Origin of the sequence: Bacillus sp. FSL W8-0770, assembly GCF_038008705.1 — a bacterium.
GTDB classification, from domain to species: Bacteria; Bacillota; Bacilli; order Bacillales; family Bacillaceae_G; genus Bacillus_A; species Bacillus_A cereus.
In genome coordinates this window covers 2,732,502-2,790,172 of record NZ_JBBOZR010000001.1, presented here as the reverse complement: position 1 = coordinate 2,790,172, position 57,671 = coordinate 2,732,502, and the positions used below count along the sequence as shown (strand labels likewise).

Below are 57,671 nucleotides of genomic sequence, written 5' to 3'. Positions count from 1 at the left end.
CACACAATAATACGCTTCCGTTAAAAAATGTACCAACGATTACGCTTGCTACAAGCTTACAATCACTACGTTTCCGTCTTTGGGATGAGAAAAGTAACAATTTTGTTAGCTTTAAAGATGTCAAAAATATAATTAAAAATAATGTTTCTGTTCGAGTGAAATCTGAACTATAATTGCATCGTATATAAAACTCCCCTTAATCATTTTCGATTTAAGGGGAGTTTGTGTTTAAAGAGTAGATGCCAGATAAGAGGAAAATTTACATAATTCAAATTGTAATTGAAGCAGATTAGGAATTGCTCGTACGTAAGTACAAATATAAGATGACAGTAAATGCATTATGTTAACAAATTCATAGTAAAAGGGGGGATCGTGCAACATTATATCCAAAAATAAGAAAAGACTTGAACGAAAATTCCATTCATTTTTCTTGGTGTTCCGCATTCCATACACTTAAATAGGACGCATATTCTAATTCATCTGGATTCTCATGTAACATAGAAATGAATTCTAATTTGTTTCCATCACAATCTAGAAAGTATACACTTGCAGCAGGCATCCACCTTTGGACAATTGGCTCTTGATTTCCTTTTCCTTGACTTCCTATCACTGCTATTCCACGTTCCTCTAACCACGCTTTAGAAGTCATTAAAAACTCTAAATTTACACCAAAAGCAAAATGTCTCGGCTCAAAGTCTTCAATGTTATGTACTTCCCATAGTCCAAGCATTTGTTGTTTATTTTCTCCGACCCAAAAGAAAGCCACTCTTCTTTTGGAGAGTTTTCTTGCTAACGTTAATCCTAGCTTGTTTTGATAGAAATTTATTGCCTTCTCTAAATTTCTTACATGTAAATGAGTTTCGTATATGTTCTGTATTATTATGATCATTCCTTTCTTTATTGGTAACTACCAATTGAATAGTGAATATAATTCTAAAGTTGAAATATGTATAAGCCTAGTAATGTACATCTATATCCGATATACCTATTTACTATTATATTGAAATTGGAATGTGATAAATCCCACTGAGGTAGTAAGTGTTTAAATGAACACTCTACTACTTTTGTAGGAAAGGGGATATATTCATTAAATTCAGATGAAATCATATTAAAATAATGAAAAAAGACCACACATGAAGTGAAACGCCATGTGTGGTCTTTTATGTATAGTCAAATATTACGAAGTCTCGCTAATTTTAGTTTCACTATGAGTGTTAGTAGAATTTCTTTTCTTAACTTTAAAGTGATAGTAAGTGTAGCAAAAGATGATAAATGGGACAGTGCAATAGATTCCAAGTCGTTGTTCTGGGATAAAAATAAGACTGATTAATATAATGCCATACAATCCAAAACCAAGAATTGGTACGAGTGGATAAAGTGGCGTTTTAAATTTTAAGTCTTCTAATTTTCCGCCGTCTGCTAAATAATGTTTGCGGAAAAAGAATTGAGAAACACAAATTGACATCCAAACAATAATGGTAATGACTCCGGAAATTGAAATGAGCCACAAGTAAACAGTTTCAGCAGCTACTACACTTGTCAAAAGAGAAAAAGCAGAAATAGCTATTGTCATGATTAAAGCGTTGAGAGGAATCCCACGTGATGATAATTTCTTTAAAAATGCTGGAGCCATTTCGTTTTTTGATAAAGACCAAAGCATTCGAGTAGCAGCGTATAGTCCTGAGTTTGCGACAGAAAGAACAGCAGTAAGAATAACAAAGTTCATAATATCAGCTGCATATGGAATACCGATATTATCAAAAACAGCAACGAATGGACTCTTTGTTAATCCAGCTTCTTCCCAAGGAATTAAAGCAACAAGAACAAAGATTGCTAAGACGAAGAAAAACATTGTGCGCCATATAATATTTCTAATAGAACGAGGTAAAGTTTTTGCTGGATCTTCACTTTCACCTGCTGCGATTCCGACAAGCTCTGTACCTTGGAAGGAATAATTGACTGTAACCATTGTTAATAGAATAGCTGCAAGTCCATTCGGAAATAAACCACCATGATTTACGAAATTTGAAAGAAGTGGAGCTGGTTCATCGCCTTTTAAATCAATAAAACCGAACATAGCGGCGCCACCAAGAATTATAAAAGCTATAATGGCAGATACTTTTATACTTGAAAACCAAAATTCTGTTTCTGCATAACTACGAGCAGATAATGCGTTAATAGTGAAGATGGTAACGCCAAATATTAAACACCAAACCCAAACAGGAATATCAGGAAACCAGCGCTGCATTGTAATACCGGCAGTTGTAAATTCAAGACCGGTCGTATTCGCCCAGCTTAACCAATACAACCATCCGATTGTAAAGCCAGTTGCAGGATTGATGAATTTAGTAGCATATTCCTGAAAAGAACCTGAAACAGGCATGGCTACAGCAAGTTCACCAAGACATAGCATAACGAAATACATTAATAATCCACCAGCAATAAAGGCAAGTACGGATCCACCAGGTCCAGCTTGACTTATAATAAAGCCAGATCCGTTAAATAACCCGGTTCCAATCACACCACCGAGTGCAATCATGAATAAGTGTCTACTTTTCATCGTACGTTTTAATTCATTGTTTGTATTGCTTACTTGCGCCATTGTTTTCCTCACTTTCGTAGTTGATAGAATAATGTTTGATGTTTTTCCGTATTATGGAATGTATTCCGTGATGTGAAATCTTGTTATAATTTTCAGATAATTAAAAAGAAAAGTCAATATTTTTTTGTTTGCGTTTTCAATTCGTTGTTAGTGATATGTTTTTATTGTTAGAAAATTAAATAAATAGATTGATTTCATTTCGAATGTTTGCTAAATTGATAGTTAATTAAGCGTACTAACATATTACGAGTAAAGTTGAGGCGAGTTATGGTACAGTCCATTGATCGAGCGATAAGTATTATTAAATTATTGAATTCTACAAATGAAAAAGAGTATTGGGCTATTTCTGATATAGCTGATGGAACACATCTCCCGGTTAGTACAGTACATAGATTACTTAACTCTCTAATGGAGCATGGGTTAGTTACACAAATTACAGAGACAAAACAGTACAAAATTGGACCAATGTGGATGGAAATAGGGTTGCGTCAATTGGAGAAGGTAGACTATAGATCTGTTGCAAGAGAAGTGATGAAACGTTTGGCTTCTGAAGTGGAAGAAAGTGTCTATTTGAATATTCCAAACGGAACACATTCTATTATCATTGAAAGAATTGATAGTCCTTTAAAAATTCGAGTTATCGATAATCTAGGAGAACAAATTCCACTTTCAATTGGTGCTGCAAATAAAACGATGCTTGCCAATATGAAAACGAATGAAATGGAACATATTGTAGAGTATTTACTTCCTTCATTACCAGAACAAAAGCAAATTCTTCTTAATCAAATAAAGCAAATAAAAAATGAAGGATATGCTGTCAGTTATGGTGAAAAAACAGAAGGGACAGCTTCAGTAGCTGCACCTATTATCGGATTTAATCATAAAGTAGTAGGAGCATTAAGTGTTGGGTTAATTAGTCATCGTATTAATGATGATCGACTATCTTTTCTTATTAGCAAGGTAAAACAAGCGGCTCATGAAATATCAATAAAAATCGGCAGTACATCAGAACTATAATTTTGATAGCTGTCGTCATTTTTTATTCATATAATGGAATTAGTTTTCATAATGCGGAAAATAGGGGGATTTATATGTCAAAGTGGCAATCAAAAGAACAATTGGTTCAATTATTAAGCAGTCTTGTTGAAATTCCTAGTATTACCGGTTCAGAAGCTGAAGTAATATTGCCAGACTTTGTTGTGGAACAATTATCTGACTTACAGTATTTCAAACAAAACCCGCACCATTTGCAAAAAAATCCGACAGGGGACGGACGATATTTTGTTACAGCACTAGTAAAAAAAAGCGATAGTACAAAAAATACTGTAATTCTAGTAAGTCACTTTGATGTTGTAGATGTACAAGATTACGGAATGTGGAAAGAAGATGCATTTAATCCTAAAAAGTTAACATCTATGTTTTATTCTCATAAAGATGAACTTCCAGACCATGTACGTGAAGATATAGAACATGGAGAATGGCTGTTTGGTAGAGGAACAATGGATATGAAATGCGGCCTCGCATTACAAATGGCAATGATTGAGCAAGCTTGCGAAGAAAGATTTGATGGGAATGTTCTTTTATTGGCTGTACCAGATGAAGAAGTAAATTCTGTAGGGATGAGGGCCGCTGTTCCGAGACTGTTAGATTTAGCAAGAGAGCATAACTTAGATTATAAAACGGTCTTAAACTCAGAGCCTATGTTTTCAAGACATCCTGGTGACCAAAATAAGTATATTTACACTGGCTCTATTGGTAAAGTGTTACCTGGTTTTCTTTGCTACGGAAAAGAGACACATGTAGGTGAACCTTTTGCAGGGTTAAATGGGAGTTATATGGCTTCATTAATAACAGCAGAATTAGAGTTAAACACAGACCTTTGTGATATTGTAGAAGGGGAAGCGAGTCCTCCGCCAACTAACTTACTTCAAAGGGACTTAAAAGAGGATTATTCTGTACAAATTCCGCATCGTGCAGTTACATTATTTAATTTGTTTTTATTAGAAAAATCAATGACAGATGTAGTTTCATTGTTACGTCAAAAAGTAACGAAAGTAGCAGAGAAAATAGAAGAGTCGTATGAAAAACATGCATATCGTTTTTCTAAATATAATCCATTTATACCACCTAATCTTAAAGTAAATGTATTAACGTATGAAGAGCTTATCACATATGCAATTGAGCAACATGGACAAGAAAAAATAAATCATATTCAATCTAATATTATAAAAAATAGAGAAGATAAAGATGATCGTGCGGTAACGATTGATTTAGTAGATAAATTAGCGATTTTATGTAAAGAAAAGGCACCGATGATTGTACTTTTCTTCGCTCCGCCGTACTATCCAGCTGTGAGTTCGCGCAACAATCCTTTAATAAAAGAGGTAGTTGTAGAAATGGAAAAGTATGCACTCTACAATCATAAAATTACATTTGAAAACCAAAATTATTTTGGAGGGATTTCAGATTTAAGTTATGTAGGCTTGCAGTATCCACTGGATTCAATGAGTTCGCTTGTAGACAATATGCCATTATGGGATAAAGGTTATTCAATTCCGCTTCAGGAATTAGAAGAGTTTGATGTTCCAGTATTAAATATGGGGCCGGTAGGAAAAGATGCACATCAATGGACAGAACGTCTAGATGTAAACTACGCATTTGAAACGCTATTAGATATGTTACCGAAATGCATTGAAAAATTACTTGTTTCTAATAAAATTACACAAGTATAGTAGGGAAGGGAAAAGTGAAATTATTTTAATATAATTAACAGCTAAAACGGCTAAACTCAAGTAAATTCGAGTTTGGCCGTTTATCATGTAGTGCATTTTTAATGAAATTCATAACTAATGTGATTTCTTTTATAGTTTTACTTTTTCGTTTGACCAGATAGTTCGACAGACTTTTGCGTACAACGCTGCATAGCTGAAATAATCGCTGTTCTCAGTCCTTTTTCCTCTAATGTTGCTACAGCTTCTATTGTCGTTCCGCCAGGAGAACAAACCATATCTTTCAATTCACCTGGATGTATTCCTGTTTCTAGTACCATTTTTGCAGAGCCTAACACAGCTTGAGCAGCGAATTTATATGCTTGATTTCTTGGCATACCATCTAGTACAGCAGCATCTGCCATCGCTTCTATAATCATATATACATAAGCTGGTGAAGAACCACTTACGGATGTGACAACATCCATTAATTTTTCACTTACGATCTCTGTTTGACCAAAACTATTGAAAATGTTTAGTACATCTTCTAAATCTTTTTCTGTCACCATTTCATTCGGGCATAATGCAGACATTCCTTCTCCAACAAGAGCAGGAGTATTAGGCATTACCCTTACAACCTTTACTTTTTTATTAAAGGCATTTTCAGTACTTTCAATACTTTTCCCAGCAGCGATCGTAATGATGATAGCATCGTTTTTGATTACTTCTTTTATTTCATTAATTATTGATGCGTATAGGTCTGGTTTGATTGATAAAATTAAAATATCAGCATTTTTAGCTACTTCATTGTTGTCGGTAGTTGTAGTTAGCCCATATTTTTCACTAGCATTTTTTAAATTAGCAGTGTTTAAATCTGAACAAATAATTTGATTTGAAGACACTATATTTTTGTTTATCATTCCGCCAATCATAGCCATTCCCATATTTCCGCAACCGATGAATCCAATTTGTTTATCCATAATAACTCAATTTTGCTCCTTTTATAATCAATTATATCGGTTTGATATTATTTTCTTAGAATAAGAATAACATCCCTGTGCAATATAAAGAAACATTCTAAGAGAATATATTCCTTTTTGCAACACTAAAAGATAAAAAATAATTATATTCGACATTATGTAAATATATACACTATAATGTAAGGTTTTATGTTTATGAATATGAGTTAAACTTATATCATTTTGTATTTTCATTCAGTAGGGAGATAATTTCATACAAATAACTTGCGGCTCTATTTATTTTTAAAAATACCTCTTGACACCGAATCGAACTATATCGCATAATATAAAAAAATTAGATTGAAAATCGTTGAAGGGAACTAGTACATATGTCTTCTTGCGAAAGAGAGTGGAATTCACCGGCTGAAAGATTCCTCGTATAGAATATATCGAACCTATCCCTGAGTCTTAAATGAAAGTTTAGGCGTTCGCCTGCGTTATAGGCACCAAGTGGATATCTATGTATATCAATTAAGGTGGTACCGCGGAACAATGACCGTTTCGTCCTTTTTATTTTATTAAGGGCGAAGCGGTCATTTTTATTTTGCTCTTAAATACTTCATTGCAGCATTGATGAGAATAGATATAGTTACAAAGTGAATGAAGTGTAATTTATAAAAAACTTTGATTTTAGATTTGGGGGATAAAAAAGTGAAAAAACAACGAGTTGTTGTAAAGATTGGGAGTAGTTCCTTGGCAGATAGTCACGGAGGCATCTCTACAGAACAGCTTTCAGATCACGTTGCCGCATTGGCTCGGTTGAAAGAAGATGGGCACGAGGTTGTGTTAATTACATCTGGAGCCGTCGCTGCAGGTTTTTCAGCGCTAGGATATCCTAGCAGACCTGTAACGATTAAAGGGAAACAGGCTGCAGCAGCTGTCGGACAAAGTTTGTTAATGCAGGCGTACACGGAGGAATTCCGTAAATATGGCATCGTTACTGCGCAACTTTTGCTGACGAGAAGTGATTTTTCTAGAAAAGAACAATATAGTAATGCTTACGCTACGTTAGGAGAATTATTAAACCGCTCCGCTCTTCCAATTATTAATGAAAATGATTCCATCTCTTTAGAGGAGCTGACGTTCGGTGATAATGATATGCTGTCAGCTTTAGTAAGCGGGCTTGTTTCGGCGGATATGCTTATGATCTTTACGGATGTGAACGGGTTATATGACAAAAATCCTCAGAAAAATGCGGATGCAAAAAAATATTATTTTCTTCCTGAAGTTACGGAAGAAATTTCTTCTCTTGCAGGAGATGCTGGCTCAAAACTTGGGACTGGCGGTATGAAATCAAAAATCGATGCTGCAAAGACAGCGCTCTCTCTTGGTGTGAGTGTATTTATCGGAACAGGACGTGGACAGGAAAAGTTTGTAGATGTTTTGAAGGGTAAGGGTGATGGAACGTATGTTGGTAATGCTCCTCAAAAAGAAATAAAGATGAACAAGCAATGGATTGCCTTACATTCGCTTGTTAGCGGACAAATTGAAGTAGATGCTGGGGCAGCTACTGCCATCATTCAGCATGGTAAGAGTTTACTTCCAGCTGGTGTTACGAATGTATCAGGATTTTTCCAAGTGGGTGAAGTTGTAGAGGTTGTAACGCAACAAGGGCGCGTAATAGGAAAAGGACAATGCACATATAGTGCAGAGGAACTAATAGATGTAAAAGGTATGCAAAGCCAAGATATTCAAGTAAGAGGCGAGAGACATAGTTATGAAGTCATCCATAGGGATCATTGGGTTTCACTTTAAAAAGGAGGAAATAAAAATGAATGAAGTGTTGGCAAAGGGGATAAAAGCAAAAGAGGTTGCTAGAGAGCTTGTGCTTAAATCTACAGAGCAAAAAAACGAAGCACTTTCCGCAATAGCTGATCAGTTAATATTAGAAACAGCTTATATTTTAGAAGAAAACAAGAGGGATATTGAAGAAGGTAAGGCAAAAGGATTTTCTGATTCACTCCTTGATCGTCTTCTGCTAACTGAAAATCGTATTATTGATATGACAGAGGGGATTAAGCAGCTAATTGAATTACGTGATCCTGTAGGAGAATGTGTAAGTGCATGGGAAAGGCCAAATGGACTATCTATTCAGGAAATGCGCGTACCACTTGGTGTTGTTGGGATGATTTATGAGGCAAGACCGAATGTAACAGTGGATGCTGCTACAATTTGTTTGAAAACAGGAAACGCAGTCATATTACGTGGTAGTTCTTCTGCTATTCATTCTAATAAAGCGATCGTTGCCGTTATTCACAGGGCGCTCAAACAAACAAGCTTACCTCAAGAAAGCGTCCAGCTTATAGAAGATACAACGCGAGATAGCGCAAAGCAGTTGTTTACAATGAAGGATTATCTAGACGTTCTTATTCCAAGAGGTGGCAAACAATTAATCGATACTGTTGTGAGAGAAGCGTCTGTTCCAGTACTTGAAACAGGTGCGGGAAATTGTCATATATTCATTGATGAAACAGCGGATAAACAAATGGCATTGGATATTATTATAAATGCAAAAACGCAGCGTCCATCTGTATGTAATGCGATTGAAACGATTGTTCTTCATGAGAAGTGGGCAGAGAAATATGGTAGCGAGTTGTTTTCTTCTTTGAAGGATAGAGGCGTGGAGCTACGTGGTGATCAAAAAGCATTTGCAATGGATTCTTCAATTGTACTTGCTTCAGAAGAAGACTGGGGGACAGAATTTTTATCTCTTACACTAGCAGTGAAAGTGGTTTCCACTGTTGAAGAAGCGATTCATCATATAAATACGTATGGATCTATGCATTCTGAAGCAATTATTACTGAAAACGAGGAAAACGTCAGCAAGTTTTTTACTTCTGTAGATGCCGCGGCACTTTATCATAATGCATCGACTCGTTTTACAGATGGATCCGAATTTGGATTCGGAGCGGAAATTGGTATCAGTACACAAAAGTTACACGTAAGAGGACCAATGGGGCTTCCAGCATTAACTTCTACAAAATATGTGATTCGTGGAAATGGACAAATTCGAAAATAATAATAAAAGACACTCAATTGGCTTGGGTGTCTTTTATTATAAAAATTAATTACCATACAAATAGCCCAACGAGCATAGCACTTAATAAAGAAACAGCCATCCCGCTAACAAGAAGCTTCCAAACATTTTTACCGATGACTGATGATTTTTCTCCGCCAAATAATGAATTGTAAGTTCCGTAAATCATACCTACTGTACTAAAGTTAGCAAAAGAAGCTAGAAATGTCGTTGCAACCGCAACCGTATGCGGTTGTAGCGACTTTAAGTTTGATTTTAAATCCATCATTGCAACAAATTCATTCGTTGTTATTTTGATCCCCATTAATTCAGCTACATACATAGCATCACTGCCTGATAAACCGAGTAAAAATGCAAAAGGACTAAAGATAATGGAGAAGATTTTTTGAATTGTTAACCCCGTTACAAAAAATCCTAAAATCCCATTTAAACATGCTGTTAAAGCTACATATCCAATTACCATAGCTAAAATAACGATAACCATATTCATCCCGACTAACATACTGTTGGAAATAGTAGAAAAGAAATCCTTTTTTTCATGTTTGGAAGGTGTGTAAACAACGTCTTCTTCTTTCGAAACTTCCACAGGATTTAATACATTGGCTAAAATTAATGCGTTAATACAGTTTAATGGGATTGCGCTGAAAATATAAGTTGCTGGAACCATTGATAAATAAGCGCCAAGAATGGATCCGCTAACGCTACTCATACTCATAATCCCAAAAGTTAATAATCGATTTTCTTTTAAAACAGATAATTGATCACGAACAACCGCAAGTGCTTCGGTGTTTCCTAAAAACATCATTTGAATCGAAAAGAAACTTTCTAACTTTGGTAAACGAGAAATCTTTGAAATAACTGCACCTACTTTATCAATAATCCAAGTTAAGATTCCGAAATAAGATAGAATATCGAAAAAAGTAATAACAAAAATGATAGGAAGTAATGCGCTAAAGAAGAAATCAATTGTTTGATTTTCCATAGCGGATGGGAATGCAAATCGAATTCCTTCATTTGCACATGCCAGTAGCCAACTGAAAAATGACGCTATTTTATTAATGATAATACTGCCTAGCTTTGTGCCTAACATAAACCACGTAATAAAAAGCTCCAATATGATGAGAATTACAATTGGTCTCCATTTTATATGTTTTTTATTAGGCGAACATAAGAAAACGATTAATAAGACAACGAAAATCCCTAACATATTCAATATGAAATACATGTCAACAACTCCTTGAGGCTTATTATTTGTATATAAAAAAGCCTCTATTCTTCCAAATTTGGATTATGATCAGAAGTTATGAAGAAGGTAAATGATGTTTGGGATTCCTATATTTTGATTTGCTTTATTTTGAGCAATCGCAGTATTTACAAAACAAGTAGCTATTTTCAATTATTTGGTTGCATGTTAAACGTCAGCAAATGTAAACATCGCTTATAAATAAGAACGGTGAGTTGGCCATGAACCTTGGAGTTTTCGAAGTTGTATAATTTGTCCTGTATGATAAGCATCGTGCAAAAGGATATTCAAATATTGTTGCCAAATTGGTAGAGAAGGCTTTGGCTGATCTAGTTCTGCTTCTTGAAAGGATGTTAATGAAGCTTGTAAGGCATCATGTACTTGAAGCGTTCGTTTCACTGTTTGCTGCCAAGCGGCATCATCATTAGGTCCACCTTGGATAAACGTCTCATCATTATTTTGTGGAGCAACAAATGTGTCGTCTTCATGTAAGCGGGAAAGTAGGCGTTCTTTAAAGATTAATAAATGGTTCACATTTTCCCAAATCGTATTACTGGCAGCACCTTCTGGTTGCCAACATGCTTGTTCAGCCGTAAGATTCTTTAACGCTTCTGATATTGGTGGGTACCATTCTTCTTCGTAAAAAACTTGTTGGACTCCATTTTGCAACATTTCTTTTCTTCCCATTCCTATAGCCTCCTGTTCATTTTTCTTAATAAAACCAATTCTCTTTTCTCTTCAATAAACCTTTTCTATAGTTGCACAAGAGGGTGAAAGACAACTTATAACAGAGCCATTAAAAAACTTCTTTTTAATATGATACTTAATAATCAAGGCTTTAATTGAGTCAGAATGAAAAAGAGTATAAACCTTTCTCTATTTGCCCATTGATTAGAGTTTTTTTGAAGTCGCAAAATAATTCTAAAAATATAGAAGGTTAAATTCGATAAAAATAGAATTTGATATATAGCAAACAAGGAGGGGATAAAAATGGAGGTCTATCACATAACGAGTAGAAAGAGGGAAACTTATAACGTTCAAGTGAAATATTCGATACTTTTCGAATGTGCGCTTGGCATTGCAGCAATTACTCATAAGAGGTTAATTGATACACTTGAAAAGAGTCAAAATGAATGGGAAGAAATTAAGAAATCATTAACAGAAGAAATGAGAGAGCACTTACAATTTGTCGAAGAAAATAATACGTGGAAAGCATTGCTTCAGTTGTTGTATGAAGAAGACATACAGGATGTATCACAGTTTCATGTTAAAATCGATTCACTTTCAGAAGAAGATTTGAAGTATATATGTTTACCATTTTTAGGGGAGAAATATGAGAAAAAAAGACGTTTAGCCGCAAGTAGAGATGGAACTGCAATACATGAACTAAAAGAATTAACACATGATCATCAGTTTTTCTCTACGTACATTCGCTTTATATGTGATGTAGATGTACAAGTGCTGAAATCTCATTTAATCGCTGTAATGACAGGTTGGTATGAGAGTGTAATTAAGAGTGAGGAAGAAGAAATACTTTCTATATTAAAACGAGATTATGAAGCAAAAAATGAAATGAATAAAAAGATGAAGCCGGAAGAGTTTGTCGAGTGGGCGACTGGTGGCGTGAACTATATGCCAGAGCCAAGTGTTCATCACGTACTTCTTATTCCGCAAATGACGTACAGACCGTGGAATATTGAAGCAGATATTGATGATACGAAAGTATTTCATTATCCAGTTGCGAATGAAAGCATTCATCCTGAAGATCCGTATGAACCGAATTATTTTTTAGTTCAAAAACATAAGGCTCTTGGGGATGAGGCGAGATTGCGAATTGTAAAAATGTTGTTTGAAAAAGAACGTACTTTACAGGAAATAACGGAAAGATTGCAGCTTGGTAAATCGACAGTACACCATCATTTGAAATTGTTACGTGCAGCGAAGTTAGTTGATATACATGACGGAAAATATGTATTAAGGAAGAAAGCAGTACAGTCGTTAGCAAAAGAATTAGAAGCGTTTTTGAATAGATAATATGCAACAAGAATGTACATAAAGGGAGGAATTTAAGAGAAAAGTTGGTGAGCTATAGTGAAGAGTGTATTGAAAAATCGTTCTTTCTTTTTTATGTGGATTGGTAGTGCAATCTCAGAATTAGGAGGGGCTTTCGGAACGTTATGTAATTCAATTCTAGTGTATGAATTAACAGGATCGGAAATGGCTTTAAGTAGTATGTGGCTATTATATTTCATCCCATCACTCATATTGCAATTAATAAGTGGCCCATTTATTGATAAATGGAGCCGGAAGTGGATTATGATTTGTTCACAATGGATACGAGCGTCCGTATTCTTATTACCTTTGGTGATGCTAGTTACAGGTAGTATAGAAGTTTGGCACATTTATGTTGTTCAAATTGTAGTAGGATTTATTACACCTCTTTATATACCTGCGAGTCAGGCAATTACACCGAGCATTGTAAGTAAAGAACAACTTCAAGACGCAAATGCGTATATTGATGGAATGACTCGTCTCATGATGTTTCTTGCGCCAGTATTAGGTGGAGTAGTCATTCATTACATTGGAACAGAATTTACATTATCTTTCGTATGTATTTGTCTATTTGTTAGTGGTGCTTTCTTACTTTATATAGAAGAAAGGAGAACTACAACAGATATACGAAAAACGTGGTTAGAACAATTTCTTCAAGGTTTTACATATTTTTTTAGAAAACCAATCATCGTTTGGCTCGGTATATTTCTTACTTTCGTACAGTTTGGAGTAGGGGTAACGATGGTTACAAATCTTCCATATATAAAAGACGAGCTGTCAGCGGGATATGCAGAGTACGGTTATTTCATAGCAGGTTTTCCACTTGGCTACGTAATTGGCTCAGTATTAGTCGGAAAAGTAACATATAAAAGCCGGCGTATACTTATGCTCGGAGGATTGTTTATAGGGGGACTCACATACATTTCATTAGGGTTCAATCATAGTATTATCATTGCAATAATAATTGAAGTAATAGCAGGGATTTGTATTGCATTTTTCAATGTTCATAACACGACAATATGCCAACAAACCGTCCCAAATAATATGATAGGACAAGTATTTTCAGTGCGTTTATTTTTTATACGATCCGCTATGCCATTAGGTGTGTTAGTAGGGGGAATATTGAGTGAAATGTGGGGAGTAAGAGCGCTATATGTAATCATCGGTACAATTATATGTGTTACATCTTTAATAGGGATGTTACTGCCATATTTCAAATTTTTAGATGAGGCGATAGAAAAGAAATCAGCATAATTCAAAAAATTAAAACTTTACAATTGAAAATAATTATCATAATCAATTATAATAGAAGAATACTAGTATTCGTATAACAAAGAGGGAGTGGGATATATGTTTATCGAAACGAAAACATTTACAGTAAAAGAAGGTACATCAAATATAGTTGTAGAACGTTTCACTGGAGAAGGTATTATTGAAAAATTTGAAGGCTTCATCGACTTAAGTGTTCTCGTGAAAAAAGTAAGACGCGGCGACGAAGAAGTTGTCGTAATGATTCGCTGGGAATCTGAAGAAGCATGGAAAAACTGGGAAACAAGTGAAGAACATTTAGCTGGACATAGAGCGGGCCGTGGTAAACCAAAGCCAGATCATATTATTAATGTGGATCATGCAGTTTATTATGTGAAATCATCGAAATCGGCTTATCAACAGTCGTAATATACAAGCAGAGGATACATGTTGTAGAAGCAATCATGTATCCTCTTTTTTATTACTGGGGGGATGGGAATGATAGAAAAACTTGCATTCATTACATATGAACAACATAAAAAATTAGTGCAAACAATAGTAGCGGAAGTCTTATCTATGGAAAAGGTAAATGGATTCATGCTAATTGGATCTGTTGCAAGAGGCGATGCATATCCTGAATCTGATTTAGACTTCTATATTCTTTTAGAAGACGGACAAAAGAAGAAATTTCATTCTGAAATGAGAGAAGATATTTTAGTTGAATATAAGGGTGCAGATTTTAATCAAATTCAAGTAAACTTTAAAAACAATCCGATGGAACTATACTCATTTCTAGAAGGGAAAATTTTGTTTGATAAAAGCGGTGAGTTAAAAAAGTTAAAGGAAATAGCTACATATGAATTTGAAAACTATCGTGTTTCAAGTGACAAAATGAAGGGCATTTCTCATTGGTTGCATAGTTCGCTTATTAAAATTCAATCTGCTTTAAAAGCAAATGATGAGTTAAAAGCTTCATACTTAGTTCATACGTCAACTTGGACATTGTTAGAAGGGATATGGGCTATTAATAATAAGCCAGTACCGCCAGCGGGATCTGCTTTAAGGTATATTCAAACGTTGCCGAATAAGCCAATTCATTTAGATGAGTTACTTAATAAGCTATTTTTAGGTGATACAACAGAGCGCGTCCCTTCAGCAATTTTCCTGGTTGAGTGGGTTCTACACAATCTGGAAAATAAATAATGAGACTATTTTATATAGGTACATTAATATTTCACGTCGAACGGTTTATATAATTGCAGTCATAAAAAACGTTCTAGGCTATGGAGAAAAGTATTAGACTTATAAAGCATAGTCTTAGACGGAACGCTTGAATATCTTACCTTGCATATTTAAGTGTTATGAAAATGAGTCTACATACCCTCTGCTTAAAAGGAGATGAGTGAATGAAGTTAAATCATTTGAATTTATGTGTTGATGATTTATCAGAAGCGAGACATTTCTTTGAAACATTTTTTGATTTTCAATTTTTGGAGCAAAAGGGAAAGCACTTGTAGTTATGAGTGATGAGAGTGGATTTATACTGGTGCTAAGCGACCCCAAAGCATTTAAGGGGAATAAGGAAGTGATGTATCCAGAAGCTTTTCATATTGGTTTTTAGTGGATACTTCAAATGAAGTTGATCAAACATATAATCGTTTAGTAGCTGGTGGCATTGAAATAGACAAGGAACCGTATACGATGAGAGGTAGTAGTTATGGTTTTTATTTTACAGTATTTAATGGCTTATTAATTGAGGTGTCTTGTCTTGAGTATAGAGAAGGTAAGAAAGTTTCAAAGCTTAATAGTAATCATCAAGAGTAATCATTTGAAGGTGTATAGAATTTAAGTATGTATCATATTAGAAGACGGATTAAGAAAGTTTCACTGTAAAGTAAAAAAGACAGACTAATAAATAGTCTGTCTTTTCACATTAATTCTTCACATCATCATAAAGTTCAAGCGCCTCTTTCACATTAAATCCATTCTTCACAATGCCATGTATCGCTTGAATCATCGCAGCTGGGTGCTCGGATTGCCATATGTTTCGGCCCATGTCTACTCCAATTGCGCCTTCTTGCAGCGCATTGTACGTAATGTTTAATGCGTCTTCAATTGAATCTAGTTTTGGGCCACCTGCGATGACGACTGGGGCAGGGCATGTGCTCGTTATTTTTTCGAATCCTTCGCAGTAATACGTTTTAATAATATCAGCACCCATTTCAACACATACGCGGGAAGCAAGTGCTAGAAAGCGAGCTTCACGTTTTTGTAATTCTTTTGCGACTGCGGTAATGCCGAGTACAGGTAGGCCGTAATCGTGAGCTTCAGAGACTACATTTGCGAGATTCGAAACAGTTTGTGTTTCATAGTCTGATCCGACAAAAACAGAAACGCCAACGCCAATTGCGTTTTGCTTCACTGCTTCTTTTACAGGTGTAACAATTGTTTCATTCGCTAAATCTTTACCGACGACAGTAGCGCCGCCAGATACACGCATAACCATCGGTGTGCTGCAGTTTTCAGGAATGCAGGAGCTAAGTACACCGCGCGTTAAAAAGAGGGAGTCTGTATAAGGAAGTAAGTTTTTTACTGTTTCAAGTGGTTGTTCTAGTCCGTGAATTGGTCCTAAGAAATAACCGTGATCTATTGCTAACATAACCGCTCTACCATCAGGTAAAATTGTATTTAATCGATTTTTAAATCCCCAAGTCATTCCAAATCACTCCTTCGTTAATGTTGGATTTTCCGTTTGTACAGTATCTTTATTTGGTAAATGTGGTGACTTAATAAACACAGCTTTAAAAGGTTTGTCAGAATGGTTAATAAGATAGTGAGATTCATGAGGACGAACTTGCAGGACATCACCTTGTTTAATTGGAACTCTTTCATTATTCACATAGAAATCTATTTCACCTTCTAATGCATAAAAGACCTCTTCGCACGTCGTATGATAATGGTTTTGAAACTCCTGGCCCGGTTGAATGACAACAAGGCCAAGATCAATATTTGGACCTTGTATTAAATATTTCGGCCCGTTATCACCGAAGCGATAGGAGAAGTCATTTTCATTCGCTTTTAACATACAGTTCACTCCTTTATGTAATGTGTTACAGTGCACCAGGCGCAATCCACATATGTGAGGTGAGCCCTTTATCAGCTAAAGCGAGCTGACTGTCATATACAGTTTTCCATGTTTCATAGAACTCTTTATATAGTTCGTGATTTTCAGTAACTGGTTCGAATGTTTGCTCCCACTGTACAAACTCTTCGGCAGTTTCTTCCATAGATGAATATATGCCAGCACCAACTCCAGCAGCAATCGCAGTTCCTAAAGCAGCTGCTTCTTTCACAACAGGTACTTTTACAGGAATACCGAGTACGTCTGATAGAATTTGTGGCCATAGTTTTCCTTTAGCGGCACCGCCAGCAAAAATAACTTCAGAAGGGAATGTGCCAGTTAGATTTTTTATTAATTTTAAGTTTCCAAGTGTAATGAAGGCTGCATTTTCTTCAATAGCACGAAACAGTTCTTTTTTTCCGCATTTGTCAGCGTCTAAACTTAAATTTAAAAAAGAAGGTGCGGCATGACGCCAAGAAATGTAGTTCATAACGTTTGAAAAAGTAGGGATAATGCCATGTGAACCGACAGGTACGTCTTTCGCTTGTTCTTCTAGTAATTCATAAGCATCTACACCGAGTTTATCAGCAAGTTTCTTTTCTTCTTGGCAAAAAGCGTCTCGAAACCAGCGCATAACGAGACCTGGGAAAAAGGCGATTGTTTCATATTGCCATAGGTTCGGAACGACGTGACAATTTACTCGAATCGTAGCATGTGGATCTGTTATTGGCTCAGTAACATTCACTTCTTGTTGCCAAAAGCTACCCCCGCATATTAACGTTTGATTCGGTTTCACGATTCCTGTTCCGAGCGATGCCATTTGAGCATCTCCACCCCCGGCGACGACAGGAATCCCTTCACGTAATCCAGTTAATGCTGCACACTCTTTTGTAACGTTGCCAATTACTGTACCAGCTTCATTTACTGTTGGTGAAAATGGCAAAGATAGACCGCACTCCTTAGCGACATCGTTATCCCACACTCTATTTTGTAAGTCAAAAATACCTGACGTGCATCCGTTTGAGGGATCAATTTGTAGTACGCCGCTTAGTTTATATAAAATCCAATCGTTTAACATTGTAAAAGAGTGAATATTATTATAGACGTCGGGTTCATGTTTTTTTATCCAGAGTAGGCGTGGTAAAGCACCTAATGAAAAAGTTTGACCAGACTTTGTATATAAATCTTTTTCAAGATGTGACCGAATTTCTTTTAATTCACTAACTTCGACGGATGCGCGCCCATCAACATTTGCACACGCCCATATTTCTTGCCCATCTTGATCATATAAAACAAATCCTTCTCGCATACTTGTAGCGCTAATAGCAAGAATAGAAGAGGCAGGAGTGTTGCTTTTTTGAAGCACCTCTTTCGTACATTCTTGTACTAGCTTCCAATTTTCTACTACATCAAAGTTCATAGAGCCCGGATAACGAAGGTCAGATTTGTGAATCCATTCTTTTTGACTTACTGCAATTTGATTACCATGTAAATCAAAAAGAACTGCTCGAATGCTCCCTGTACCAGCATCGAAAGCTAATAAATGGGACATTAACAATCACCATCCTTTCGTAATAAGGAGAGGGCAGTTTCCTCATCGGTAATTAATGAATGAATAAACTTTCCTTTTAAGGCACCATAAATTGCATCTATCTTTTCAGTACCTCCAGCAACACCGACGACATGCTTCATATTGCGCAAAATAGAGAGGGGCGTGCCAATTAGACGATTGTGATGCGAGAGTTCTAATAAATCGCCATTTGTATTATAAAACTGTCCTAAAATATCGCCAGCACCGTTTTGACTACGAATATATGTCATCTCACGTAGTGTTAATTTTTCTTCTTTTACAATCGTAGCGTCTTGAGATAATCCCCCAATACCGACAACAGCCGTATGAGCAAGTGAAGCGACTTGAAGCATATCTTTTACACTCGGTTCTGATAGAATACTTTGTGCCATTTCGGTTGTAGACGCTAGAAACGGCGTAGGGATAATGTGAAGTTCGCCTTGCATGTAGTGTAAATAGTTTTGTTTTCTCGGGAGATAGTGATTTACCCCGCCTGTGAGCGTTACGATTGAAAGGTTGATAGAACTTTCAAAATGAATGTTTTCTAGCATTTTGCTAATTGTTTCTCCCCAGCCAATACCGAGTAAATCGCCTTGCTGGAGATGAGTTTCTAAATATTGTGCAGCAGCTTTTCCGAGAGAAGCGTGATAATTGTTTACTGGGGTAGGGATAATAAAAGCATCTTTTAAGTGGAATTTTTTCATTAGGTCACGCTCAATACTTAAACAGTGCAAACCAGTCCCTTTTACGTGAAATGTAACGATACCTTCACTCCGCGCTTTATCTAATAACCGGACGACTTTATTTCTTGAAATATCAAGAAGTGACGCGATCTCCTGTTGTGTTAATTGGTCTTTATAATAGTACCAAGCTACTTTAGTTAATAAATTTTCTTCAAAGTTCAGCTGAGTCATACTCTTCATCCCTTTCAACAATTGACCACAGCTTAAACATATGTACCATATATTTTGTTTATTCCAGTTGAAACGATTAATAGTACGTAGAAAAAAGTGTTCTAGATATAAAAAAAGGAATATACAATGCTACAAAACAAGTAGAACAAATAATCATTTTCTCAAAAAATGTTCTGGATAAAGGCAGGTGACATCATGTGGAGAACGTACCTTTATTACAAGTAAAGAAAATGAGTAAGGCGTTTTTAAATCAACTTGTATTAAAAGAAGTGAACTTACAAGTAGAGCGCGGAGATATATACGCTTTAGTGGGGGGAAATGGCGCCGGGAAATCAACATTAATGAAAATATTAACGGGGTTATATTCGTATGATGATGGAGAGATGTATGTAAAAGGAATGAAGCAACAGTTTTCAAATCCATCAGAAGCACACCGAAAAGGTATTTATTTAATACCGCAAGAACCACTCATTTTTCCGCATATGACTATTGAAGAAAATATATGTATCGGGTTAAAAGAAAAGAAAAAGAAAAAGAAAAAGAAAAAGAAAAAGAAAAAGAAAAAGAAACTAAAAGTACAGATTCAGCAATTGATTAGCAGCTTAGGATGGGATATTGACCTTAATAAACTAGGAGGAACATTATCGATTGCGCAACAACAGTTAGTAGAAATAGTTAGAGGATTAATAAGAGAAGCTGAGATTCTTATTCTAGATGAGCCAACATCGACATTAACAACACACGAAATTAAGAGTCTTTTTGTGTTGATGAAAAGTTTACAAGAAAAAGGAATTGGGATGATTTATATTACGCATCGTTTTCCAGAAATCTTTGAAATTGCCAACAAAGTAGCAATACTACGTGATGGAATGGTTGTAAGCCAAGGTGATGTATGTGACTATACATATGACATGCTGATGGAGGGACTATTGCCAAAAGGATATAAACAGAAAGAGAAAATAGAAGTAGTTCAAGAGACAGTAAAGACGAAAAAAATATTAGAAGTGGTTGATATAAATGGTCACGCATTCGAAAATATATCATTCACTGTACATGCGGGTGAGGTTGTAGGTGTTGCTGGCATTATAGGATCTGGCAGAACGGAATTAGCAGAAGCGATATTTGGATTGAAAACTATAAAATCAGGGTCTATCTTATTGGGTGGAAAATCAATTGATACGTGTTCTTTGCATAAAAGGCTAGACGAAGGACTAGTTTATGTGCCAGAGGATAGGGTGAGGAATGGAATTTTCTCAATTGCTTCTGTTAAAGAAAATATTGCAGCAGCAAGTTTATATCAAAATAGTCGCTTTTTTATAAATCAAGAAAAAGAAAGCGCTTTAGTTAATTCGTTTATAGAACAGTTCCGAATTGTTGTACAGAATATGAATAAAGAACTGGCATCTTTATCAGGAGGTAATCAGCAGAAGGTCGTGCTTGCGAAGTATCTTGCATGTAATCCTAAAATTATTATTCTTGATGAGCCGACTCGCGGAATTGATGCGAAAGCAAGGCTTGAAGTGTATGAGACGATAGAAAAAATGAAAAGGGAAGGACTCGCAATTTTATTAATCTCTTCAGATGTTGAAGAAATTGTCCAATTAGTAAACCGTGTATATGTAATGAGAAATGGGCGATTTGTTTCTCATATGGAAAAAGAACAACTGAGTGTGAATGAAGTTACACGCCTTGCATACGGAGGTGTAGCGGAATGAAACGTATGTTAAAAATGCATGAAACGTCTATCATACTGTTACTACTAATTTATATAGCTATTGTAGGAATGATAAACCCTAGTTTTATTCAATTTAACTCGTTATCTTTACTGATAAAATCAAGCGTTATTTTAGTCGTGCTAGCAATCGGTCAATCGTTCGTCTTATTTACGAAAAATATAGATGTATCAGTTGGTTCAAGCATGGGGTTAAGCGCAGCAGTTTGCGGAATGATGTTAACGAATGGGTATAGTGCATTCTTGTCGATATTTGCTGCTATTATACTTGGGGCCATTATCGGTTTCGTAAATGGTATTGGGGTTGCGAAGTTTCGGGTACCAGCCATTATTATGACATTAGGCATGTTAGGAATTATTAGAGGTGCAATGTTAATTTTCACAGGCGGTAAGTGGATAGAAGATATTCCAAATGATTTTAAGCAGCTGTCATCTATCGTCATTCTTGGTTTACCTATAACTGTATGGTTCGTTCTTATTATTTTACTACTACTATACTTCTTTTTAAGGAAAGTGCCATTTGGAAGATACTTTTACGCGGTAGGTGATAATGAAGATGGCGCGAGACTTATTGGTATACCTGTTAATAAAGTGAAGATATATGCGTTTATGATTTCAGGCATAAGCGCTGCGCTCGCTGGGTGCATATTTGTTATGAATATCGGGTTCGTTCCGAATCAAACAGGTACAGGATTAGAATTACAAGTAATCGCAGCCGCTGTACTAGGAGGAATTCATTTAAAAGGAGGAACAGGATCTTTATTTGGAGCTGCATTAGGAGCGTTATTTTTAGAAACAATAAGCAGCTCACTCGTCTTTTTAAAAATACCAGCATTTTGGAATAATGCTATTTCAGGTTTTTTATTATTACTTATCATCATATTAGATAGTGTTATGAAAAAGTGGAAGGCAGAAAGGAGGATGAATCTATGAAGTATGTATATAGATGGGAAGGGGTTCTAATTGTATTACTTCTTGTAGAATTCATCCTTTTTAGTTTAATAAATAGTGATTTCTTAAATATTAGTAATCTCCTTTTTAGTACAAATGATTTCCTATTTATCGCAATTGCGGCGATACCAATGACTTTTGTTATAGTAACAGGAGGAATTGATGTATCGATCGGCTCAATAATGGGGCTCACTTCGATCTTAATCGGTGTACTTTGGATGAACGGAATACCTATTTTGTTTGCTGTTATAATCGCCCTAATAATTAGTTGTTTAGCAGGCGCTTTAAACGGACTCATTATAAAAATGACGGATGTAGAACCACTCGTCGTTACACTCGGAACGATGTTTTTATACGGGGGAATTGCCCTCGTCATTTCAGGAGGGGCAGGTGCTTCTGGGTACGAAGGAATAAGCGGTTTACCTGATACTTATGTACAACTAGCAAATGGTAGTTTTATAGGAATACCCAATTTATTATGGCTACTTATTTTATTAACAATTGTATGCACGATTTTGTTTCACCGAACGATATACGGGCGCCATGTAAAATTAACAGGTGCGAACGAAAATACAGCAAAATACACCGGGATTAAAACGAAAAAAGTAGTCATTATCGCTTACATACTTTCCGGGTTAGGAGGTGGATTAGGAGGTGCTTTCTTAACCGCATATTTTGGTTCCGCACGTGCTGATATGGGAAGTGAAACAATTTTACCAATCATTACAGCAGTCGTATTAGGCGGGACACTTATTACGGGGGGAAAAGGAAGTATTATTGGTACTGTACTAGCGAGTATTTTTATTGGGCTCATGCAGTATGGCTTGCAAATGACGGGTTTAACAAATGAACAATCCAATGTAGTAATAGGTATTATCCTTATTCTTTCAGTTATTATGAGACATTTCAAATTACATCAATTCTTAGCGGAGAAAAGAAGGAATTTGCATAAGGGGGAAATGTCATGAAGAGAAAACTGGGGATTGTATTGATTGTATGTATTTGTTTAATCGGTTTAATTGCGTGTTCTAGCCAAACGGCAGATAAGAAAAAGGCTGATGATGTGAAATTTGCATTTATTCCGAAATTAACAGGAGTTGGTTTCTTCACATCGGGTGGTGAAGGGGCAAAAGAGATGGGAGATAAGTTAGGCGTGCAAGTGAAGTATGATGGACCGTCTGAAGCGAGCGTATCCGGGCAAGTAAAGTATATAAATAATTTTATTAACCAAAACTATGATGCACTTATGGTTTCCTCTACATCAGTTGATGGTTTATCGCAATCACTACAACGTGCTAAGAAAAAAGGAATGACTGTCTTAACGTGGGATTCTGATGTGAATCCGAAAGACCGTTCCTTTTATATCAGCCAAGGAACACCAGACCAACTTGCTAATTTATTAATAGAAATGACTTCAAAGCAAATTGGAGATAAAGGAAAAGTAGCCTTCTTTTATTCTAGCCCGACAGTAACGGATCAAAACCAATGGGTAACGAAAGCGAAAGAAATTATTAAAAAGAAATATCCGAACTGGGAAATTGTAACGACGCAGTACGGTGAAAATAATGCGCAAAAGTCTTTGTCAGTAGGAGAGAATATTTTAAAAACGTATCCTAATATTAATGCAGTCATTTGTCCAGATGCAACGGCACTTCCGGCAATGGCACAAGCAGCTGAAAATTTAAAAATGGATAAAAAGGTTGTCGTAACTGGCTTCTCTACACCAAACGTTATGCGTGATTACGTAAAACGAGGAACAGTAGCACAATTTGGTTTATGGGATGTAAAACAACAAGGTGCTCTCGCAACATATGTAGCAAATGAAATTGTTGTAAAAGGGAAGAAGTTAAAAGTAGGGGATAGCTTCGAAGTAAAAGGAATTGGAAAAGTGAAGGTAGAGCCAAACTCCATTCAAGGATATGATTATGAGGCAGAAGGGAATGGAATTATCGTATTACCAGAACGAGTTATATTTACGAAAGATAATATTGATAAGTATAATTTTTAGTAGACAAAAAAACGTCCGAATATATCGGACGTTTTTTTATTTCGTCATTAATTATGAACAGTTTCTTTTTCGTTTAATCCAAGTGTACGACCAGTAGAAGTGTGAAGATCTTGGAACAATCTTGGATTTTCAGTTAGTGAAATGCCATATGAAGGAATCATTTCTTTTATTTTTTCTTCCCATTCTACCATGCGGCTTGGGAAACATTTTTCTAATACTTCAAGCATGACGTGAACAGCAGTAGAAGCACCTGGTGATGCGCCTAGTAATGCGGCGATTGAGCCGTCAGCTGCACTTACTACTTCTGTACCAAATTGAAGTGTTCCTTTACCGCCAGCATCAGTATCTTTAATTACTTGTACACGTTGTCCAGCAACCACAATATCCCAATCTTCACTTTTCGCGTTCGGAATGAATTCGCGTAATTCTTCCATACGTTTTTCGTGCGATAACATAACTTGCTGAATTAAGTATTTTGTAAGTCCCATTTCTTTTACACCAGCGGCTAACATCGTTAAGACATTATTCGGTTTTACAGAACCGATTAAGTCAAGATTTGAGCCAGTTTTTAAGAATTTAGGTGAGAAGCCTGCGAATGGTCCAAACAGTAAAGCTTTTTTATTGTCTATATATCTCGTATCTAGATGAGGTACAGACATTGGCGGAGCGCCAACTTTAGCTTTACCGTACACTTTCGCATGATGTTGCTCTACAACTTTTTGGTTTTTACATACCATAAATAGTCCACTTACTGGGAAGCCACCGATATGCTTTGATTCAGGGATACCAGTCTTTTGAAGTAGAGGTAGGCTACCGCCACCGCCGCCAATAAAGACGAATTTAGCAGTATGATGCTCAATTTTACCACTATTCATATCGTGTACTTTTACTTCCCACAAACCATTTTTCGTGCGCTTAATATTTTCGACACTATGCTTGTAGTTTAGCTCGACATTTTTTGTTTTTAAGTAATCAAACAACATACGTGTTAATGCACCGAAGTTAACATCTGTTCCAGAGTCAATCTTCGTTGCCGCCATCGGTTCATTAGATGTGCGACCTTCCATAATGAGTGGAAGCCATTTTTTTAATGTTTCAGGAGCATCAGAAAATTCCATTCCTTGAAACAGTGGATTTTTTGAAAGCGCTTCAAAACGGTTTTTTAGAAACTCAACATTTTTTTCCCCTTGTACTAAACTCATATGAGGTAGTGGCATAATAAAATCTTGTGGATTACGAATTAATTTGCTCTTTACAAGATATGCCCAAAATTGTCTTGAAAGCTGGAATTGCTCATTCACTTTTACAGCCTTACTAATATCTATAGATCCGTCAGCTTTTTCGGAAGTATAGTTCAGTTCGCATAGCGCAGAATGCCCTGTACCTGCATTATTCCATTCGTTAGAGCTTTCTTCCCCGGCACTTGCGAGTTTTTCAAAAACTTTAATTTCCCATTCTGGTGCTAATTCTTTTAGTAATGAGCCTAATGTTGCACTCATAATTCCTGCACCAATTAAGATAACGTCTGTTTTTTGCTGCATGTTGCTCATGATAATCTCTCCATCCCCTATATTGGCAAAAAAGTGTAGGTGTTTTCTATGTCTAAGCCGTAAAAGAGAAACACCGCCTAGGCCCCACCTAGGTGTATACCTTTTTTGTCTCAATTATATAACCATCTCATACTCTATTATAATAATTAATAGACTAAAATATCTAGTGTTATCTGATAATTTTAAACTATTTAACGTTTTATTCGCTAAAAATCTTATTTAACAAGCTCTTTTAAGGTGGTAAATAGAAAAAAATTACAGTTTGAAATTATCTCGAAAAAGCTTACGTATCCTTAAGTGACTAAATCGAGTACCTTTTTATGGGATTATTCTTTCTGAAATGGTAAGATTATTCCGAAAAATAAAAAGGAGGGACTCTAATGTGTACAAAAGAACAAATTTCAAACTTATTTCGAAACTTTTCAATAAAGGAATGTAAAGGGTCAAGTGATTTATATGAATATTTATCAATGAAAATTGCTGAAGATGAGGAAGTACTTACACTATCGTCCTATGCTCAGGTAGGTCAACCAGTCCCAAACTTACTATTAGGTGCAGTACATTATTTATTGCTAGCAGGGAAAGAACATCATTTAAAAACGTATTATAGTAGTTTAGTTGAAAATGCTGATACAAATTTAGATAAAGCTTTTAATCATTTTAAAGATTTCTGTAAAGAGTACCGAGAAGAAATCATTACTTTGTTACAAACGAAACTCGTTCAAACAAATGAAGTAAGACGGTGCGCATACTTATACCCAAGTTTCTGCTACATATTTAACAAAGTGAAGAAGCCGTTAGCGTTAATTGAAATTGGGACAAGTTCTGGGTTGCAACTGTTCTGGGACCAATATCGTTATTCGTACGGGATGGATGAAATGTACGGAAATATAAATTCAAATGTGCATGTAACTTCTGAAATAAGAGGGGAGAATGTACCGCATTTTCTAAAAGAAAGCCCATCTGTCGTAGAAAGAATCGGACTGGACTTACATGTGAATGATTTACATAATGAGGAAGATTATTTATGGTTACGTGCTTTAATTTGGCCAGAACATAAAGAAAGGCTTGAGATGTTTGATCAAGCTGCATCTTTAGTGAAAAATGAATCTGTCCAATTAATAGAAGGAGACGGTGTAGAGCTATTATCATCTATTATTGAACAAATAAGTGAAGAAGCTGTTATTTGTATTTTCCATACACACGTCGCAAATCAAATACCAGAACAAGTAAAACATAAGTTAGAAAAACAAATACAAGAAATTGGCGCAAAACGTGATGTATTCCACCTGTATAACAACATGTGGGATCGTGACCTTCATATTGATTATTATATTAACGGAAACGAATATCGTGAAACGGTTGGAGAAACAGAAGGACATGGGAGATGGTTTAGCTGGAAGATTGGAAATGAGACGCTTATTTAGATTAATAGGGGCGCCCTCACTTGTAAAAGAAGGGACCATAGGCTCAAGCATTGACTAAATGGTTAAGGAATAAATGTATTAGTAACATACAAAAAATGCTTCGGAGAAATCCTAAGCATTTTTTGAATTACATTTAAACCCCATAATGGATCATGTACTTCTGTTCTGCTGCAGCTTGTACAATTTTTGAAGCTAACTCATTCAGCTCATCAGATTTTCTGAAGAACTTTGAGGATGTAACTGTTTCATAGAAAATTGCTAATGATTCAGGCGGGATAATTGTAATACCACAATAAGCTAAACCGTATTTCTGATTTTTGACTGTATGGAAGTAGGTTTTCATAATTGATAAATTTTGATTTAAACTACTGATAATATCATCATCAACAGATATACAATGATATTTCTCTGGTGTATAATCTTCGTAATTTTTTTGAGAAGTAAAATCGTCAATTATTCCAAAATCATGGACACATGCCATCATTATCATCCTTTCAACTTTAATAAAGTGAGTTCTATTAAAGTAAAATGGTCATTTTGTTTACGTGTAATAGAAATGATTATGTAGTTCATTAGTATAGTACTTCATAAAATATCTTCGTTTCTTCTTCGTGAAGACAGTTTACTTATCGGTAAACTCATCGGGAGCCCAAGTGGCGATTTCATTCCCAGGTGCAGCGACTACAAGCCATTGCTCACATAGGACACCAGCTTGCCAACATTCATAATAATCATGAAAACCATTTAAAAAAATAATTTGTCCACTCTCTAATGTAATAATTAAATGAGGGCTTTCTAAGCCAAGTTGTATATCGGTAACTTTTTGTCTTCTTATCTTACATATTCTTTCATATTCTTCTTTCTCAGAATAAACTTCAAATTCATCTTCATTTAATGGGTAGCTTTTTTGAGGTTTATTAAATAAAAACCATTTGGATTCGATATTGATATATAATTGTCCGTCATAATCAACTGAGTCGTGAAAGTTTGTGAAATGAATCTTTATAGCGCCTGGAGAAATACCAAATTGTAATCCATCAACTTGTGATCCGATAAAGAGATTTTTTAACACTTTTTCAGCGTAAATTTTATCCTCTGTATTCATTCTTGAATTCCTCCTTTTCATAAAAATATACCTTATATTTTTATTGTAATAAATAAATTTTCATGTAAAATGAACCTTTTGTGAAAAACGAGCGAATATAGTGTGAAGGATCATGAGAGGGGAACGGAGCTTTGGATGAAGTACAATTAAAAGAATGGCTATATAAACGAAAGTATGTTATCTAAAAAAGACCTTGAGAAAGTGTTACTTTCGATTGTTGAATAGATATTTAGTAAAAGAATTAACCAATAATTATATTATGTAAACTTTATTTATAAAACACCCATTTAAAAAATGGATGTTTTATATTTTAATATATTAGGTGGAATATATAGTTTAAAAAAGCGGAATACTTTGCGGAAAGTTAAAAACATTTTTCGGATCATATTTCGCTTTTACTTCCATTAATCGGTCAAAGTTGCAACTGAAGTATGCATCTGGCCAATTTTTAATGGATAGGTCAGGAGTATTAACATAGACACCTTTTGTAAAGGGGAGCATTGCCAAACGGAAGTCTTCACCCATCGAATACTTCCACCAGCACCTTCTGGTTGCTCCCAAGTAGCGAATATTGATATGTTTGATAGTGCTTTTCGGTAAAAGTAAGCAGTTGCTCATTTGGCACCTCAGCAACAGCACCGCCTAATCCGTGGAAAAATACGGAGGTGGTGGAAAAGGGTAAGTTAAATCGTAATTTCTATTTGATTGCCTTCTGGATCGCCTATTACACTTTCATAATAGCCATCTCCAGTAAAACGTGGTCCATTTAATAAAGGATAACCAGCATCTTTTATCACCTTTGTTAGTTCATTCACACGTTCTTCACTACCGACAGAAAAAGCCATATGAGCATAGCCGGTTATGTTTAAATTAGGCTTATTTTCAATCCCTTTTTTACGCATAAGTTCAAGTCTTGCTCCAGATTCGAACGTAATAAAATAAGATTCAAATTGTTTCGTTTTATTATGATATAAAGAGTTTGCTTTACCATTAAAGTATTTCATATAAAAATCACGCATACATTCTAAGTCATTTACCCAAATTGCAATATGTTCAATTTTCATAGGTTTCACCAATCCTATCTGTATCAATTAGGCTTCCACTGTATTAAATTTGCATTTGCATTGCAACAATTTTGCTTCGCTATTAAAGCTAGTTGTTAATTTTTGATTGTGTACGTACATACAATATGTAATTAAGTGAATGACCATCATAGTAATTACAGAAAAGGGTGAATACAGCATATGAATCAATTTGAGCAAATGATGTACGTTGGTGTCATCATGTCTATTGTACTATCCGTAATGATTTTAGGGTCCTTATATTATAATCCTCGACTTTCGTTAACTGATTATCCGAAAGATATTCAAAAAGTAGTTTTTCCAAAATCGATTCATGAAAAAAAGCAAACCATTTATTTTAATATTGTATATAATACTATTCTTTTCGGTACTCCTTTCGTTTCTACATATATACTACATAAGCATGAAAAGTTAATGTATATGGATGCCTATTTACACACTTTTGGTATTTTAATGATTTTCAATTTAGTAGATTTACTTATAATTGATTGGCTAATTTTTTGCTGGATTACTCCAAGGTTTGTTGTGATTCCTAGTACGGAAGGTATGAAAGGATATAAAGATTATAAGTTTCATTTAAGAGGGGCTATTGTCGCTACTCAAATTTTAGCAATCGTAAGTTTATTTTTGGCGGGAATTGCCACAACTATTTAGTGTGAAGAAGGGCATGGAGCTTTTATAAAAGATAAGGAGATTTATAATATATAGAATTAGAAATGAGAATTTGATAGTATTGGAGTAAGGAGTTTTAATAACAGTATATTAAACAATATTAATATACCGTTGCAAATGTTTTGATATTATGTAAAATTATACAATTTTACGGAGGCATTTGATAAAATTCAAAAAAATTTAATGGAGGCTAATATGAAAAAAGTAATTGGCGCAGCAACAGCAACTATTTTTGGATTGGGGGCGTTTACCACAACTGCTACCGCAGAAACAATTGTAACAGCAGATGTACTTAACGTACGTGAAAAACCGACTACAGAATCAAAAGTGGTCGAAAAAGTAAAGAATGGGCAAGAGTTAAAAGTCATAAATACCGAAGATGGCTGGTCAAAAATTGAGTTGAATGGTAAAGAAGTGTTTGTAAGTTCGGAGTTTACAAAAGATGTATATCATGTAACGGCGAATTTGTTAAATGTACGCACTGAAGCAAACACGGATTCAGAAATTCTTGGCAGACTAAAAAAAGATGATGTAATTGAATCAACGCATCAAGTAAAAGACGGATGGCTGCAATTTGAGTATAAAGGAAAAACTGCTTATGCAAACGTTTCTTTCCTATCAAGTACAGCACCAACTGAAAAGAAAACTGAAGAGAAAACGAAGCAAGTAGCGAAAGTACAAAAATCAGTTAAAGAAGAGAAAGAAGTAAAGACGCAGAAAGTAGCAAAAGCGAAAGAAACAACGAAAGCACAAGAAATAGTAAAGCCTAAAGAAGAGGTAAAAGTCAAAGAAGAAGTAAAAGTTAAAGAAGAACCGAAAGTGCAAGAAATAGTAAAGCCTAAAGAAGAAGAAAAAGTCAAAGAAGAAGTAAAAGCGCAAGAAATAGTAAAGCCTAAAGAAGAGGCAAAAGTCAAAGAAGAAGAGAAAGCGCAAGAAATAGTAAAGCCTAAAGAAGAGGTAAAAGTCACAGAAGAAGTAAAAGTTAAAGAAGAACCGAAAGTGCAAGAAATAGTAAAGCCTAAAGAAGAAAAAGTCAAAGAAGAAGTAAAAGCGCAAGAAATAGTAAAGCCTAAAGAAGAGGCAAAAGTCAAAGAAGAAGAGAAAGCGCAAGAAATAGTAAAAGCTAAAGAAGAAGAAAAAGTACAAGAAATAGCAAAAGCTAAAGAAGAAGAAAAAGCAAGAGAAATAGCAAAAGCTAAAGAAGAAGAGAAAGCAAGAGAAATAGCAAAAGTTAAAGAAGAAGAGAAAGCAAGAGAAATAGCAAAAGCTAAAGAAGAAGAGAAAGCAAGAGAAATAGCAAAAGCTAAAGAAGAAGAGAAAGCAAGAGAAATAGCAAAGGCTAAAGAAGAAGAGAGAGCGAAAGAAGTATCTAAAAACAACATACAGTCTGCTAAACGTGAATTAACGGTAGTAGCGACAGCGTATACTGCTGATCCAAGTGAAAATGGTACATATGGTGGACGCGTTTTAACTGCGATGGGGCATGATTTAACGGAAAATCCGAATATGAGAATTATCGCAGTTGACCCGAAAGTAATCCCATTAGGATCTAAAGTATGGGTAGAAGGTTATGGAGAAGCTATCGCTGGTGATACTGGAAGTGCAATTAAAGGTAATCGTATTGATGTTTTAATGGGTTCAAAAAGTAAAGCTATGAATTGGGGAAGACAAACTGTTAAAGTGAAAATTTTATAGTAACAATAATTATCCAAATAGAAGTCAGTTCTCTTTATTGAGGCTGGCTTTTATTTTTTTAGTGGAAGTATAATAGGATTTTTAAATGGCTTATTACTAAACCTGTAACAAAACATAAAAATTGTATGATGTTTAGAAAATAAAACTATTAAGAATGAGGTAAGGAAGTAGAACAGAAGGTTATTGAGAAGTAGAGAAGAGTAGTATGTTGAAAACGAAGGATTAACGTATAATGAAATGTATAAATTGGATCAAATCGTTTACTAAACACTTTCACTCATAATAGTGTAATTAAGTTCAAAGGATAGGTGTATTTCATGAAAGAAGTAAGAGAATATATTGAAACAAAGAAACAAGGTGTATTGGAGCTGCAAATAAAAGAAACTGAAGAAAAGTTAGGTGCTGCTTTCCCAAATCAATATAGGGATCTTATTAAATTAGTTAATAATGCTGAAATAGGGGAATGGATACTATATCCGATTAAAGATAATAGAAATGTAACGAAAACTTGGGATGATATAGTTAGACAAAATGTTGACATGAGAGATGAGTATATGCCAGAAAACCTTATCATAATTGGTGACGATGGTTCAGGGGATAAATTGTGCTTTAAAATAAATAATGGAAAAATGGATGATGAAATATACATTTGGTATCACGCGGATGACGAAATGGAAGAAATATCTCCGAGTTTAAAAGAATTTATTATGGAAACTATTCAGGAAGACGATGTTTTTTAGTCTTAATTATTATCATTTTGTGAATCATTCTTATAAAAGGCGAGGATAGAATATGACAACAGAATTATATGGTGCACATTGCAAAGAAAGGAAAGGGTATAGAGTAATTGAAGGAAGAGGTTCATATAATCATTATTTTGGCGGTCAAGATTGTAATTTGCCAGTATGTAAGTTATGCGGTGAAAAGATGCATCAAATTCTCTGTTTTGATTTAAAAGATGGGAGACTTGCTGAACTTAAAAGTAATGAACTAAATATTTTACCATTCGTTTCATGCTTGAACTGCGCGATGGTATGGGAACCGCAATATTTTCAGTTAAGTGATGGAGGGAAAACTGTTCAAATCATACAGCAGCAAAATATAGAAGAATGGATAATGGAAGAGGAATATAAGTTACCAGTTTCATTACCAAAAACAACGGTAAAGCTTATAAATATGAAAAATGAAGATATACCTATAGATGAAGATAGTTACTGGGAAGCTTTTGACTTGTTCGGTTCTGAATATGTATGTAGATTATTAGGGGTACCATTATATGATGATCTTCCAAAGGATTTGGCGTGTCCAACTTGTGCGAAAGAGATGAAATATGTTGCTACAATTACTCAAGATATTGAGGAACGTGGACTTATTTCAGTAGTTAATTTCCAGTTTGGGGAAATGAATATATACTATTATTTATGTATAGATTGTTTAATTATAAAAACTGAAATACAAAATACATAACAAGCCTAACATATTATGTTAGGCTTGTTTTTTGATCGCAACATCATTAAGAATTGCATCAAATATATCTTTTTGCGTAAAGTTATCTGTAAAAATAGTTTCTCTGGCAACCTTAATAGTATCGTGCGGATTATACCATTTTTGTAGGGAATCTTCACCAAATTCGTGTCGTTTGTCCCTTGTGTTATGTCGTCTAATAGTTTCCTCTAATGATAAATCAAAGTAATATGCAAATGCATTTTCATCAAAATAACGAATTAATTCTTTTAACATCTCACCATACCTATGACTGTTCAATATACCTTCTAAAATAACAAATTCACATTTTCCTTTTCCGTACTTCGTAATTTCAAATAGTAAATCATGTGATAAATTACCCATTGTGTCGTGTACTCTAAGCATATCTCTACGTACAATATCCTGTGATACTAAAAGTGTCCCTTGTCCGAAATGTTCTTGTAGTTGTTTTGCAATCGTTGTTTTACCACTTGCGGAGTTTCCTCTAAGAATGATTAAAGTGGATGTAAATATAGGATTAGACATAATGTATTCCCCCCAAACAGCATTAATTATATAGAAAATTTTAACAAATAAAGTAAGGAAAGTGTATAATCAATATGATGGATATTTAAGGAGGGGGTAAGATGGGGGATATATTAAAAAATGCACAACCTATATGGAAACGGACTTGGTTTCGTTATCTAGGGGCATTTTTTATTGTTCAGTTACTGTTTATTTTGTGTGAAATAACTAGGTGGGTACCAAACTTTAGGCCAGGCGGAGAGTTTTTTAATAGAATATTAAATTCTCAATTTTTCACTGAATGGTTCACACTCTATACAATCCCGCAATTTAACGTATTTACAGCATTTTTTGCGATTACATTACTACCATATGCATTAGTAGGTGCAATGAAAGATGTAACAGCAAGAAAAAATATAAAGGAATAATAGAGGTATAATATGCTTTTTCAAAAAGAAGGTTTATTGATTAGATACGTAATGGAAGATGATGCATCTATCATTTCTAAATGGTTAACGGACCCAGCAGTCCTGCGGTATTACGAAGGACGAGATAATCCGCAATCTGTAGAAAAGGTGCTTGATCATTTTATACATAGTCCAAACAGTAATGAAAAAAGATGTTTAATAGAATTTGATACCATTCCGATTGGTTACATACAAATGTATCCAGTGGATTCAGAGTGGAAAGCGTTATATGGCTATAAAGAATCACAAAATGTATGGGGTATGGACCAATTTATCGGTGAACCAGCCTATTGGGGAAAGGGAATTGGAACAAAACTCGTTCAGGCAGCAATTACATATATTATGGGTGAAATGGGAGCAGAAGCAATTGCAATGGATCCGAAAGTAAATAATGAACGGGCAATAAAGTGTTATGAAAAAAGTGGATTTAAAAAAGTAAAGATTTTAAAGGAACATGAGTTGCATGAGGGGAAATTAGAAGATTGTTGGATGATGGAATATAAACAATAATAATGGCTTATACAAACAAAGGGGGATGTGTGAAATGAAAAAAGCATTAATCGTAATTGATGTGCAAGCGGGTATGTATACAGCTGGAATGCCAGTACATAATGGGGGAAAGTTTTTACAAACACTGCAAGAGCTTATTAGGGAATGTCGTTCAAATGATATTCCAGTTATTTATATCCGACATAACGGTCCTAAAGACCATCCGTTAGAAAAAGGTACGGATGGATGGCGAATCCATGCGGCCATCGCTCCGCAAGAAGGAGATAATATAGTTGAAAAGACGACTCCAGATTCATTCCATAATACAAACTTAAGCGAAGTGTTACAAGAGAAAGGAATTGAACACGTTATTCTTTCGGGAATGCAAACAGAGTATTGTGTAGATACGACAACGCGCAGAGCATGTAGTGAAGGATATAAAGTAACGTTAGTGAGTGATGCACATAGTACATTTAATACAGAAGTGTTACGTGCTGAAGATATTGTGAAACATCATAACGCAGTATTGGGAGCGTTTGCGGATGTTGTTGCAGTAAAAGACTTAAAAGTGGCTGCCTCTAAATAAGAGGCAGTTTTTTATTAGAAAAAATAGCGTCAAATATTGTTAGTAGGTCGGTATTTTGAAATAATCACTTATATAATTTCACGTACCATAATGAAAAAATACAAAAAAGGAGCACCACATAATTAAAAAGGGCGCTCCTGCATTAAAACGTTACTTTTTTTTATCTTTATCCAATATATTTTGTTCTTCAGCAAACTCTGTACCATATGCAAAGCGGCGATTAATACGAATGTTATCATTGTTGTGCCTTGTATGAGAGTTAGAGAAGCGATGAACGATTACTTCAGATAAAGTGAAGACGATGGCAGAAAGGATACTGCCCCATGCAATTTGCATATAGTTGTCTAATAAAATATTACCGAAAATCCATACGCTTAAATATGTTAATAAGAAATCCGACATAATGGCACCAGTATTGCCAATTCGATTTAAAATGATTTTATCAACGAACATGTAGGATACGATTGTAACAAAGAGACTGAATGAAATAATTTGAACAAACGTTGCAGGGAAAAATAAAGCAAGCCCAATGCTAAATGCGATAATGCACGATATAAACTTGATAAGCACTACTGTGAAATCATTCAAAATTTACACCTCCGATTTATACATAGTTTTTCAATAAATTCTGGAGTTCATACATTGTAACGGATTTATTTACATAAAACTTTTTCATGTTCGGAATTTAGTCTAAATATTATAAAAACAATGAAAAAATGTTATAGTAAAATGAGAGTGTATGACATTTTTAGGTAAGGGGGAATCCAGGATGTGGATTACTTCAGAAGTAGAAATTCCAGATGAGTTAATTGATCACCTTGAGCAAGGAAAGTTAGTATTATTTGTTGGAGCGGGAGTTTCTATGAAAGGGAAATCAAACTTACCGAATTTTGATGATTTAGTTGATGAAATTGCAAAAACGTTATATGTCGAAAAACGTGAAATAACAGAACCACATGATTATTATCTTGGTAAAATTGCGAAAACAAAAGATGTACATCAAGTCGCAAGAGATCTTGTTCATATAGAGAAATCAAAACCGAATCCATTGCATTATGCAATTCCAAGGCTATTTCCTTTAGATACAGAAATCCGCATTGTAACAACAAATTTTGATCAACATTTTACAACAGCAATTAAAGAAATAAATAGAGATATCAATGTTTATTACGCTCCAGCTTTACCGACTGGGAGAGCTTTTAAAGGTCTTGCTTATATACATGGTAATGTAGAACAGGAGAAAGAGGCTTTAATTTTAACAGATGGTGATTTTGGAAGGGCTTACTTAACGGAAGGGTGGGCGAGAAGATTTTTAGTTGATCTATTCTCAAATTACACCGTTTTATTCATTGGATATAGTCATAATGACCCAGTAATGAAATATTTAGCAACTGGTTTACCACCAAGTACAAGACGATTTGCTTTTGTCGCACAAGGAGAAAATACGTACCATTGGGAACATTTAGGGATAAGACCAATTGTGTATCCGAATAAGGTGAATAATCATCAATCCCTCGTAAAAGCGGTAAAACGCTGGGCTGAATTAATGGGTGATAATTATATTACGAAAAGAATGCGTATTCGGGATATTGTAACGGTTCCCCCGTCAGTAGAACAGGAACAATTATCATACATAAAGCAATCGATTAAAAAAATTGAAACAGTGCGTTACTTTGTGGAATTTGCTCATGATTATGAATGGGTCGAATGGTTAGAAGCAGAAGGTAAATTACAAAATTTGTTTATGCTTACGCCAAACTATAATGAAGTAGATGAATTACTTGCAGAATGGTTAGTGGAACAATTTCTTTTTAGTCATCAGAAAGAATTATTTCAATTAATTTATAAAAACTATTCTAAAATATCACCGTTATTATGGAGAACAATTTGTAACTACTTAAACGAAACGAAGAGTAAGATGGACCCGCTGTTGTTTGCAAGGTGGACACTCCTTTTATTAGAAACAGCTGAAAAAGATAGTAGCTCTATAGAAAAGATTTCTAAGTTACTGCAAAAATGTTCTTTTCCTGAGCATAAAGAAATTGCCTTATTGTTACTAACTTTTATTTTAGACGGAAAACTGAAGTTGAAACGTGTAAGAAAATGGGGAAATGATACGCAAGAATCAATAGAACTCGAGGAATCGAGTCGCTTACCAGTATCTACATTTTCTCATGTGGAGCAAATTTGGAACGAAAAGATGAGGCCATATATCGCTTATTATGCTGTTCCAATTATGATGATTGGATTAGAAAAATTGAGAATGTTGTCGTTAAGACAAACGGCACTGAAAAAAAGAAATAAGGAAAATGTAGAGAAAGAGTTTTATCAAAATGATCTTGCATTTTTAATACGAATTGTAAAAGAGTGTCTAACTTATTTATGCGAAAACAATGAGAAAAAAGCGGATTATTATATTACAGAAATGATAGAAGCAAATAGTGTACTTCAAAAGCGAATTGCAATTGATGCGATGAATAAAAATATTTTTGTTCGTGTAGATGACAAAATGAAATGGTTGTTACATGAAGGACTTCTTTTAGATTTCACTTATAAACACGAAGTTTTTCAACTTTTAAAAAGGCATTATGCACATTGTTTAGAAAAAACAAAAGAAGAAGTCACTCGAACTGTAATAAAGCATCTTACAGAAGAGAGGGTATTTGATGCATGTCTCGTATTAGACTTATTATTCAAGTGTGATTCGAATAGCCCATCTACGGCAAATGGGTATGAGTTAATGAAGCAAAAGCATCCTCATTTTCATTCTGAACGATACAGTGTACAAAAGAAAGAAGATACAGCAGAAAGCATTACTTGTAATGTAACTGCTGACGGATTATTGCAGCTGAAAGATGTTGAAATTATGAAGCAAGTTCAGCAATTTTCGCAAGATGGTGTTTTTGAACAACGCCATTTTTTAGAGATGTTATCAAAAGCATGTAAATTAAACACAGAATGGAGTATTTCATTTGCATACCAATTAGTAGGAGTGCAAGAAATAAGTAATGAAGTATGGTTTGTTTGTATTAGAGAATGGCGAAATAATCGAGGATTGACGAATGAGCAAATCCAAAAAATTATTCCGCTATTGCAGAAATTTGTTAGAAATACTGCTTTTCATTGGTTAATTAGTAGTTTTCTATATGAAATTAGTAATCGACTAGAAGAGTTAGAAGAGAACAGTATACGTGTTGTAAAACGATTTGCTTTTTCAGTGTTCCCTCAAGTTATGAAGAGTGATACAGACTTTAAGCTTGGGAAACAAGATTTTTATAATGAATCAATTCAGCATCCAGTTGGAAAAATGACGGCTGTATTATTAAAGTTGTTATCATATGATCATTTATACGATCGTAATGTATATGAATATTTATTTTTATTTGAAGAACAAGTAAGAGTTAATTCGGAACGAACAAACTTTATGTTTGCTCGTTTAATAGCAGATATTACATTTCTATATCATATTGAAAAACAATGGTGCCGAAAATATTTGTTACCATACTTAGATTTAAAAAAACAAAATGAGATTACGGAATATGCATGGGCCGGCTTATGTTACACGCAAATAAATTTACCTTTATTTACAGAAATGAAGCGATTTATTAAGTATGCGATAGAACATTTGGAAGTATTACATCCGCATACGAGAGAAGCTTTCTTGAAGTGGCTTAGCTTTGTATTTATTAAATGTGTACTATATTGGGAGCAAAAAACAAATTGGTTATACCCGTTACTCATACTAGAAAATGAAGAAAATAAAATTAAGTTTATGCAGTTTTTATGCTATTACGTCAAAACATTAAGTGTAAAAGAACAACAAAAGTTTTGGACAGCTTGGCTCAGTGTATTTTTGCGAGAACGACCAAAAATGGGTGAGATAACTGCGAGAGAATATGTGATGCTTTTACGTATTATTTTATACATGGATGAAATATTAGAAAAAGGATTATGTATTATGTCTCGTGCATTTTCAAGTGTACATGGTAAATGTACAGGTGAGGAAATGAAGCGGTTATTAATTGAAATGCTTCATAAAAAAGAAAGTATGAAAGCGCATAAAGAAATGTTTGCAAATGTGTTTTTTATTTTACTACAAACATGTCACGAAGCCGTTTTATTTGAAAAAGAAATCATACAAATAAAAGAATTATTAGTTCAGTATGAAGTAGAGGAATATGTTTTACATTTACTAGAAAATGAAATAATTCGCATAGGAATTGTAATGGGTGATTTACAAAAAGAATTATAGGACGAAAGTGGAATTTAAAAAAATATATAAAAAGTTGTTGACAGTGTTTTGAAAAGCGTTCTATAATACGAATCATACTTATTCAATTTCAAAAACATTTGAATAAACAAAGTGCAATGAAGAGATCACAGTAGTGGTTAGTCTTACTGTAACAGAGAGCTGGTGGTTGGTGTGAACCAGTACAGGGATAATCATGAATTACAGTCTTGGAGCATCTTTTTCGTAATAAAGATAGTTTGTCTTTATGAGGAAAAAGCGGTCAATTGATCGTTAACAGTGAAGAGAGGTAGACGGAAAGTTAGTCTACAACTAGGGTGGTACCGCGATAAATATCGTCCCTACTGATTTATTCAGTAGGGACTTTTTGTATTTTAGTGGTTCAACTTGAAAATTAAATAGTCATGCATTGAAAGGAAAAGCAGTAGTTGTTGTTTCCCTGTAACAGAGAGCTGGTGGTTGGTGCAAACCAGTACATAAACAAGAGCGAATTACAGTCCTGGAGCATCTTTTTCGTAGTAAAGATAGTATTGTCTTTATGAAGGGAAAGACGGTCAGATGATCGTTAACAATGAAGAGAGGTAGACGAAAGAAGTCTACAACTAGGGTGGTACCGCGATAAATATCGTCCCTACTGATTGAATCAGTAGGGCTTTTTTGTACAAAAAAGTGGGTTTTTAACTAGTAGTTCATGTCTTTGTACGAATTATTAGTTTAAAATAAGAAGAGGTATCGATTCCACTATAAATTTGTATAATTAGTCAGTTCAGAAAATAGAGAATTTTTTATTCTCTTACTATACTTTTAAAACATTAGAGGAGGATTTCCAAATGGCAAATCATGAATTAGATCAATTACGTAAACAGGTAGATGAAATTAACTTACAACTATTACACCTTTTAAACAAACGTGGTGAAATTGTTCAAAAAATTGGAGAGCAAAAGCAAGTACAAGGCACGAAACGCTTTGATCCAGTACGTGAGCGTGAAGTACTTGATATGATTGCAGAGCATAACGAAGGACCATTCGAAACATCAACAGTTCAACATATTTTCAAAACGATTTTCAAAGCAAGCTTAGAGTTACAAGAAGATGATAACCGTAAAGCGTTACTAGTATCACGTAAAAAGAAACAAGAAAATACAATTGTTGATGTAAAAGGTGAATTGATTGGAAACGGAACACAAACGTTCATCATGGGACCTTGTGCAGTAGAAAGTTTAGAACAAGTTCGTCAAGTAGGGCAAGCGATGAAAGACCAAGGCTTAAAATTAATGCGCGGCGGTGCATTCAAACCGAGAACTTCTCCATATGATTTCCAGGGTTTAGGAGTAGAAGGACTTCAAATTTTACGTCAAGTAGCAGACGAGTTTGACTTAGCAATTATTAGTGAAATTTTAAATCCGAACGATGTTGAAATGGCATTAGACTACGTTGATGTAATTCAAGTTGGCGCACGTAACATGCAAAACTTCGATTTATTACGAGCTGTAGGTAAAGTTAACAAACCAGTATTATTAAAACGTGGATTAGCAGCAACAATTGATGAGTTCATTAACGCAGCGGAATACATCATTGCGCAAGGTAACGATCAAATTATTCTTTGTGAGCGCGGTATCCGCACATACGAAAGAGCAACACGTAACACATTAGACATTTCTGCAGTACCAATTTTAAAGAAAGAAACACATTTACCAGTTATCGTTGATGTAACACATTCAACTGGACGCAGAGATTTATTATTACCAACAGCGAAAGCGGCACTTGCAATTGGTGCAGATGCAGTAATGGCTGAAGTTCATCCAGATCCAGCAGTTGCATTATCAGATTCTGCACAACAAATGGACATTCCAGAATTCCATAGATTCATGGATGAGTTAAAAGGTTTCAAAAATAAATTATCTTAATTCCATATCATATATGCATTGAAGAGGAAACAGTAGTGCTTATCTCACTGTTAAAGAGAGCTGATGGTCGGTGTGAATCAGTACAAAGGTAAGCATGAATTACAGCCTTGGAGCATCTTTCCCGACAACTTTTGGAGGGTAAGACGGTCGAACGATCGTTAAAGAAGAAGAGAGGTAGACGAAAGAAGTCTACAACTAGGGTGGTACCGCGATAAACATCGTCCCTACTGAGCGCTCAGTAGGGACTTTTTTGTACAAAAAAATAGTAAAGGGGCAAGAGAAATGAGATACATTACAGCTGGAGAATCACATGGACCGCAGTTAACAGTTATTTTAGAAGGTGTACCAGCAGGTTTGACACTTACGGCGGAACATATTAATAAAGAATTATTAAGAAGACAAAAAGGTCATGGACGCGGAAGACGTATGCAAATTGAAACAGATACAGTTGAAATTGTAAGTGGTGTTCGTCACGGGATGACACTTGGATCACCGATTACGTTAATTGTAAAAAATGATGATTTCAAACATTGGACGAAAGTAATGGGTGCAGAGCCAATTTCGGAAAAAGAAAGTAAAGACATGAAACGTACAATTACAAAACCACGTCCCGGACATGCAGATTTAAATGGAGCAATTAAATATGGTCATCGTGATATAAGAAACGTATTAGAGCGGTCATCTGCAAGAGAAACGACAGTTCGTGTAGCTGCTGGTGCAGTTGCAAAACAAATTTTAAGCGAATTAGGCGTGGGAATTGCAGGACATGTTCTTGAAATTGGTGGAGTAAAAGCAAAACATATTTCAAACTTATCAATTGAAGAAATTCAAACAATTACTGAAAACTCACCAGTTCGATGTTTAGATGAAGAAGTAGAGCAAGAAATGATGAATGCGATTGACAACGCAAAAAGTAGTGGAGATTCAATCGGTGGTATTGTGGAAGTCATTGCAGAAGGTATGCCGATTGGCGTTGGTAGTTACGTTCATTACGATCGTAAATTAGATGCAAAACTTGCTGGTGCAATTATGAGTATAAATGCATTTAAAGGTGCTGAAATCGGCGTAGGTTTTGAAGCGGCACGACAACCAGGAAGCAAAGTGCATGATGAAATTCTGTGGGATGAAGAAAAAGGATACACGAGAAAAACGAATAATGCCGGCGGTTTAGAAGGCGGTATGACAACAGGTATGCCAATTATCGTAAGAGGCGTGATGAAGCCAATTCCTACTTTATACAAACCGTTAGCAAGCGTTGATATTGATACGAAAGAAGCATTCCAAGCGAGTATTGAAAGATCTGATAGTTGCGCAGTACCAGCAGCGGGTGTAGTAGCTGAATCTGTTGTGGCATGGGAACTTGCAGATGCACTAGTCGAACAATTCGGAAAAGATCGTATGGAATTATTAAAACAAAACATTATGCAACACAATAACTACGCAAAAGAATTTTAATAAAAAGGTGGGTTTAACGTGCAAGTAAAAGATCAACTATCATCATTACAACCATATAAACCAGGTAAATCACCAGAACAAATGAAAGAAGTGTACGGAGATCATTCGTTTGTGAAATTAGCATCGAATGAAAATCCATTTGGTTGTTCACCGAGAGTTTTAGAAGAGCTGCAAAACTCTTGGTTGGAACATGCTTTATATCCTGACGGAGGTGCTACAACGCTCCGTCAAACAATCGCAGATAAGTTGCATGTGCAAATGGAACAAGTACTTTGTGGTAGTGGTTTAGATGAAATCATTCAAATAATAAGCCGCGCCGTATTACGAGCGGGAGATAACATTGTAACAGCAGGTGCGACATTCCCGCAGTACCGCCATCATGCGATTATTGAAGGGTGTGAAGTGAAAGAAATTCCTTTAAATAAAGGTGTATACGATTTAGACGAAATTTCGTCAGCGGTAAATAATAATACGAAAATCGTATGGATTTGTAATCCGAACAACCCGACGGGCACATATGTGAATGAGCAAAAATTAACTCAATTTATTGAAGGCATTAGTGAAAATACGTTAATTGTCATTGATGAAGCGTACTATGAATACGTAACAGCAAAAGATTTCCCTGAGACATTACCGCTTTTAGAAAAACATAAAAACATTCTTGTACTTAGAACGTTTTCTAAAGCATACGGATTAGCTTCTTTCCGCGTTGGATATGCGATCGGACAGGAAGAGCTAATTGAGAAATTAAATGTCGTACGTTTACCATTTAACGTATCTTCATTAGCGCAAAAAGCAGCGACGATTGCTTTTGGTGATGACGAGTTTATTAAAGAAATAGTTCACATGAATACAGAAGGATTACAGCAATACGAGAGTTTCTGTAAGGAAAACGGTATACCATTTTATTCGTCACAAACTAATTTCATCTTCTTACCGGTAGATAATGCTGGAGAGATTTATGAAGCTTGTGCACATGCAGGATTTATTATTCGTCCATTCCCAAAGGGTGTCCGTATTACAGTTGGAACAAGGGAGCAAAATGAAGGAGTGATTTCAGTGTTAAAACAACACTTTGAAAATAAAAAAAATAAGTCTCGAGATGAGGCAAATGCGTAAAAAGGTAGTATTAATTGGAACAGGTTTAATAGGAGGCTCTCTCGCATTAGCAATTAAGAAAGAGCACGATGTAACGATAACAGGGTACGATATATTTAAAGAGCAAGTAGAGCGTGCAAAAGAATTACACGTAGTAGATGAAATAGGAGTTGATTTACAGCGTGCATGTGAAGAGGCACATTTAATTGTTTTTGCTTCTCCAGTTGAAGAAACGAAGAAGCTATTACACAAACTTGCGTCATTCCGTTTACGAGAAGATGTTATAGTGACTGATGTTGGTAGTACAAAAGGGTCTATTATGAACGAAGCGGAAGCTTTATTTTCAAAGGATGTTTCTTTCATTGGTGGCCATCCGATGGCGGGTTCTCATAAAACGGGAGTTGAAAGTGCAAAGGCACATTTATTTGAAAATGCATTTTACATTTTAACACCGATGAATCACGTGCCAAATAAACAAGTGGAAGACCTTAAAGTATGGTTAAAAGGAACAGGGTCACATTTTCTTGTTTTAAATACGGAAGAACATGATTATGTAACAGGGATCGTTAGTCATTTTCCGCACCTTATCGCAGCAGGTTTAGTAAAGCAAGTTGAGAAACATGCAGGAGATAATCCGCTCATTCATCAACTAGCTGCTGGAGGTTTCAAAGACATTACACGTATCGCATCTAGTAGTCCAAAAATGTGGAGTGATATTGTAAAGCAAAATCGAGAGCATTTAATGGTATTATTAAAAGAGTGGATCTCTGAAATGGAAGATTTATATAAAACAGTTTCTACCGGAGATGCATGCGAGATTCAAAACTATTTTGCAGATGCGAAAGAATACCGTGATTCTTTACCAGTAAGAAAGAGAGGGGCAATTCCTGCCTATCATGACTTATACGTCGATGTATTAGATAAGGTGGGGGCATTGGCTCATATTACGAGTATTTTGGCGCGCGAGGAAATTAGTATTACAAACTTGCAAATATTAGAAGCGCGTGAAGGACTGCTTGGGGTATTACGTATTAGCTTCCAAAGGGAAGAAGATCGTATGAAAGCAAAGCTAGCGCTTGGAGAAGAAGAATACCAAACCTATGAAACAATTTAAATGAGAAGGTGAAAAACGTGAAAGAAAGAACAATACAACCTGTTAATAACGGATTGAATGGCAATATTACAATCCCAGGTGATAAATCCATTTCACACCGTGCTGTTATGTTCGGTTCTATTGCAGAAGGGAAAACAACAATTAAAGGTTTCTTGCCCGGTGCAGACTGTTTAAGTACGATTTCATGTTTTAAAGAAATGGGAGTAGAAATTACGCAAAACGGTGATGAGGTTACTGTAGTTGGTAAAGGATTAGAAGGTTTACAAGAACCGAAAGCTGTATTAGATGTTGGTAATTCTGGTACAACAATCCGATTAATGTCAGGTATATTAGCTAACACACCATTTTTCTCTTGCGTACAAGGTGATGAATCTATCGCAAAAAGACCGATGAAGCGTGTAACAAACCCATTAAAACAAATGGGCGCAAACATAGACGGCCGAGAAGAAGGAACATTTACACCGTTAACAATACGTGGCGGAGATTTAAAAGCAATTGAATATATTTCTCCTGTTGCAAGTGCACAAGTAAAGTCGGCTATTTTACTTGCAGGTCTTCGTGCAGAAGGTGTAACAGCTGTTACAGAACCACATATTTCACGCGACCATACAGAAAGAATGCTCGAAGCATTTGGTGTTAAAGTAACTCGCGAAGGGAAAACAGTGAAGCTGTCAGGTGGACAAAAATTAACAGCAACAGACATTCAAGTGCCAGGTGACGTATCATCAGCAGCATTTTTCTTAGTAGCAGGTGCAATCATCCCAAATAGTAAACTAGTATTACAAAATGTAGGGATGAATCCAACCCGTACAGGTATTATTGATGTTTTAGAAAAAATGGGTGCTACGTTCACTGTAGATCTAATTAACGAAGGGGCATCGGAACCAGCTGCAAATATTACAATCGAAACATCTTCATTAAAAGGAATTGAAATTGGCGGAGATATTATCCCTAGATTAATCGATGAGATTCCTGTAATCGCATTAGCGGCAACGCAAGCAGAAGGAATTACAGTAATTAAAGATGCACATGAATTGAAAGTAAAAGAAACAAACCGTATTGATACAGTCGTTGCTGAATTAACGAAACTAGGAGCTCGCATAGAAGCAACTGATGACGGTATGATCATTTACGGAAAATCAGCTCTAAAAGGCAATACAGTAAATAGTTATGGTGATCACCGTATCGGAATGATGCTTGCAATTGCTGGTTGCCTGGCAGAAGGAAAAACAATTATTGAAGATGCAGAAGCAGTAGGTGTATCATATCCTACATTCTTTGACGAACTTCAAAAATTAGCTAAATAAAAAGGATGGAAAGCAGATACGTGATGTATCTGCTTTTTTGTTAAAACGTTCTTGTAGTTTCACTTACCGAACTATAATAGTAAGAATTATGATACAATTCAAACAGGGAATGGAGGAGAATTATATGAATGTCATACAATTAAAAGAAGATAAGTTCAGAGAAGCATTACGTTTATCAGAATACGCTTTTCAATATAAAGTAGATGAGGAACGATTACAGCAGCAACTTACAAAGATGAAGGAAAGTCATGAAATATACGGCATTATGGAAGGGGAAGACTTAGCTGCAAAACTACACCTCATTCCGTTTCATATTTACATAGGTAAAGAAAAATTTAAAATGGGTGGCGTTGCAGGAGTAGCGACGTATCCAGAGTACAGAAGAAGTGGGTATGTAAAAGAGCTACTTCAACATTCACTTCAAACAATGAAAAAAGATGGCTATACAGTCTCTATGTTACATCCATTTGCTGTTTCATTTTATCGTAAATACGGCTGGGAACTTTGTGCGAATCTACTAAAATGTCATATAAGTAAGAGCGATTTAGTGATGAAAAAACAAGTAAATGGTACTGTGAAACGTTTTAATAAAGAAAATCATCCAGAAGAAGTCGAGAAGCTCTATGAAGCATTTGCAGAACGTTTTTCATGTATGTTAGTTCGAGAGAAGAACTGGTGGTTACAAGCGGTTTATGATGATTTAACATTAGCGATTTACTATGATGAAAATAAAAAGGCAGCAGGTTACATGTTATACAAAATAGAAAACTATAAAATGACAGTAGAAGAATTTGTACCACTGCATAATGAAGCACGAAATGGTCTGTGGAACTTTATTTGTCAGCATGATTCTATGATTAAAGAAATTGAAATGACAGTAAGTGAAAGCGAACCGTTATTATATTCATTGCAAGAGCCGCGCGTGAAGACAGAAATAAAACCATATTTTATGGGAAGAATTGTAGATGTGGAGCAGTTCTTTAAACAATATGAATTAAACTGGAACAATGTACAACAAGAACTAATTTTACATATTACAGATTCATTTGCACCGTGGAATAACGTATCAGTGAGGTTTGCAAATCATGAAATAACAATAATAAAAGAGGAAACAATAGATAAAGGCATCAAACTGGATATAAACGAGTTATCTACAATAATGTTCGGCTATAAACGTCCGTTACAACTGAATGAATTAGAATTAATTAGCGGAAGTGAAGAGGAAATACAAGCGTTTGAGAAAATAGTTCCGGTACGAGAAGCATTTATTTATGATTTCTTTTAAGTTTTCAATAGAAAATCGGGCTGCCCAAAAACAATTTTTGGGACAGCTTTCTCTTTGGTTGTCGGCAAGTAGATATATCCTGAAAATCGCTGATATAATTGGAGATGCGCCGATATATTCTGAAAATCGCTGATATATTCTAATAATCGTTGATATAATTTTTCACTAAAACGTAACTATACTTTGTCACGCACTTGACTTTTAATCCATGTAATTTATAATTAAAAACGGAATGAATTTTCATTCCTGAAAATAGAGGTGGAAAAAATGGCTAAAAACAAACAAGAGGATATTTTTGATGCTGCGATGCAACTTTTTGCAGAGCGTGGTTACGATGGTACGACAATTCCAATGATCGCTGAAAAAGCAAATGTCGGTGCGGGTACTATTTATCGCTATTTTGCCAATAAAGAGGCACTTGTTAACTCATTATTTTCAAAAAGCATGTTACAGCTTTCTGAAATGATAAAAACGGATTTTCCTGTTGAAGCAAATATTCGTGAACAGTTTAGTCATACGTACAACCGTTTATTTGAATTTGCGAGAAACAATGTGGATGCTTTTTTATTTACAAATTCTCACTGCGATAGTTATTTTCTTGACGAACAGAGCAAGAAAATATTTGATGATTTTATAGGCTTCTTTATGAATATTATTGAAGATGGAATCGCAAAAGGTTTTCTTCGTCCATTGCCTCCCATTGCTTTAATTATTATTGTATATCAACCGTTAGAAACATTAACGAAAGTAATTGCAACAGGGCAATTAGAATACTCGAAAGAGTTAGTAAAAGAATTAGAAGAAAGCTCTTGGAATGCTATTAGAATCATTTGATTCTATAGCTTTACAAGGGCTGGAATGAATATTCATTCCTAACTAGATTTAAAAAAATGAGAGTAGGAAAGGATATTTGTGTAACTAAGGGAATGAACGTTCATTCCGTTGTTAACGTGAAACTTTCAAAACGGGAGATGATTCAAATGAGCAAGTTAAAAAGTTGGAGAAGTTTATCTTTTCTATTATGGATAGTTATTACTATTACAATGGTCGTAACGATGCCTAATATGGATCAATTAGTGAAAGAAAAAGGGAAAATTACAATCCCTAATACAAAGCAAAGCAGTATTGCTGACAAGATGATGAAAGAGATGGATAAAGAAGGGGTTGAAAAGTATGAAATTATAGCCGTTTTTAATAGTGGCAATAAGGCAGCTTTAACAGATGAACAAAAAAAGGAAATAACAAAAACAATCAACGCCCTGCAAAATGAAAAAGAGCAATTAGGAATTAAGGAAGTTGTTTCACATTTAGACAATAAAGACTTGGAGAAACAATTAGTTTCTAAAGATAATACGACTATTTTAACGCAAATATCGATAGATAAAAAACATGGTGAAATATCAAAAGTTTCAAATAATCTTCATGAAAAAGTGCAAACGAAAGGGGTAAAAACGTATTTAACAGGAAGTGACTTAATAGCGGGTGATTTTCTTAAATCCTCTCAAGAGGGAGTGAAAAAGACAGAAGTTATTTCAATCATTTTCATTCTTGTAGTATTAATCCTCGTATTCCGTTCACCAGTTGTTCCAATTGTTTCTCTTCTTACAGTTGGTATATCGTATTTAGTTTCAATGGGGATTATTGCCCAGCTTGTAGATCAATTTAATTTTCCATTCTCAAACTTTACACAAGTGTTCGTAGTCGTCGTCCTGTTTGGGGTAGGAACAGATTATAACATTTTATTATATACGAGGTTTAAAGAAGAATTAAGTAAACAAGAAAATGCATTTTTAGCTACGAAAGAAACATTCAAATCAGCAGGTAAAACTGTATTATATAGCGGAATAGCGGTGCTAATTGGTTTTGCATCACTTGCTTTAGCAAGTTTTAAATTATATCAATCTACTTCAGCGGTAGCAATTGGTGTTTTAGTATTATTACTCGTATTAACGACTTTAAATCCATTTTTCATGGTGCTTTTAGGAAAAGGAATGTTTTATCCAGTTAAAACATTTAAAGGTCATGAGGATAGTCGCTTATGGGGATTCTTTGCGAAAAACTCAGTAGCAAGGCCATTTGTCGCTTTAATTATCGTATTCGTAATATCGATTCCTTTCGTATTAAAATACTCTAATACAATTAATTACAATGATTTATTTGAAGTGGATAATAAGTATGAATCCAAGATGGGTATTAACGTAATAGAGGATCATTTTCCGCCTGGTTTCTCTTCACCGAGTACATTAGTCATTCAATCTGATAAAAAGCTGGATGAAGGAACTTCTCTACAAATTTTAGACGAATTAACTGATAAAATTTCGAAAGTTAAAGGTGTGTCAGAAGTATATGCACCAACACGTCCAACTGGTGAGAAGATAAAAGAATTATATTTAAATAAGCAAGCGGGAGAATTGAATACAGGATTAGGGGATGCCGATGGTGGCATAAAGGAAATTAATGATGGATTAACAGATGCGAAAAATAAAATGGGAAGTAATGATTCAAATAGTCTTGCGAATGTTCAAAAATTAATTGATGGAACGAACGAGGCGAAAAACGGGGTATCAGCATTAGGAACAGCTTTACATCAATTATCAAATGGCATAAACGACGGTGCACAAGGAGCACAGCAAATTGAGAGTGGTTTAGCTTCAGTAAACGAAAATATAAATGTTCTATCTAATGCAACGTCGCAGCTGCATGCTGGTTATGCACAGTTAGAAAAAGGTTTAAACTCTTACGATCAATACTTCGGAAGTATTTCTCAAGCGATTGATGGTGCGAAAAAGGGATATGAACAAATTGAAATGTTAATGACCAATTTCGTTCAAACGAAACCAGAATTAGCGAATGATCCAAACATACAACAAACGATAGGAATTGCTAAAGAGGCTCAAAGAAAATTAAGCGTACTTTCAAATGAATTAAATCAATTAGCAACGCAGCACAAAACGGCGATGAGTTCATTTAAAGAAGCGAATCAATCGTTACTGAAAGTGGATAACGGCTTAAAAGAAATGAGCAATGGAGTTAATAAGTTACAAAAGGGAGCAGCCGATCTTAAAAATGGATTAAATGAAGGTTCTTCAGGTTCAAAAAAAATTGCAAATAAATCAGTTGAGTTACAATCTGGATTAACGAAAATAAACGATGGGCAGGGACAACTTTTAACCGGCCTTAAAGACCTGCAGGAAAAGATGGGCCAATTACAATCCGGTTTATCTAAAAGTACAGAAGGGCTTGGAAAAGTAAGTAATGGCCTGCATGACGCACAGAAATATTTAGGGGAGCTCAATGAATCGAAAAGCTCTGAGAAGTTTTATATTCCAAAAGAAGTGCTAGAGGGAGAAGATTTCCAAAAAGCATTGAACACGTACATGTCACAGGATAGAAAAATTGCTAAAATGACTATCATTTTAGATGTAAATCCGTATTCAAAAGAAGCGATGCCAATTATTCAAGAAATCAATAAAACAATCGATGGCACTGTAAAGGGAACGGAATTACATGATGCGAAAACAGCAATTGGCGGAACAACAGCTAGAAACGTTGATTTAAAAGAAGTAACAGGGCAAGATTTCTTACGTACAGCTACGATTATGTTGATTGGCATTGCGATTGTATTAATCGTAATTACACGCTCATTACTAAACACAATATTTATTATTGGCTCATTACTATTGGCGTACTTTGCATCACTCGGTATAAGCGAACAAATTAGTGCACATGTATTACATGTAGAGTCATTAAGCTGGAATGTTCCATTCTTTAGCTTCATTATGATTGTCGCTTTAGGAGTGGATTATAGTATTTTCGTAATGATGCGCTATAACGAGATAGAAGGGGATTCGGTAACGAAAATTGTAACTGCATCTCGTCATATAGGAGGAGTTGTATTATCAGCTGCGCTAATTTTAGGCGGGACATTTGCAGCATTAATTCCATCAGGTGTATTAACACTTATACAAGTTGCGTCAGTAGTTGGTGTTGCACTTCTTCTATTAGCTTTAATTGTGATGCCGATATTATTACCGGCGTTAATAGGGTTAACGAGTAAAATGAAGAGTTACAAAGAAAAAATAATAAATACGAAATAAGAAGAGACTGTAGGGAATGATTTCTCTACAGTTTTTTCGGTATATAATATTTCAGATGAAAATGAATCCGATATATTACAGAATGAGCAGTGAAAGGTTATATGAGAAAGAGGTCGATGATATACATACAATAGCTAGGGGAATGGACAAAAACTATCCGATTTCATTGTAGAAAGGTAATCAACCGTTGCTATTCATCCAGCTTCTACTATATAATAGCTATAGTCTACAATAATTGAGTCGTAATATGCGATTTTTTAAGACAATCGGTGAGAAAACGCTGAAATAAGCGGTATTAGTAGGAGGACACAAATGATTACAGTAAGTAACGTTAGTTTGCGTTTCGCGGATCGCAAATTATTTGAAGATGTTAACATAAAATTCACGCCAGGTAACTGCTACGGTTTAATCGGAGCAAACGGTGCTGGTAAATCTACATTCCTAAAGATTTTATCTGGAGAAATTGAACCATCAACAGGTGACATACATATTACGCCAGGTGAGCGTCTAGCAGTATTAAAACAGAATCACTTCGAATATGAAGAGTTCCCAGTATTAGAAACAGTAATTATGGGTCACACGCAACTTTACAAAGTAATGCAAGAGAAAAATGCTATTTACATGAAAGAAGACTTTAGTGATGAAGATGGAATGCGCGCTGCTGAACTTGAAGGTGAGTTCGCTGAGCTTAACGGTTGGGAAGCTGAGTCAGAAGCTGCAATTCTTCTTAAAGGTTTAGGTATTGGTGAAGACCTTCATGATAAGAAATTGTCAGAATTAACTGGGGCAGAGAAAGTAAAAGTATTACTTGCTCAAGCTTTATTCGGTCAACCTGACATTCTATTATTAGATGAGCCTACCAACCACTTGGACTTAAAAGCGATTCAATGGTTAGAAAACTTCTTAATGAACTTTGAAAACACAGTTATCGTAGTATCCCATGACCGTCACTTCTTAAATAAAGTATGTACGCACATGGCTGACCTTGATTTCGGTAAAATTCAACTTTATGTTGGTAACTATGACTTCTGGTATGAGTCAAGCCAATTAGCTTTAAAATTAACACAAGATGCTAATAAGAAAAAAGAAGAGAAAGTAAAAGAGTTACAAAACTTCATTGCACGCTTTAGTTCAAACGCTTCTAAAGCGAAACAAGCAACTTCTCGTAAAAAATTATTAGACAAAATTACATTAGATGATATTAGACCGTCATCACGTCGTTACCCATTCGTTGGCTTCACACCTGAGCGTGAAGTAGGAAATGACTTATTAACTGTTGAAGGTCTTTCTAAAACAATTGATGGTGAAAAAGTGTTAGATAATGTGTACTTCACTTTAAATAAAGGTGATAAAGTTGCATTTATCGGCCGTAACGATATTGCGATGACAACATTATTTAAAATTCTTATGGGTGAAATGGAGCCGGATAGCGGTTCATTCAAATGGGGTGTTACAACCTCTCAATCTTACTTCCCAAGAGATAACTCTAAGTACTTTGAGAACAGTGATTACAACTTAGTTGAATGGTTACGTCAATTCTCTCCACAAGATGAGTCTGAAAGCTTCTTACGTGGTTTCTTAGGCCGTATGTTATTCTCAGGTGAAGAAGTTAAGAAGAACGTTTCTGTATTATCTGGAGGCGAAAAAGTTCGTTGTATGTTATCTAAAATGATGTTAAGTGGTGCGAACGTAATCACACTTGACGATCCAACGAACCACTTAGACCTTGAGTCAATTACAGCATTAAACAACGGTTTAATTGCATTCAAAGGTACAATCTTATTCACATCTCATGACCATCAGTTCGTGCAAACAATTGCAAACCGCATTATCGAAGTAACACCAAACGGTGTAATCGATAAAGAGGCTACTTATGATGAGTTCTTAGAAAATGAGGAACTTCAAAAACAAGTAGATGCAATGTACAAAGGTCAATAATATATAATGAAAAAACTCGCTCTTTTTAGAGCGAGTTTTTTTGTCGAGAAAATGTAACATCGCTGGTCGGTCAAATGAATAATTATTCAAATATAATATTAATGAACAGGAGAATTCTTTCATGTATGGAAGGGATGTAATGACTTTAAGATTTAAAGAGTTAGTTGAAGAAGGGAAATATAAGTGGAGTAATATAATCAAATCGTATTATTTTGTCATGTGAAATATGTACCAAATTTGGAGATAGAATAGTTTGCGAATGAGTTTATAAAGGTATATAGTATGGGGTGTCATAATTAGTGGATGAATCTTAGGAGAAAACAGGAAATGTTACAAATTTATTTTGTTAAATAGAAACCAAGGTCAAAATGTCTAGAAAGAAATAGTTGAATAAATACTAGCTTCAAATTATAATTACTAATATTCTTCATATAGTTAAATAAAGATAATCTATTTGAAGAAGAAAATTTGAATAGAGAGACAGACTTATAAAAAAATAAGCCTTGGATGATCAAAAGAGGTGGAGAAATGAAACAGTTCTTATTAAAGAGCAAAAGTGTGTTAAGCAATCATTTTGGATTCTTTCTGTTTGCCGTTATTTTATTGTGGCTCAAAACATATGCAGCTTATGTAACAGAATTCAATTTAGGAATTTCAAACACAATCCAAAAATTCTTGCTGTTTTTTAACCCGCTTAGTTCAGCAGTTTTATTTTTAGGACTAGCATTATTTGCAAAAGGGAAACGATCTTATATTTGGTTAATTATCATTAATTTGTTATTGTCGATCCTTTTATACGCAAACGTAGTATACTATCGCTTTTTCAGTGACTTTATTACGTTCCCGACATTAACACAAACGAATAACTTTGGAGATTTAGGTGGTAGTATTCTTGCATTGCTACATCTTTATGATCCATTATACTTCTTAGACACGATTATATTAATTGTGTTAGTCGCAACAAAATTTGCAAATCCAAAACCAATTCGTGTTGCGAAGCATAAATTATCTCTAGTATTTGTAGCAGGTATTTTATTATTCAGTGTTAACTTAGGTCTTGCAGAATCCGACCGTCCTGAATTATTAACAAGAACGTTTGACCGTAATTATATTGTGAAATATTTAGGTGCATACAACTACACAATTTATGATGGAATTCAAAGTGCGAAAGCATCGACAGAACGAGCATTAGCTGATGGTGATAATATGACAGAAGTACGGAATTATTTAACATCAACTTATGCAAGTCCAAATCCTGAGTATTTCGGTAAAGGAAAGGGAATGAACGTAATTTACATTCATTTAGAGTCATTCCAAAACTTCTTAATTGATTACAAATTAAATGGTCAAGAAGTTACACCGTTCTTAAACTCATTTACAAAAGATGCGAATACACTTTATTTTGATAACTTCTTCCATCAAACAGGACAAGGGAAAACATCTGATGCGGAGTTTATGTTAGAGAATTCAATGTTTGGTTTACCGCAAGGTTCTGTCTTTACAACGAAATCTCATAATACGTATCAATCAGCACCAGCTATTTTAGGACAACAAGGATACACATCAGCAGTATTCCACGGTAACTACAAAACATTCTGGAACCGTGATGATATTTATAAATCATTTGGTTTTAATAAATTCTTTGATGCGTCATACTACGATATGAATGAAAAAGACGTAGTAAACTACGGATTAAAAGATAAACCGTTCTTTAATGAATCTATTCCGTTATTACAAACGTTGAAACAACCGTTCTATACGAAGTTTATTACGTTATCGAACCATTTCCCTTATCCAATCGATAAGGCAGAAGCAACGATTGAACCAGCAACAACAGGTGATTCATCAGTAGATACGTACTTCCAAACAGCACGCTATTTAGACGAATCTGTAAAAGGCTTCATCGATTACTTGAAACAATCTGGTTTATATGATAACTCAATTATTGTTATGTACGGAGACCATTACGGCATTTCAGATAATCATAACGCAGCAATGTCAAAAGTAATGGGTAAAGAAATGAACTCATTTGAAAATGCACAGTTACAACGTGTACCATTAATCGTTCGTGTACCAGGAGTGAAAGGTGGCGTACAACATCAATATGGTGGTGAAATTGACGTTCTTCCAACGCTATTACACTTACTAGGTACAGATACAAAGAATTATGTTCAATTCGGTTCTGATTTATTATCACCAGATCATAAACAAGTCGTTGCGTTCCGTAACGGTAACTACGTAAGCCCAACAGTTACTGCACTAAACGGCAAATACTATGATACAACTACTGGAAAACCTGTAGAATTTACAGATGAAATAAAGAAAAATGAACAAATGGTTCAAAACTCACTAAAATACTCTGACCAAGTCGTAAATGGTGACTTATTACGATTCTACACACCGGAAGGATTCACTCCAGTAGATCGTTCGAAGTATAACTATAACAACCGTGATAAAAACAAAACAAAGGTAAAAACGACTCCGGAAGGGGAAGCTAAATAATAAAAGGCGCTATTCATATGAATAGCGCCTTTTATTTGTAAATATACCATCATTATGAGACAGAACCAGCTGTTGCTTTTTGTTTTGCCTTTCCGAAGAAAACTACACCGACGATGATAATAATGATAAATGCCCATTTAACGAAAGGGTTACTTTCGAAAAATCCAGCGAACCACTTCTCATCTACAATCATTTTCGCGGCAGTATAAGCTAAAACGGCTGCTCCGATCGTAATGATGACAGGAAAACGATCCACCCATTTTAAAATTAATGTACTGCCCCATACGACTACTGGAATAGACACTAATAGTCCGATGATTACTAAAGAAAAGTTACCATGGGCAGCTCCTGCAACAGCGAGTACATTATCAATGCCCATTAACGCATCAGCAATAATAATGGTTTTAATAGCAGACCAAAATCCTTCTTCGGCTTTAATATCATGTTTTTTGCCCTCAGCGATCAGCTTGTAAGCGATCCATATAAGAAGTACACCACCAATTAGGAGTAATCCAGGTATTTTTAATAACCAAACGACAACTAAGGTAGCGAGGGCCCTAATAGCGATTGCTCCAATGGTTCCCCAAATGATAACTTTCTTTTGTTGGTCTTTCGGTAATCTTCTTGCTGCTAATCCAATTACAATGGCGTTATCTCCGGCTAACACTAAATCGATTACAATAATGGCAAGCAAGGCAGACAAATATTCAGATGAAAGAAAATCCATATACATATCACTCCTTAAGAGTAATATGTGCTAAAGTGTTGATAATATAAAAAAAGGATTGAAATTGTATATTCAATTCTTTTTTGACTGTATGTTTTTATTTTGGATAAGTCGCTTTTGTAGTTTTTTACTTATCACGTTTCTTTCTTAAATTGATTCCAAGCTTCTTCAGTTTGCACTATAAATACGATTATATAACATCTACTTATTTAAACTAGGTTAAAGATAGCATGTGATATTTCAAAGTTAAATTTATTTGATAAAAGGAAAGGGACGTATACTATTGATATGGTGCAAGCGTGTATAGGTTTTCTCTATAAGGAAATTCTAAAAACGATAAAAAAGACTTGATAACCTACTAGAGGGAATCAAGTCTTTTCATTACATACGATTATCATGCCAGAAGTTTAATGGGAAGTGTTCGTTCTCATTATATGCTTCTAATTCATATCCTTTTTCTTTCAGTCCTTTAATAATTCCAGGAACTGCTTTTACTGATTGTGGATGAATATCATGCATAAGGATAACTTCTGTTGGATTTGTAGCACCATGTAACACGTTTTCTACAATTTTAGCAGATGCAGCATCAACTTGCATTTTGTTATATTTCCAGTCTAAAGAATCAATTGTCCAATCCCAAACTTTTAAGCCATTTTCTACAACTTTGTTGCGAAGAGCTTCGTTTAATCCTGGCATAGAGCCGTAAGATGGACGAGTTAATACTG

General features: G+C 35.0%; 49 protein-coding genes, 2 pseudogenes and 4 other annotated features (2 of these 55 cut by a window edge). Of the genes and pseudogenes, 33 read left to right on the top strand and 18 right to left on the bottom strand.

From position 1 onward, the window contains the following. Positions 1–173, top strand: partial view of a fatty acid desaturase gene (locus tag NST27_RS14405; protein WP_000171503.1) — the 3' end only. The gene continues 859 nt to the left of window position 1, outside the view; only the last 173 of its 1,032 coding nucleotides appear in the window; its start codon lies beyond the left edge, outside the window; it ends in the stop codon at positions 171–173. A 248-nt stretch (positions 174–421) separates the two neighbouring features. Here NST27_RS14405 and NST27_RS14400 read toward each other — a convergent pair whose 3' ends face one another. Continuing rightward, complete coding sequence (locus tag NST27_RS14400; protein WP_025687456.1) at positions 422–880, bottom strand: VOC family protein; 459 nt, start codon at positions 878–880, stop codon at positions 422–424. A 297-nt stretch (positions 881–1,177) separates the two neighbouring features. Further along, positions 1,178–2,602 (bottom strand): amino acid permease, encoded by a 1,425-nt coding sequence (locus NST27_RS14395; RefSeq protein ID WP_000079991.1) that lies wholly within the window; start codon positions 2,600–2,602, stop codon positions 1,178–1,180. A gap of 267 nt (positions 2,603–2,869) precedes the next feature. On the opposite strand from NST27_RS14395, the gene NST27_RS14390 reads away from it, so the two are divergent. Both NST27_RS14390 and NST27_RS14385 read left to right on the top strand, forming a co-directional pair. Beyond that, complete coding sequence (locus NST27_RS14390; RefSeq protein ID WP_000250758.1) at positions 2,870–3,619, top strand: IclR family transcriptional regulator; 750 nt, start codon at positions 2,870–2,872, stop codon at positions 3,617–3,619. A gap of 74 nt (positions 3,620–3,693) precedes the next feature. After that, positions 3,694–5,334: a M20/M25/M40 family metallo-hydrolase gene (locus tag NST27_RS14385; protein WP_000049570.1), complete on the top strand. Its 1,641-nt coding sequence runs from the start codon at positions 3,694–3,696 to the stop codon at positions 5,332–5,334. A 137-nt stretch (positions 5,335–5,471) separates the two neighbouring features. Here the strand turns inward: NST27_RS14385 and proC are convergent, their stop codons facing one another. After that, complete coding sequence (proC, locus tag NST27_RS14380) at positions 5,472–6,290, bottom strand: pyrroline-5-carboxylate reductase (RefSeq protein WP_000360724.1); 819 nt, start codon at positions 6,288–6,290, stop codon at positions 5,472–5,474. A gap of 340 nt (positions 6,291–6,630) precedes the next feature. Beyond that, positions 6,631–6,841 (top strand) — a binding site (T-box leader). A 139-nt stretch (positions 6,842–6,980) separates the two neighbouring features. Between proC and proB the strand changes: the two genes are divergently transcribed. Beyond that, on the top strand, positions 6,981–8,084 hold the full coding sequence (gene proB, locus NST27_RS14375) for a glutamate 5-kinase (RefSeq protein WP_000744801.1): 1,104 nt from the start codon (positions 6,981–6,983) through the stop codon (positions 8,082–8,084). 16 nt (positions 8,085–8,100) lie between these two features. After that, entirely contained in the window at positions 8,101–9,348 is a 1,248-nt protein-coding gene (gene proA / locus NST27_RS14370; protein WP_001006611.1) for a gamma-glutamyl phosphate reductase, read from the top strand. 49 nt (positions 9,349–9,397) lie between these two features. Here proA and NST27_RS14365 read toward each other — a convergent pair whose 3' ends face one another. Continuing rightward, positions 9,398–10,591, bottom strand: coding sequence for a NupC/NupG family nucleoside CNT transporter (locus NST27_RS14365; RefSeq protein WP_000273618.1), 1,194 nt, complete (start codon positions 10,589–10,591; stop codon positions 9,398–9,400). Positions 10,592–10,804: 213 nt separating this feature from the next. After that, complete coding sequence (locus tag NST27_RS14360) at positions 10,805–11,296, bottom strand: DinB family protein (RefSeq protein ID WP_000532726.1); 492 nt, start codon at positions 11,294–11,296, stop codon at positions 10,805–10,807. A gap of 303 nt (positions 11,297–11,599) precedes the next feature. Here NST27_RS14360 and NST27_RS14355 point away from each other — a divergent pair, with 303 nt between their 5' ends. From NST27_RS14355 to NST27_RS14335, 5 genes and pseudogenes are all read left to right on the top strand, one after another. Next, positions 11,600–12,643, top strand: a complete 1,044-nt coding sequence (locus NST27_RS14355; protein ID WP_000454562.1) for an ArsR/SmtB family transcription factor — start codon at positions 11,600–11,602, stop codon at positions 12,641–12,643. 57 nt (positions 12,644–12,700) lie between these two features. Then, positions 12,701–13,915, top strand: coding sequence for an MFS transporter (locus tag NST27_RS14350; protein WP_000843809.1), 1,215 nt, complete (start codon positions 12,701–12,703; stop codon positions 13,913–13,915). Positions 13,916–14,011: 96 nt separating this feature from the next. Continuing rightward, entirely contained in the window at positions 14,012–14,338 is a 327-nt protein-coding gene (gene hmoA / locus NST27_RS14345) for a heme-degrading monooxygenase HmoA (protein WP_000469498.1), read from the top strand. 69 nt (positions 14,339–14,407) lie between these two features. Then, positions 14,408–15,112, top strand: coding sequence for a nucleotidyltransferase family protein (locus tag NST27_RS14340; RefSeq protein ID WP_000570641.1), 705 nt, complete (start codon positions 14,408–14,410; stop codon positions 15,110–15,112). A gap of 203 nt (positions 15,113–15,315) precedes the next feature. Next, a pseudogene (locus tag NST27_RS14335) lies at positions 15,316–15,733 on the top strand (VOC family protein). A 109-nt stretch (positions 15,734–15,842) separates the two neighbouring features. Here NST27_RS14335 and lsrF read toward each other — a convergent pair. From lsrF to NST27_RS14315, 4 genes are read right to left on the bottom strand one after another with little or no spacing between them, the layout of a single operon-like run. Continuing rightward, complete coding sequence (gene lsrF / locus NST27_RS14330) at positions 15,843–16,625, bottom strand: 3-hydroxy-5-phosphonooxypentane-2,4-dione thiolase (protein ID WP_000219771.1); 783 nt, start codon at positions 16,623–16,625, stop codon at positions 15,843–15,845. Positions 16,626–16,631: 6 nt separating this feature from the next. Beyond that, positions 16,632–16,994 carry a cupin domain-containing protein gene (locus NST27_RS14325; RefSeq protein WP_000909986.1) on the bottom strand — a complete coding sequence of 121 codons (363 nt, stop codon included), beginning with the start codon at positions 16,992–16,994 and terminating at the stop codon, positions 16,632–16,634. A gap of 25 nt (positions 16,995–17,019) precedes the next feature. Continuing rightward, the gene (gene lsrK, locus NST27_RS14320; protein WP_000018811.1) at positions 17,020–18,582 is read right to left on the bottom strand and encodes an autoinducer-2 kinase; all 1,563 of its coding nucleotides are present in this window, start codon (positions 18,580–18,582) and stop codon (positions 17,020–17,022) included. Next, positions 18,582–19,514, bottom strand: a complete 933-nt coding sequence (locus NST27_RS14315) for a sugar-binding transcriptional regulator (RefSeq protein WP_061661691.1) — start codon at positions 19,512–19,514, stop codon at positions 18,582–18,584. Before NST27_RS14315 ends, lsrK begins: the two co-directional genes overlap by 1 nt. A gap of 197 nt (positions 19,515–19,711) precedes the next feature. Here NST27_RS14315 and NST27_RS14310 point away from each other — a divergent pair, with 197 nt between their 5' ends. The 4 genes from NST27_RS14310 to lsrB are packed head-to-tail and all read left to right on the top strand — an operon-like array spanning position 19,712 to position 24,205. Beyond that, complete coding sequence (locus NST27_RS14310) at positions 19,712–21,229, top strand: sugar ABC transporter ATP-binding protein (protein WP_047386378.1); 1,518 nt, start codon at positions 19,712–19,714, stop codon at positions 21,227–21,229. After that, positions 21,226–22,179: an ABC transporter permease subunit gene (locus NST27_RS14305; RefSeq protein ID WP_000827493.1), complete on the top strand. Its 954-nt coding sequence runs from the start codon at positions 21,226–21,228 to the stop codon at positions 22,177–22,179. Before NST27_RS14310 ends, NST27_RS14305 begins: the two co-directional genes overlap by 4 nt. Then, positions 22,176–23,165, top strand: coding sequence for an ABC transporter permease (locus tag NST27_RS14300; protein WP_000878524.1), 990 nt, complete (start codon positions 22,176–22,178; stop codon positions 23,163–23,165). Before NST27_RS14305 ends, NST27_RS14300 begins: the two co-directional genes overlap by 4 nt. Beyond that, positions 23,162–24,205, top strand: coding sequence for an autoinducer 2 ABC transporter substrate-binding protein LsrB (gene lsrB / locus NST27_RS14295; protein WP_000823654.1), 1,044 nt, complete (start codon positions 23,162–23,164; stop codon positions 24,203–24,205). Before NST27_RS14300 ends, lsrB begins: the two co-directional genes overlap by 4 nt. A gap of 47 nt (positions 24,206–24,252) precedes the next feature. Here the strand turns inward: lsrB and NST27_RS14290 are convergent, their stop codons facing one another. Continuing rightward, on the bottom strand, positions 24,253–25,755 hold the full coding sequence (locus NST27_RS14290) for a malate:quinone oxidoreductase (protein WP_000069138.1): 1,503 nt from the start codon (positions 25,753–25,755) through the stop codon (positions 24,253–24,255). Between the two features lie 380 nt (positions 25,756–26,135). Here NST27_RS14290 and NST27_RS14285 point away from each other — a divergent pair, with 380 nt between their 5' ends. Further along, positions 26,136–27,182: a DUF2332 domain-containing protein gene (locus NST27_RS14285; RefSeq protein WP_000337434.1), complete on the top strand. Its 1,047-nt coding sequence runs from the start codon at positions 26,136–26,138 to the stop codon at positions 27,180–27,182. A gap of 133 nt (positions 27,183–27,315) precedes the next feature. Here the strand turns inward: NST27_RS14285 and NST27_RS14280 are convergent, their stop codons facing one another. The 4 genes and pseudogenes from NST27_RS14280 to NST27_RS14265 form a co-directional block, all read right to left on the bottom strand. Next, the gene (locus NST27_RS14280; protein WP_001999997.1) at positions 27,316–27,666 is read right to left on the bottom strand and encodes a hypothetical protein; all 351 of its coding nucleotides are present in this window, start codon (positions 27,664–27,666) and stop codon (positions 27,316–27,318) included. 138 nt (positions 27,667–27,804) lie between these two features. Next, positions 27,805–28,287, bottom strand: coding sequence for a hypothetical protein (locus NST27_RS14275; protein ID WP_001090919.1), 483 nt, complete (start codon positions 28,285–28,287; stop codon positions 27,805–27,807). Positions 28,288–28,623: 336 nt separating this feature from the next. Then, positions 28,624–28,966: pseudogene (locus NST27_RS14270) on the bottom strand (BBE domain-containing protein); the annotation flags it as partial. A 4-nt stretch (positions 28,967–28,970) separates the two neighbouring features. Continuing rightward, on the bottom strand, positions 28,971–29,351 hold the full coding sequence (locus NST27_RS14265) for a VOC family protein (RefSeq protein WP_000687534.1): 381 nt from the start codon (positions 29,349–29,351) through the stop codon (positions 28,971–28,973). Between the two features lie 180 nt (positions 29,352–29,531). Here NST27_RS14265 and NST27_RS14260 point away from each other — a divergent pair, with 180 nt between their 5' ends. From NST27_RS14260 to NST27_RS14245, 4 genes are all read left to right on the top strand, one after another. Next, entirely contained in the window at positions 29,532–30,023 is a 492-nt protein-coding gene (locus tag NST27_RS14260; RefSeq protein ID WP_001071244.1) for a hypothetical protein, read from the top strand. Positions 30,024–30,236: 213 nt separating this feature from the next. Then, on the top strand, positions 30,237–31,736 hold the full coding sequence (entB, locus tag NST27_RS14255) for a cell wall-binding protein EntB (RefSeq protein WP_341035164.1): 1,500 nt from the start codon (positions 30,237–30,239) through the stop codon (positions 31,734–31,736). A 317-nt stretch (positions 31,737–32,053) separates the two neighbouring features. Continuing rightward, the gene (locus NST27_RS14250; RefSeq protein WP_000665936.1) at positions 32,054–32,476 is read left to right on the top strand and encodes an SMI1/KNR4 family protein; all 423 of its coding nucleotides are present in this window, start codon (positions 32,054–32,056) and stop codon (positions 32,474–32,476) included. Between the two features lie 52 nt (positions 32,477–32,528). Next, complete coding sequence (locus NST27_RS14245; protein ID WP_000206085.1) at positions 32,529–33,203, top strand: hypothetical protein; 675 nt, start codon at positions 32,529–32,531, stop codon at positions 33,201–33,203. An 18-nt stretch (positions 33,204–33,221) separates the two neighbouring features. Here NST27_RS14245 and NST27_RS14240 read toward each other — a convergent pair whose 3' ends face one another. After that, entirely contained in the window at positions 33,222–33,746 is a 525-nt protein-coding gene (locus NST27_RS14240; RefSeq protein ID WP_000070079.1) for a kinase, read from the bottom strand. 101 nt (positions 33,747–33,847) lie between these two features. On the opposite strand from NST27_RS14240, the gene NST27_RS14235 reads away from it, so the two are divergent. Genes NST27_RS14235 through NST27_RS14225 form a run of 3 tightly spaced genes read left to right on the top strand, consistent with a single transcriptional unit; the run spans position 33,848 to position 35,267 of the window. Further along, on the top strand, positions 33,848–34,153 hold the full coding sequence (locus NST27_RS14235) for a YfzA family protein (RefSeq protein WP_000502343.1): 306 nt from the start codon (positions 33,848–33,850) through the stop codon (positions 34,151–34,153). Between the two features lie 12 nt (positions 34,154–34,165). Next, the gene (locus NST27_RS14230) at positions 34,166–34,702 is read left to right on the top strand and encodes a GNAT family N-acetyltransferase (protein WP_000898772.1); all 537 of its coding nucleotides are present in this window, start codon (positions 34,166–34,168) and stop codon (positions 34,700–34,702) included. 34 nt (positions 34,703–34,736) lie between these two features. After that, on the top strand, positions 34,737–35,267 hold the full coding sequence (locus tag NST27_RS14225; protein WP_000709542.1) for a cysteine hydrolase family protein: 531 nt from the start codon (positions 34,737–34,739) through the stop codon (positions 35,265–35,267). A 150-nt stretch (positions 35,268–35,417) separates the two neighbouring features. On the opposite strand, the gene NST27_RS14220 is transcribed toward NST27_RS14225, so the two are convergent. Then, positions 35,418–35,855 (bottom strand): YndM family protein, encoded by a 438-nt coding sequence (locus NST27_RS14220; protein ID WP_000997702.1) that lies wholly within the window; start codon positions 35,853–35,855, stop codon positions 35,418–35,420. Positions 35,856–36,036: 181 nt separating this feature from the next. Here NST27_RS14220 and NST27_RS14215 point away from each other — a divergent pair, with 181 nt between their 5' ends. From NST27_RS14215 to NST27_RS14165, 11 genes are all read left to right on the top strand, one after another. Further along, on the top strand, positions 36,037–39,519 hold the full coding sequence (locus NST27_RS14215) for a DUF4020 domain-containing protein (RefSeq protein ID WP_000265225.1): 3,483 nt from the start codon (positions 36,037–36,039) through the stop codon (positions 39,517–39,519). Positions 39,520–39,626: 107 nt separating this feature from the next. After that, positions 39,627–39,862 (top strand) — a binding site (T-box leader). 54 nt (positions 39,863–39,916) lie between these two features. After that, positions 39,917–40,152, top strand: a binding site (T-box leader). 194 nt (positions 40,153–40,346) lie between these two features. Beyond that, entirely contained in the window at positions 40,347–41,423 is a 1,077-nt protein-coding gene (locus tag NST27_RS14210) for a bifunctional 3-deoxy-7-phosphoheptulonate synthase/chorismate mutase (protein WP_001273575.1), read from the top strand. Positions 41,424–41,432: 9 nt separating this feature from the next. Continuing rightward, positions 41,433–41,652, top strand: a binding site (T-box leader). A gap of 53 nt (positions 41,653–41,705) precedes the next feature. Next, a complete protein-coding gene (gene aroC, locus NST27_RS14205) occupies positions 41,706–42,878 on the top strand; it encodes a chorismate synthase (RefSeq protein WP_001269427.1) in 1,173 nt (390 codons plus the stop codon). A gap of 18 nt (positions 42,879–42,896) precedes the next feature. Continuing rightward, complete coding sequence (gene hisC / locus NST27_RS14200; protein WP_001197271.1) at positions 42,897–43,997, top strand: histidinol-phosphate transaminase; 1,101 nt, start codon at positions 42,897–42,899, stop codon at positions 43,995–43,997. Then, positions 43,990–45,090 carry a prephenate dehydrogenase gene (tyrA, locus tag NST27_RS14195; RefSeq protein ID WP_001228130.1) on the top strand — a complete coding sequence of 367 codons (1,101 nt, stop codon included), beginning with the start codon at positions 43,990–43,992 and terminating at the stop codon, positions 45,088–45,090. The genes hisC and tyrA overlap by 8 nt, the downstream gene beginning before the upstream one ends. A gap of 17 nt (positions 45,091–45,107) precedes the next feature. Further along, positions 45,108–46,397, top strand: a complete 1,290-nt coding sequence (gene aroA, locus NST27_RS14190; protein WP_000664630.1) for a 3-phosphoshikimate 1-carboxyvinyltransferase — start codon at positions 45,108–45,110, stop codon at positions 46,395–46,397. A 124-nt stretch (positions 46,398–46,521) separates the two neighbouring features. Continuing rightward, on the top strand, positions 46,522–47,682 hold the full coding sequence (locus NST27_RS14185; protein WP_001100917.1) for a GNAT family N-acetyltransferase: 1,161 nt from the start codon (positions 46,522–46,524) through the stop codon (positions 47,680–47,682). 267 nt (positions 47,683–47,949) lie between these two features. After that, positions 47,950–48,516, top strand: a complete 567-nt coding sequence (locus NST27_RS14180; RefSeq protein WP_001107305.1) for a TetR/AcrR family transcriptional regulator — start codon at positions 47,950–47,952, stop codon at positions 48,514–48,516. 146 nt (positions 48,517–48,662) lie between these two features. Continuing rightward, on the top strand, positions 48,663–51,779 hold the full coding sequence (locus tag NST27_RS14175) for an MMPL family transporter (RefSeq protein WP_000040299.1): 3,117 nt from the start codon (positions 48,663–48,665) through the stop codon (positions 51,777–51,779). A 312-nt stretch (positions 51,780–52,091) separates the two neighbouring features. Next, positions 52,092–53,717 carry an ABC-F family ATP-binding cassette domain-containing protein gene (locus tag NST27_RS14170; RefSeq protein ID WP_000633864.1) on the top strand — a complete coding sequence of 542 codons (1,626 nt, stop codon included), beginning with the start codon at positions 52,092–52,094 and terminating at the stop codon, positions 53,715–53,717. A 528-nt stretch (positions 53,718–54,245) separates the two neighbouring features. Beyond that, a complete protein-coding gene (locus NST27_RS14165; RefSeq protein ID WP_000808770.1) occupies positions 54,246–56,219 on the top strand; it encodes an LTA synthase family protein in 1,974 nt (657 codons plus the stop codon). A gap of 52 nt (positions 56,220–56,271) precedes the next feature. On the opposite strand, the gene NST27_RS14160 is transcribed toward NST27_RS14165, so the two are convergent. Then, positions 56,272–56,946, bottom strand: a complete 675-nt coding sequence (locus NST27_RS14160) for a TerC family protein (protein WP_000346954.1) — start codon at positions 56,944–56,946, stop codon at positions 56,272–56,274. 381 nt (positions 56,947–57,327) lie between these two features. Continuing rightward, positions 57,328–57,671, bottom strand: the 3' portion of a protein-coding gene (locus tag NST27_RS14155; RefSeq protein WP_000551452.1) for a peptidoglycan-N-acetylglucosamine deacetylase. The gene runs 484 nt beyond the window's last position; only the last 344 of its 828 coding nucleotides appear in the window; its start codon lies off the right edge, out of view — the gene reads right to left on this strand; it ends in the stop codon at positions 57,328–57,330.

Bases quoted from the DNA above. Each gene is read 5' to 3' on its own strand.
- NST27_RS14165 (WP_000808770.1), top strand. From the start codon at position 54,246: ATGAAACAGTTCTTATTAAAGAGCAAAAGTGTGTTAAGCAATCATTTT.
- NST27_RS14180 (WP_001107305.1), top strand. From the start codon at position 47,950: ATGGCTAAAAACAAACAAGAGGATATTTTTGATGCTGCGATGCAACTT.
- NST27_RS14260 (WP_001071244.1), top strand. From the start codon at position 29,532: ATGAATCAATTTGAGCAAATGATGTACGTTGGTGTCATCATGTCTATT.
- NST27_RS14360 (WP_000532726.1), bottom strand. From the start codon at position 11,296: ATGGGAAGAAAAGAAATGTTGCAAAATGGAGTCCAACAAGTTTTTTAC.
- NST27_RS14215 (WP_000265225.1), top strand. From the start codon at position 36,037: ATGTGGATTACTTCAGAAGTAGAAATTCCAGATGAGTTAATTGATCAC.
- NST27_RS14315 (WP_061661691.1), bottom strand. From the start codon at position 19,514: ATGACTCAGCTGAACTTTGAAGAAAATTTATTAACTAAAGTAGCTTGG.
- NST27_RS14290 (WP_000069138.1), bottom strand. From the start codon at position 25,755: ATGAGCAACATGCAGCAAAAAACAGACGTTATCTTAATTGGTGCAGGA.
- proA (WP_001006611.1), top strand. From the start codon at position 8,101: ATGAATGAAGTGTTGGCAAAGGGGATAAAAGCAAAAGAGGTTGCTAGA.
- NST27_RS14160 (WP_000346954.1), bottom strand. From the start codon at position 56,946: ATGGATTTTCTTTCATCTGAATATTTGTCTGCCTTGCTTGCCATTATT.
- lsrK (WP_000018811.1), bottom strand. From the start codon at position 18,582: ATGTCCCATTTATTAGCTTTCGATGCTGGTACAGGGAGCATTCGAGCA.
- NST27_RS14395 (WP_000079991.1), bottom strand. From the start codon at position 2,602: ATGGCGCAAGTAAGCAATACAAACAATGAATTAAAACGTACGATGAAA.
- NST27_RS14245 (WP_000206085.1), top strand. From the start codon at position 32,529: ATGACAACAGAATTATATGGTGCACATTGCAAAGAAAGGAAAGGGTAT.
- lsrB (WP_000823654.1), top strand. From the start codon at position 23,162: ATGAAGAGAAAACTGGGGATTGTATTGATTGTATGTATTTGTTTAATC.
- hmoA (WP_000469498.1), top strand. From the start codon at position 14,012: ATGTTTATCGAAACGAAAACATTTACAGTAAAAGAAGGTACATCAAAT.
- NST27_RS14250 (WP_000665936.1), top strand. From the start codon at position 32,054: ATGAAAGAAGTAAGAGAATATATTGAAACAAAGAAACAAGGTGTATTG.
- NST27_RS14235 (WP_000502343.1), top strand. From the start codon at position 33,848: ATGGGGGATATATTAAAAAATGCACAACCTATATGGAAACGGACTTGG.
- NST27_RS14175 (WP_000040299.1), top strand. From the start codon at position 48,663: ATGAGCAAGTTAAAAAGTTGGAGAAGTTTATCTTTTCTATTATGGATA.
- NST27_RS14185 (WP_001100917.1), top strand. From the start codon at position 46,522: ATGAATGTCATACAATTAAAAGAAGATAAGTTCAGAGAAGCATTACGT.
- NST27_RS14275 (WP_001090919.1), bottom strand. From the start codon at position 28,287: ATGAATACAGAGGATAAAATTTACGCTGAAAAAGTGTTAAAAAATCTC.
- NST27_RS14280 (WP_001999997.1), bottom strand. From the start codon at position 27,666: ATGATGGCATGTGTCCATGATTTTGGAATAATTGACGATTTTACTTCT.
- proC (WP_000360724.1), bottom strand. From the start codon at position 6,290: ATGGATAAACAAATTGGATTCATCGGTTGCGGAAATATGGGAATGGCT.
- NST27_RS14390 (WP_000250758.1), top strand. From the start codon at position 2,870: ATGGTACAGTCCATTGATCGAGCGATAAGTATTATTAAATTATTGAAT.
- NST27_RS14385 (WP_000049570.1), top strand. From the start codon at position 3,694: ATGTCAAAGTGGCAATCAAAAGAACAATTGGTTCAATTATTAAGCAGT.
- NST27_RS14265 (WP_000687534.1), bottom strand. From the start codon at position 29,351: ATGAAAATTGAACATATTGCAATTTGGGTAAATGACTTAGAATGTATG.
- NST27_RS14285 (WP_000337434.1), top strand. From the start codon at position 26,136: ATGTGTACAAAAGAACAAATTTCAAACTTATTTCGAAACTTTTCAATA.
- NST27_RS14325 (WP_000909986.1), bottom strand. From the start codon at position 16,994: ATGTTAAAAGCGAATGAAAATGACTTCTCCTATCGCTTCGGTGATAAC.
- NST27_RS14305 (WP_000827493.1), top strand. From the start codon at position 21,226: ATGAAACGTATGTTAAAAATGCATGAAACGTCTATCATACTGTTACTA.
- NST27_RS14210 (WP_001273575.1), top strand. From the start codon at position 40,347: ATGGCAAATCATGAATTAGATCAATTACGTAAACAGGTAGATGAAATT.
- tyrA (WP_001228130.1), top strand. From the start codon at position 43,990: ATGCGTAAAAAGGTAGTATTAATTGGAACAGGTTTAATAGGAGGCTCT.
- NST27_RS14240 (WP_000070079.1), bottom strand. From the start codon at position 33,746: ATGTCTAATCCTATATTTACATCCACTTTAATCATTCTTAGAGGAAAC.
- NST27_RS14225 (WP_000709542.1), top strand. From the start codon at position 34,737: ATGAAAAAAGCATTAATCGTAATTGATGTGCAAGCGGGTATGTATACA.
- NST27_RS14355 (WP_000454562.1), top strand. From the start codon at position 11,600: ATGGAGGTCTATCACATAACGAGTAGAAAGAGGGAAACTTATAACGTT.
- NST27_RS14365 (WP_000273618.1), bottom strand. From the start codon at position 10,591: ATGTATTTCATATTGAATATGTTAGGGATTTTCGTTGTCTTATTAATC.
- entB (WP_341035164.1), top strand. From the start codon at position 30,237: ATGAAAAAAGTAATTGGCGCAGCAACAGCAACTATTTTTGGATTGGGG.
- lsrF (WP_000219771.1), bottom strand. From the start codon at position 16,625: ATGACTTGGGGATTTAAAAATCGATTAAATACAATTTTACCTGATGGT.
- aroC (WP_001269427.1), top strand. From the start codon at position 41,706: ATGAGATACATTACAGCTGGAGAATCACATGGACCGCAGTTAACAGTT.
- NST27_RS14300 (WP_000878524.1), top strand. From the start codon at position 22,176: ATGAAGTATGTATATAGATGGGAAGGGGTTCTAATTGTATTACTTCTT.
- NST27_RS14170 (WP_000633864.1), top strand. From the start codon at position 52,092: ATGATTACAGTAAGTAACGTTAGTTTGCGTTTCGCGGATCGCAAATTA.
- NST27_RS14230 (WP_000898772.1), top strand. From the start codon at position 34,166: ATGCTTTTTCAAAAAGAAGGTTTATTGATTAGATACGTAATGGAAGAT.
- NST27_RS14340 (WP_000570641.1), top strand. From the start codon at position 14,408: ATGATAGAAAAACTTGCATTCATTACATATGAACAACATAAAAAATTA.